The sequence below is a fragment of the Ensifer sp. NM-2 genome, assembly GCF_003024455.1.
Lineage (GTDB): Bacteria > Pseudomonadota > Alphaproteobacteria > Rhizobiales > Rhizobiaceae > Ensifer > Ensifer canadensis.
The window spans coordinates 906,365-961,386 of record NZ_PVZR01000001.1; the positions used below are offsets into that span (position 1 = coordinate 906,365).

Annotated in this window: 56 protein-coding genes and 2 tRNA genes (2 of these 58 running past the window's edge); 28 read left to right on the forward strand and 30 right to left on the reverse strand. The window is 62.4% G+C overall.

The features are described 5' to 3' along the window. Positions 1–964 carry the 5' portion of an ABC transporter substrate-binding protein gene (locus C6558_RS04380; protein WP_025426192.1) on the reverse strand. Its footprint begins 143 nt before the window's first position, so the window shows 964 of its 1,107 coding nt (coding positions 1–964); it begins with the start codon at positions 962–964; its stop codon lies beyond the left edge, outside the window. Positions 965–1,190: 226 nt separating this feature from the next. Further along, on the reverse strand, positions 1,191–1,886 hold the full coding sequence (locus C6558_RS04385) for an HAD family hydrolase (RefSeq protein ID WP_025426193.1): 696 nt from the start codon (positions 1,884–1,886) through the stop codon (positions 1,191–1,193). 179 nt (positions 1,887–2,065) lie between these two features. Here C6558_RS04385 and C6558_RS04390 point away from each other — a divergent pair, with 179 nt between their 5' ends. From C6558_RS04390 to C6558_RS04400, 3 genes are all read left to right on the forward strand, one after another. Then, a complete protein-coding gene (locus tag C6558_RS04390) occupies positions 2,066–2,734 on the forward strand; it encodes a GntR family transcriptional regulator (RefSeq protein ID WP_057211508.1) in 669 nt (222 codons plus the stop codon). 219 nt (positions 2,735–2,953) lie between these two features. After that, a complete protein-coding gene (locus C6558_RS04395) occupies positions 2,954–3,547 on the forward strand; it encodes a biotin transporter BioY (RefSeq protein ID WP_025426195.1) in 594 nt (197 codons plus the stop codon). Further along, positions 3,544–3,939 (forward strand): DUF1284 domain-containing protein, encoded by a 396-nt coding sequence (locus C6558_RS04400; protein WP_025426196.1) that lies wholly within the window; start codon positions 3,544–3,546, stop codon positions 3,937–3,939. Before C6558_RS04395 ends, C6558_RS04400 begins: the two co-directional genes overlap by 4 nt. Here C6558_RS04400 and C6558_RS04405 read toward each other — a convergent pair. Beyond that, entirely contained in the window at positions 3,919–4,599 is a 681-nt protein-coding gene (locus C6558_RS04405; protein ID WP_025426197.1) for a helix-turn-helix transcriptional regulator, read from the reverse strand. The two genes, C6558_RS04400 and C6558_RS04405, sit on opposite strands and share 21 nt — an antisense overlap. An 80-nt stretch (positions 4,600–4,679) precedes the next feature. On the opposite strand from C6558_RS04405, the gene C6558_RS04410 reads away from it, so the two are divergent. The 3 genes from C6558_RS04410 (at position 4,680) to C6558_RS04420 (ending at position 6,621) form a co-directional block, all read left to right on the forward strand. Then, positions 4,680–5,000: an NIPSNAP family protein gene (locus C6558_RS04410; RefSeq protein ID WP_025426198.1), complete on the forward strand. Its 321-nt coding sequence runs from the start codon at positions 4,680–4,682 to the stop codon at positions 4,998–5,000. A gap of 4 nt (positions 5,001–5,004) precedes the next feature. After that, on the forward strand, positions 5,005–5,352 hold the full coding sequence (locus tag C6558_RS04415; RefSeq protein WP_025426199.1) for an antibiotic biosynthesis monooxygenase: 348 nt from the start codon (positions 5,005–5,007) through the stop codon (positions 5,350–5,352). Positions 5,353–5,490: 138 nt separating this feature from the next. Beyond that, entirely contained in the window at positions 5,491–6,621 is a 1,131-nt protein-coding gene (locus tag C6558_RS04420) for a site-specific DNA-methyltransferase (RefSeq protein ID WP_025426200.1), read from the forward strand. 159 nt (positions 6,622–6,780) lie between these two features. On the opposite strand, the gene C6558_RS04425 is transcribed toward C6558_RS04420, so the two are convergent. Both C6558_RS04425 and mutY read right to left on the reverse strand, forming a co-directional pair. Then, positions 6,781–7,398, reverse strand: coding sequence for an HAD family phosphatase (locus tag C6558_RS04425; RefSeq protein ID WP_038575950.1), 618 nt, complete (start codon positions 7,396–7,398; stop codon positions 6,781–6,783). 45 nt (positions 7,399–7,443) lie between these two features. After that, the gene (gene mutY / locus C6558_RS04430; protein ID WP_025426201.1) at positions 7,444–8,535 is read right to left on the reverse strand and encodes an A/G-specific adenine glycosylase; all 1,092 of its coding nucleotides are present in this window, start codon (positions 8,533–8,535) and stop codon (positions 7,444–7,446) included. 93 nt (positions 8,536–8,628) lie between these two features. Between mutY and C6558_RS04435 the strand changes: the two genes are divergently transcribed. From C6558_RS04435 to smc, 3 genes are all read left to right on the forward strand, one after another. After that, positions 8,629–9,135, forward strand: a complete 507-nt coding sequence (locus C6558_RS04435) for a DUF721 domain-containing protein (protein WP_025426202.1) — start codon at positions 8,629–8,631, stop codon at positions 9,133–9,135. A gap of 120 nt (positions 9,136–9,255) precedes the next feature. Further along, entirely contained in the window at positions 9,256–10,092 is an 837-nt protein-coding gene (locus C6558_RS04440; RefSeq protein WP_081788840.1) for a DsbA family protein, read from the forward strand. Positions 10,093–10,194: 102 nt separating this feature from the next. After that, positions 10,195–13,656 carry a chromosome segregation protein SMC gene (gene smc / locus C6558_RS04445; protein WP_025426204.1) on the forward strand — a complete coding sequence of 1,154 codons (3,462 nt, stop codon included), beginning with the start codon at positions 10,195–10,197 and terminating at the stop codon, positions 13,654–13,656. 2 nt (positions 13,657–13,658) lie between these two features. Here smc and C6558_RS04450 read toward each other — a convergent pair whose 3' ends face one another. Further along, positions 13,659–15,470 carry a caspase family protein gene (locus tag C6558_RS04450; protein WP_025426205.1) on the reverse strand — a complete coding sequence of 604 codons (1,812 nt, stop codon included), beginning with the start codon at positions 15,468–15,470 and terminating at the stop codon, positions 13,659–13,661. Between the two features lie 251 nt (positions 15,471–15,721). Then, a complete protein-coding gene (locus C6558_RS04460) occupies positions 15,722–16,771 on the reverse strand; it encodes an AraC family transcriptional regulator (protein ID WP_025426206.1) in 1,050 nt (349 codons plus the stop codon). Between the two features lie 163 nt (positions 16,772–16,934). On the opposite strand from C6558_RS04460, the gene C6558_RS04465 reads away from it, so the two are divergent. Together C6558_RS04465 and ppdK are read left to right on the forward strand one after the other, a co-directional pair. Beyond that, positions 16,935–17,645 carry a hypothetical protein gene (locus tag C6558_RS04465; RefSeq protein WP_025426207.1) on the forward strand — a complete coding sequence of 237 codons (711 nt, stop codon included), beginning with the start codon at positions 16,935–16,937 and terminating at the stop codon, positions 17,643–17,645. Positions 17,646–17,782: 137 nt separating this feature from the next. After that, entirely contained in the window at positions 17,783–20,449 is a 2,667-nt protein-coding gene (gene ppdK, locus C6558_RS04470; RefSeq protein ID WP_025426208.1) for a pyruvate, phosphate dikinase, read from the forward strand. 176 nt (positions 20,450–20,625) lie between these two features. On the opposite strand, the gene C6558_RS04475 is transcribed toward ppdK, so the two are convergent. After that, complete coding sequence (locus C6558_RS04475; RefSeq protein ID WP_025426209.1) at positions 20,626–20,907, reverse strand: hypothetical protein; 282 nt, start codon at positions 20,905–20,907, stop codon at positions 20,626–20,628. A 350-nt stretch (positions 20,908–21,257) separates the two neighbouring features. Continuing rightward, a complete protein-coding gene (locus tag C6558_RS04480; protein WP_025426210.1) occupies positions 21,258–21,647 on the reverse strand; it encodes a hypothetical protein in 390 nt (129 codons plus the stop codon). 260 nt (positions 21,648–21,907) lie between these two features. Between C6558_RS04480 and C6558_RS04485 the strand changes: the two genes are divergently transcribed. After that, entirely contained in the window at positions 21,908–22,816 is a 909-nt protein-coding gene (locus C6558_RS04485) for a DUF1499 domain-containing protein (protein ID WP_025426211.1), read from the forward strand. 23 nt (positions 22,817–22,839) lie between these two features. Here C6558_RS04485 and C6558_RS04490 read toward each other — a convergent pair whose 3' ends face one another. Genes C6558_RS04490 through C6558_RS04505 form a run of 4 tightly spaced genes read right to left on the reverse strand, consistent with a single transcriptional unit; the run spans position 22,840 to position 25,185 of the window. Next, positions 22,840–23,472, reverse strand: a complete 633-nt coding sequence (locus tag C6558_RS04490) for a DUF4166 domain-containing protein (protein WP_057211504.1) — start codon at positions 23,470–23,472, stop codon at positions 22,840–22,842. Between the two features lie 20 nt (positions 23,473–23,492). Continuing rightward, positions 23,493–23,945 carry a thiol-disulfide oxidoreductase DCC family protein gene (locus C6558_RS04495; protein WP_025426213.1) on the reverse strand — a complete coding sequence of 151 codons (453 nt, stop codon included), beginning with the start codon at positions 23,943–23,945 and terminating at the stop codon, positions 23,493–23,495. Between the two features lie 2 nt (positions 23,946–23,947). Then, positions 23,948–24,871 (reverse strand): MBL fold metallo-hydrolase, encoded by a 924-nt coding sequence (locus tag C6558_RS04500; RefSeq protein ID WP_025426214.1) that lies wholly within the window; start codon positions 24,869–24,871, stop codon positions 23,948–23,950. A gap of 17 nt (positions 24,872–24,888) precedes the next feature. Then, entirely contained in the window at positions 24,889–25,185 is a 297-nt protein-coding gene (locus C6558_RS04505; protein WP_025426215.1) for a cupin domain-containing protein, read from the reverse strand. A 214-nt stretch (positions 25,186–25,399) separates the two neighbouring features. Between C6558_RS04505 and C6558_RS04510 the strand changes: the two genes are divergently transcribed. Both C6558_RS04510 and C6558_RS04515 read left to right on the forward strand, forming a co-directional pair. Further along, a tRNA-Gln gene (locus C6558_RS04510) sits at positions 25,400–25,474 on the forward strand. A gap of 234 nt (positions 25,475–25,708) precedes the next feature. Further along, the gene (locus C6558_RS04515) at positions 25,709–26,920 is read left to right on the forward strand and encodes a diguanylate cyclase (RefSeq protein WP_025426216.1); all 1,212 of its coding nucleotides are present in this window, start codon (positions 25,709–25,711) and stop codon (positions 26,918–26,920) included. 107 nt (positions 26,921–27,027) lie between these two features. Here the strand turns inward: C6558_RS04515 and C6558_RS04520 are convergent, their stop codons facing one another. Both C6558_RS04520 and C6558_RS04525 read right to left on the reverse strand, forming a co-directional pair. Next, entirely contained in the window at positions 27,028–27,462 is a 435-nt protein-coding gene (locus C6558_RS04520) for a hypothetical protein (RefSeq protein WP_025426217.1), read from the reverse strand. Between the two features lie 390 nt (positions 27,463–27,852). Then, positions 27,853–28,329, reverse strand: coding sequence for a hypothetical protein (locus tag C6558_RS04525; protein WP_025426218.1), 477 nt, complete (start codon positions 28,327–28,329; stop codon positions 27,853–27,855). Between the two features lie 272 nt (positions 28,330–28,601). Between C6558_RS04525 and C6558_RS04530 the strand changes: the two genes are divergently transcribed. Together C6558_RS04530 and C6558_RS04535 are read left to right on the forward strand one after the other, a co-directional pair. After that, positions 28,602–28,678, forward strand: a tRNA-Pro gene (locus C6558_RS04530). A gap of 339 nt (positions 28,679–29,017) precedes the next feature. Next, the gene (locus C6558_RS04535) at positions 29,018–29,437 is read left to right on the forward strand and encodes a hypothetical protein (protein WP_057211502.1); all 420 of its coding nucleotides are present in this window, start codon (positions 29,018–29,020) and stop codon (positions 29,435–29,437) included. Between the two features lie 158 nt (positions 29,438–29,595). Here the strand turns inward: C6558_RS04535 and C6558_RS04540 are convergent, their stop codons facing one another. Continuing rightward, positions 29,596–29,775 carry a hypothetical protein gene (locus C6558_RS04540; RefSeq protein WP_025426220.1) on the reverse strand — a complete coding sequence of 60 codons (180 nt, stop codon included), beginning with the start codon at positions 29,773–29,775 and terminating at the stop codon, positions 29,596–29,598. Between the two features lie 209 nt (positions 29,776–29,984). Between C6558_RS04540 and C6558_RS04545 the strand changes: the two genes are divergently transcribed. Together C6558_RS04545 and C6558_RS40265 are read left to right on the forward strand one after the other, a co-directional pair. Then, positions 29,985–30,944: a bile acid:sodium symporter family protein gene (locus C6558_RS04545; RefSeq protein WP_025426221.1), complete on the forward strand. Its 960-nt coding sequence runs from the start codon at positions 29,985–29,987 to the stop codon at positions 30,942–30,944. A gap of 558 nt (positions 30,945–31,502) precedes the next feature. Continuing rightward, the gene (locus C6558_RS40265; protein ID WP_164474926.1) at positions 31,503–31,646 is read left to right on the forward strand and encodes a hypothetical protein; all 144 of its coding nucleotides are present in this window, start codon (positions 31,503–31,505) and stop codon (positions 31,644–31,646) included. A 30-nt stretch (positions 31,647–31,676) separates the two neighbouring features. Here the strand turns inward: C6558_RS40265 and C6558_RS04550 are convergent, their stop codons facing one another. From C6558_RS04550 to C6558_RS04565, 4 genes are all read right to left on the reverse strand, one after another. After that, positions 31,677–31,871: a hypothetical protein gene (locus C6558_RS04550; protein ID WP_107026871.1), complete on the reverse strand. Its 195-nt coding sequence runs from the start codon at positions 31,869–31,871 to the stop codon at positions 31,677–31,679. 151 nt (positions 31,872–32,022) lie between these two features. After that, positions 32,023–33,528 (reverse strand): sulfate adenylyltransferase subunit CysN, encoded by a 1,506-nt coding sequence (cysN, locus tag C6558_RS04555; RefSeq protein WP_025426223.1) that lies wholly within the window; start codon positions 33,526–33,528, stop codon positions 32,023–32,025. After that, positions 33,528–34,481: a sulfate adenylyltransferase subunit CysD gene (cysD, locus tag C6558_RS04560; protein WP_057211498.1), complete on the reverse strand. Its 954-nt coding sequence runs from the start codon at positions 34,479–34,481 to the stop codon at positions 33,528–33,530. Before cysD ends, cysN begins: the two co-directional genes overlap by 1 nt. Positions 34,482–34,527: 46 nt before the next feature. Further along, positions 34,528–35,283: a phosphoadenylyl-sulfate reductase gene (locus tag C6558_RS04565; protein WP_025426225.1), complete on the reverse strand. Its 756-nt coding sequence runs from the start codon at positions 35,281–35,283 to the stop codon at positions 34,528–34,530. Positions 35,284–35,745: 462 nt separating this feature from the next. Here C6558_RS04565 and C6558_RS04570 point away from each other — a divergent pair, with 462 nt between their 5' ends. Further along, positions 35,746–36,135 carry a DUF6152 family protein gene (locus C6558_RS04570; protein WP_025426226.1) on the forward strand — a complete coding sequence of 130 codons (390 nt, stop codon included), beginning with the start codon at positions 35,746–35,748 and terminating at the stop codon, positions 36,133–36,135. After that, positions 36,132–36,611 (forward strand): hypothetical protein, encoded by a 480-nt coding sequence (locus C6558_RS04575; RefSeq protein WP_025426227.1) that lies wholly within the window; start codon positions 36,132–36,134, stop codon positions 36,609–36,611. The genes C6558_RS04570 and C6558_RS04575 overlap by 4 nt, the downstream gene beginning before the upstream one ends. An 8-nt stretch (positions 36,612–36,619) precedes the next feature. On the opposite strand, the gene C6558_RS04580 is transcribed toward C6558_RS04575, so the two are convergent. The 6 genes from C6558_RS04580 to betI (C6558_RS04605) all read right to left on the reverse strand — a co-directional run bounded on the left by C6558_RS04580 (position 36,620) and on the right by betI (C6558_RS04605) (position 44,009). Then, positions 36,620–37,255 carry a flavodoxin family protein gene (locus tag C6558_RS04580; protein WP_025426228.1) on the reverse strand — a complete coding sequence of 212 codons (636 nt, stop codon included), beginning with the start codon at positions 37,253–37,255 and terminating at the stop codon, positions 36,620–36,622. Positions 37,256–37,404: 149 nt separating this feature from the next. Then, the gene (locus C6558_RS04585) at positions 37,405–38,301 is read right to left on the reverse strand and encodes a sigma-70 family RNA polymerase sigma factor (RefSeq protein WP_107026901.1); all 897 of its coding nucleotides are present in this window, start codon (positions 38,299–38,301) and stop codon (positions 37,405–37,407) included. A gap of 236 nt (positions 38,302–38,537) precedes the next feature. Further along, a complete protein-coding gene (gene betA / locus C6558_RS04590; RefSeq protein WP_025426230.1) occupies positions 38,538–40,187 on the reverse strand; it encodes a choline dehydrogenase in 1,650 nt (549 codons plus the stop codon). A gap of 222 nt (positions 40,188–40,409) precedes the next feature. After that, positions 40,410–41,873: a betaine-aldehyde dehydrogenase gene (gene betB / locus C6558_RS04595; RefSeq protein WP_025426231.1), complete on the reverse strand. Its 1,464-nt coding sequence runs from the start codon at positions 41,871–41,873 to the stop codon at positions 40,410–40,412. Between the two features lies 1 nt (position 41,874). Beyond that, positions 41,875–43,410 (reverse strand): choline-sulfatase, encoded by a 1,536-nt coding sequence (gene betC, locus C6558_RS04600; protein WP_057224795.1) that lies wholly within the window; start codon positions 43,408–43,410, stop codon positions 41,875–41,877. Beyond that, positions 43,407–44,009 carry a transcriptional regulator BetI gene (gene betI / locus C6558_RS04605; RefSeq protein WP_025426233.1) on the reverse strand — a complete coding sequence of 201 codons (603 nt, stop codon included), beginning with the start codon at positions 44,007–44,009 and terminating at the stop codon, positions 43,407–43,409. The genes betC and betI (C6558_RS04605) overlap by 4 nt, the downstream gene beginning before the upstream one ends. A 145-nt stretch (positions 44,010–44,154) precedes the next feature. Here betI (C6558_RS04605) and C6558_RS04610 point away from each other — a divergent pair, with 145 nt between their 5' ends. Both C6558_RS04610 and C6558_RS04615 read left to right on the forward strand, forming a co-directional pair. Beyond that, complete coding sequence (locus C6558_RS04610; protein WP_025426234.1) at positions 44,155–44,703, forward strand: HdeD family acid-resistance protein; 549 nt, start codon at positions 44,155–44,157, stop codon at positions 44,701–44,703. A gap of 467 nt (positions 44,704–45,170) precedes the next feature. Next, positions 45,171–46,967, forward strand: coding sequence for a GGDEF domain-containing protein (locus C6558_RS04615; RefSeq protein ID WP_025426235.1), 1,797 nt, complete (start codon positions 45,171–45,173; stop codon positions 46,965–46,967). Positions 46,968–47,019: 52 nt separating this feature from the next. On the opposite strand, the gene betI (C6558_RS04620) is transcribed toward C6558_RS04615, so the two are convergent. After that, entirely contained in the window at positions 47,020–47,610 is a 591-nt protein-coding gene (gene betI, locus C6558_RS04620; RefSeq protein ID WP_025426236.1) for a transcriptional regulator BetI, read from the reverse strand. A gap of 104 nt (positions 47,611–47,714) precedes the next feature. Here betI (C6558_RS04620) and C6558_RS04625 point away from each other — a divergent pair, with 104 nt between their 5' ends. Genes C6558_RS04625 through C6558_RS04635 form a run of 3 tightly spaced genes read left to right on the forward strand, consistent with a single transcriptional unit; the run spans position 47,715 to position 50,550 of the window. Further along, a complete protein-coding gene (locus C6558_RS04625) occupies positions 47,715–48,650 on the forward strand; it encodes a choline ABC transporter substrate-binding protein (RefSeq protein WP_025426237.1) in 936 nt (311 codons plus the stop codon). Continuing rightward, entirely contained in the window at positions 48,650–49,507 is an 858-nt protein-coding gene (locus C6558_RS04630) for an alpha/beta fold hydrolase (RefSeq protein WP_025426238.1), read from the forward strand. Before C6558_RS04625 ends, C6558_RS04630 begins: the two co-directional genes overlap by 1 nt. Before the next feature lie 32 nt (positions 49,508–49,539). Beyond that, complete coding sequence (locus C6558_RS04635; protein ID WP_025426239.1) at positions 49,540–50,550, forward strand: NAD(P)H-quinone oxidoreductase; 1,011 nt, start codon at positions 49,540–49,542, stop codon at positions 50,548–50,550. 369 nt (positions 50,551–50,919) lie between these two features. Here C6558_RS04635 and C6558_RS04640 read toward each other — a convergent pair whose 3' ends face one another. Then, positions 50,920–51,657, reverse strand: coding sequence for a DUF3750 domain-containing protein (locus C6558_RS04640; RefSeq protein WP_025426240.1), 738 nt, complete (start codon positions 51,655–51,657; stop codon positions 50,920–50,922). Positions 51,658–51,729: 72 nt separating this feature from the next. Between C6558_RS04640 and C6558_RS04645 the strand changes: the two genes are divergently transcribed. Then, positions 51,730–52,737, forward strand: a complete 1,008-nt coding sequence (locus tag C6558_RS04645; RefSeq protein WP_025426241.1) for an asparaginase — start codon at positions 51,730–51,732, stop codon at positions 52,735–52,737. An 80-nt stretch (positions 52,738–52,817) separates the two neighbouring features. On the opposite strand, the gene C6558_RS04650 is transcribed toward C6558_RS04645, so the two are convergent. Further along, positions 52,818–53,570, reverse strand: coding sequence for a DeoR/GlpR family DNA-binding transcription regulator (locus C6558_RS04650; protein WP_025426242.1), 753 nt, complete (start codon positions 53,568–53,570; stop codon positions 52,818–52,820). Between the two features lie 92 nt (positions 53,571–53,662). On the opposite strand from C6558_RS04650, the gene C6558_RS04655 reads away from it, so the two are divergent. After that, the gene (locus C6558_RS04655; protein ID WP_025426243.1) at positions 53,663–54,034 is read left to right on the forward strand and encodes a hypothetical protein; all 372 of its coding nucleotides are present in this window, start codon (positions 53,663–53,665) and stop codon (positions 54,032–54,034) included. 109 nt (positions 54,035–54,143) lie between these two features. Here C6558_RS04655 and C6558_RS04660 read toward each other — a convergent pair whose 3' ends face one another. Continuing rightward, positions 54,144–54,875 (reverse strand): DUF4198 domain-containing protein, encoded by a 732-nt coding sequence (locus C6558_RS04660; RefSeq protein ID WP_025426244.1) that lies wholly within the window; start codon positions 54,873–54,875, stop codon positions 54,144–54,146. 138 nt (positions 54,876–55,013) lie between these two features. On the opposite strand from C6558_RS04660, the gene C6558_RS04665 reads away from it, so the two are divergent. Further along, positions 55,014–55,022, forward strand: partial view of a glutathione S-transferase family protein gene (locus C6558_RS04665; protein ID WP_025426245.1) — the beginning only. The gene runs 612 nt beyond the window's last position; 9 of the gene's 621 nt are visible here — the first part of the coding sequence; its start codon is at positions 55,014–55,016; the stop codon falls past the right edge of the window.

Below are 55,022 nucleotides of genomic sequence, written 5' to 3' on the forward strand. Positions count from 1 at the left end.
TCGCATCCTCGGCGGAGCCGGCCTTTTCGATGCCGGCCTTCAGGACCTGCACTGCCGCATAGGCGTTAAGGGTGAAGGCTTCGGCCGGAATGTTCTTCGCCTTCAGTGCCTCGACGGCCGGAGCCGACGCCGGGTTGCGGGTCGCGTCGCTTGCGTTGGTGTAGATCGTGCCGGTCGCAGCGTCGCCGCCGATCGCCCAGAACTCGGTGTTCGACAGGCCGTCGCCGCCGAAGATCTGCGCTGTCACACCCTGGTCGCGCATCTGGCGTGCGAGCAGGCCGCCTTCCGGATGATAGCCGCCGAAGTAGACGACATCGACCTTTTCCGCCTTCAGACGGGTGACGATGGCGCTGAAGTCCTTGTCGCCCGGGTTGAGGCCTTCGTAGACGACTTCGGTGATACCGCCTGCGTTGATCCCCTTCTTGAAGCCGTCGGCGAGGCCCTTGCCGTAGGGAGCCTTGTCGTGCAGGACGGCGACGCGCTTGTCCTTAAGGTTCTTGACCACATAGGCAGCGGCAACCTCAGCCTGCTGGTCGTCGCGACCGCAGGTGCGCAGCACGTTCCACAGACCGCGGGTGGTCAGATCGGGCGTGGTCGCCGTCGGCGTTATCATCAGGATGCCGTTTTCGGCGAGAACGTCGGACGCCGCCATCGAGGTGCCTGAAAGCACCGGACCGACGACGAAGTGGATGCCTTCACCAGCAGCCTGGTTTGCTACCGATACGGCCTGCTTCGGGTCGCCGGCATCGTCCATCATCTTCAGCACGATCTTTTCGCCGTTGATGCCGCCGGCTTTGTTGATCTCCTCCGCGGCAGCTTCCGCGCCGTTCTTGACCTGCTCGCCATAGGCCGCGACCGGGCCGGTGAGCGGCGTGATGACGCCAACGGTGATATCGGCAAAGGCGAACGGCCCGAAGGCAACGCTGGCCGCCAGGGTCAGGCCCGTCAACATTGAAAGACGCATGATGTTTCCTCCTAGAAATACCCCTGAGGGGCTTGGCTGATATGGCCCTCGTGCGCGGTGCGAAAACCGGGGAGATCTTCGGAGGGACAGCCATGGCACATCAATGTGACATCCTGTCCCTCGGCGCCTAATCGGACGCCCGCCGTGATGGCCGAGAGCTTTTTCCCGCCCCGGTGAACATCCGGAGCGAAAGGGTCTGTAGCGGCTAGCGCCCGGCTTTGCCGGATCAGGCCGTCATCGACTCCGACCACTCGGATAGAGCGGCGATCACGCCCGGCAGCGCCGACATGCGGGAAATCACCGTTTCGGCGCCGGCATCGGTCAGCTGGTCGGCATGCGAGGGATGGGTGTGCGAGCCGCCGGTAAAGCCGACGACGCGCATGCCCGCTGCGCGCGCTCCATGGATGCCGTGAACGGAGTCCTCGATGACCAGGATGCGGGAAGGGGCGACGCCCATCTGCTTGGCGCCGTGCAGGAAGATGTCCGGCTTCGGCTTGACGCGGTCCGCTCCAAGGTCGCGGGCGGAATAGATATGGCGGCCGAAATGATCCTTGATCCCGACCTTGCCGAGCATCATCGCGAGCCGCGCCGAGGTCGAGTTGGAGCAGATGCAGTGCGGCAGCGTCAGCTGCGCCAGCATCGGCTTGACGCCTTCGATGATCTTGAGATCGCGCGCGAGGCGTTCGTCGAGGATCGTGTCGACCTTGCTGATGAGCGAGGCCGAAAGCGGGATGCTCGCTTCCTTTTCGATCTGCAGCAGCGTGTTCTGCCAGGTCATGCCGGCAAAGCGCTCTGCCATCTCCTCGGTGCTGATCGGATAGCCTGCTTCGGTCAAAAGGGCCGCCTCGACTTCCGAGGCGATGATTTCCGAATCGACGAGAACGCCGTCGCAATCGAAGATGATGAGGTCGATACCGTTCATTTAGGTCAGTTTCCCTGGGAGAAGGAGGCGCCACAGGCAGGGGGAGATCGCTTTCGCGGCGCGTGCTTTTGTACGCCGAAGGTTTATACGATGGCGGCCGAAATCTCAACCTTTGGAAATCGTCGAAAGGCCGCAGTCGCTTGCTCGACAGGTCCTGCCGGCACCTCTATCTGTAGCCGATGAACAAGCAACGGGACGATACGATCGCAAGCCGCATCAGCCGGGTACTGGCCGAGAGGATCATCTCGGGTGTGCTGACGCCGGGCGAGCGCCTGCGCCAGGATCACATCGCCGAGGAATTCGGCGCCAGCCACGTGCCGGTGCGCGAAGCGTTCCGGCTTTTGGAGGCGCAGGGGCTTGCCGTCAGCGAGCCACGTCGCGGCGTTCGTGTTGCGGCGTTCGACCTCAAGGAAGTCCGCGAGGTCGCCGAAATGCGGGCGGTTCTCGAGGTGCTGGCGCTGCGCCATGCGATCCCACATCTGACCGCTGCCATCCTCGATCGTGCCGAGGCGGCAACGGTCGCCGCGGACACGTCGCGCGACGTCCGTTCCTGGGAGGCTGCCAACCGCGCTTTCCATCGGCTGATCCTGGAGCCCTGCGGCATGCCGCGACTGCTCGCCTCGATCGACGACCTGCATGCCGCCAGCGCCCGCTTTCTGTTTTCGGCCTGGAGGAGCAGCTGGGAAGCGCGCACCGACCATGACCACCGCGCGATCCTTGCCGCCTTGCGGGAAGGGCGGGGCGACGAGGCAGCCAAAATCCTCGCGCGCCATGTCGGCTGGATTGGCAAGACGCCGGTCAAGACAGCTGCCGGCGAGACGCGAGAGGCGTTTTCCATCGTCGGATAGGTCTTTGAGCGCAACCGTTACGCTTGGGTCGCCGCCATGGGCGCAAAATTATAGATAATTTATTTGCCTTGTTTTTCAGTCTGTTGATGGAATCGACGTGCGATTTTGCGCGCCGTTGTCGGTCTCGGATTGACTGGTACGTCAGTGGGCTAGTGCGGCCATCTTATAGATAGAATAAAAAATTATCTATAATCGTGAATGCAACCCACGGAGACCCAGATGTCCAATCTCGCTTCCGCCCACGCGCCCCTCTTCGATCCGCTCCGCCTCGACGGTAAAGCCTGGCCGGTCAAGGCGCTGTTCGTGCTTCTCGGCACCGGCTTTCTCGCGCTCTCCTCGCAGATCAGCGTGCCGATGGTCCCGGTGCCGGTGACCATGCAGACCTTTGCCATCACGATGATCGGCGTCATCTATGGTTGGCGGCTTGGCGTTGCCACCGTCCTTACCTGGCTGACTGAGGCCATGCTCGGGCTTCCGGTTCTTGCCAATGGCGCCGGCGGTCTTGCCCATTTCGCAGGGCCGACGGCCGGTTATCTCGCCGCCTTTCCTTTGGTCGCTGGTATCGCCGGCTGGCTGGCACAGCGCGGCTGGACCGGCGATCGCGTTGTCCTGAGCTTCTCCGCCCATTTCGCCGCCAACATGCTGTGCCTTGCAGTTGGCGCCGCCTGGCTTGCGACGTTGATCGGTTTCGAACAGGCAATCGCACTCGGTGCTGCGCCCTTCGTGCTCGGCGCGGTGCTGAAGTCGGCACTTGCGGCGGCCGTGCTGAAAGCCGTCCAGCGCTATGTGCAGAAGCCGACGGACCTGCTTTGACGGTCCGGCTGCGCGGGCACCATCTGCTGTGCCTGCTGACCTTCGTGGGCGAGGGCTACACGCCCACGTTCACGCGCAACTATGTCAGGATCGCCGAACGCCTGTCGTCAGGTGAAAGCGTCACGGTTGTCGACGGCCCGGACGATATTTGCGTGCCGATGTTGTGTGACGCCGGTGCCCATTGCCGGGAAGACAGCATTGCACGGCGAGACAGTCTTGCACTCGCGGCCATCGCGAACATCCTCGACAGATCAGTCGCCGACGGAAAGGCCGCGGCGGTCTGTGTCGAATGCGAATGGGCCGGCCTCTGTAGCCGCGTTGCCGATAGCGGTTTTAGGGATGTTCTGGTGCGAGCAGGCACGGACCCGTGTTCACTGCGGGAAGAGGTCTGAAAAGGCCCTTTCGCCGCTATCGGTGAAGCGGATGGCGCGGCTGTTGTTCTCGCGTTTTGCCCAGCCCTTGTCGATGAACAGCGTCAGCAGCGCCTCGCCCAGCGAGCCTGCCAGATGCGAGCGTCTCTCGCTCCAGTCGAGGCAAGTTCGGCAGATTGGCCGGCGGGATTTCTTCAGCGATGCGTAGCTTATGCCGAGCGCCTCGATGCGGATCTGGCCCGTATCGGTCAAGGCGAGATCGTCGCCGGCGACCTCGATCTGTTTCGCCGCGATCAGGCTGTCGAGCATGCGCACGCCGTAGTCACCGGCTAGGTGGTTGTAGCAGACACGGGCCTTGCGCAGGGCCGGATCCCTGGGCCCGGGGCGATGCCGGTTCATGCCGCGGCTGGCGGCAAATCCCATGAGGTTCTCTAGCATCAGCCCGACCTCGTCTTCGGCCAGCTGGTAGTAGCGGTGACGGCCCTGTTTACGCTGGGTCAGCAGGCCCCCGGCCTCGAGCTTGGAAAGATGGGAACTCGCCGTCTGCAGCGTGATGCCGGCATGGGCCGCAAGCTCTGTCGGCGTCAGTGCGCGCCCGGCCATCAGCGCGGTCAGCATGTTGGCGCGGGCAGGGTCGCCGATCAGCGAGCCGATGAGTGCGATGTCTGGACCTTCCTTCATACTTCGATGGTAATCGAAGCATCAAAGGCCGGCAAGCGGGCATAGTGGGTTCATCGAAAGACAAACACGAGGAACTCAAGATGATCACCTGCTTCATCCGCTACGAAATCGACCCCTTCAAGAAGGAGGAATTCGCCGCCTATTCCCGCAACTGGGGTGAGGCGATCCCGCGCTGCGGCGCCGACCTGATCGGCTATTTCGGGCCGCACGAAGGTTCGGCGACAACCGCCTATGGCGTCTACAATATCGACAGCCTTGCTGCCTATGAGGCCTATCGCGCCCGGCTTGCCGCCGACCCTCTGGGCAGCGAGAACTACGCATTCGCGCGCAAAGAGCGTTTTATTCTGAAGGAGGATCGCATCTTCCTGAAAAACGTTTCGTCACCGGCTGGAAGGGACTGAGCTCATGATCACCGTTATCTTTGAAGTACTGCCGGCCGAGGGTCGTCGCGATACCTATCTCGGCATCGCCGCCGACCTGCGCCCGCTGCTGGACGGCATCGACGGGTTCATCTCGATCGAGCGCTTTCAAAGCCTTGCCGATCCGAACAAGGTCCTGTCGCTTTCGTTCTGGCGCGATGAGGCCGCCGTTAAGGAATGGCGCAACGGCGCCGAGCACCGCGCCGCCCAGGAGGCCGGCCGTCACGGCGTCTTTGCCGACTACCGTCTGCGCATCGCGTCAGTCGTTCGCGACTATGGCATGAACGAGCGGCATCAGGCGCCGGTCGACAGCCGCGCCTTCCACGAGGCTTGAGGGCCATCGGCATGCCAAGCGGTTGGCTATGCATCGCAATTACAAAATTTTTCCTGATGACCTTCAGGCTTTGGTAACCATCTTCGGTAACCATACGCTCCATAGTCCGTCCCGAGTAAGCGTATTTGCGAGTTGTCCATGTCATCAGTTGTTTCGCTTGCCGAAGTCTCCCGTTCCACCCGTCCGCTGGGCTGGCTCGATTCCATCATCAAGGGTGACTGCGTGGCAGCGCTCAATGCGCTTCCCGACAATTCGGTGGATGTCGTTTTCGCCGATCCGCCCTACAACCTGCAGCTTGGCGGCATGCTGACCCGCCCCGACCAGTCGGTCGTCGACGCCGTCGATGACGAGTGGGACCAGTTTGCTTCCTTCGAAGCCTATGACGCCTTCACCCGCGCCTGGCTGCTTGCCTGCCGTCGCGTGCTGAAGCCGACCGGAACGCTTTGGGTCATCGGCTCCTACCACAACATCTTCCGCGTCGGCGCCATCCTCCAGGACCTGCATTTCTGGATCCTCAACGACATCATCTGGCGCAAGACCAACCCGATGCCGAACTTCAAGGGCCGCCGGTTCCAGAACGCCCATGAAACGCTGATCTGGGCGACGCCGAACGCCAGCGCCAAGGGCTACACCTTCAACTACGATGCAATGAAGGCGGCCAATGACGACGTGCAGATGCGCTCCGATTGGCTGTTTCCGATCTGCTCGGGTCACGAGCGCCTCAAGGGCGACGATGGCAAGAAGGTGCACCCGACCCAGAAGCCGGAAGCGCTGCTTGCCCGCATCATGATGGCATCGACCAAGCCCGGCGACGTCATCCTCGATCCGTTCTTCGGCTCCGGCACCACCGGCGCCGTTGCCAAGCGCCTCGGCCGTCACTTCGTCGGTATCGAGCGCGAACAGGATTACATCGACGCGGCATCGGCGCGCATCGACGCCGTCGAGCCGCTCGGCAAGGCCATGCTTTCTGTGATGACCGGCAAGAAGGCCGAGCCGCGCGTGGCATTCAATACGCTGATCGAAAGCGGATTGATCAAGCCCGGCACCGTCCTGACCGACGCCAGGCGGCGTCATAGTGCCATCGTGCGCGCCGACGGCACGCTTGCCTCCGGTGGCGAGGCCGGCTCCATTCATCGCCTGGGCGCCAAGGTCCAGGGTCTGGATGCCTGCAATGGATGGACATTCTGGCACTTCGAAGATGGGAACATCCTGAAGCCCATCGACGAACTCAGAACCGTCATTCGAAATGACCTGGCAAAACTGAACTGATCAACCAGTTCCGCCAGGTCCTTCGAAAAGCCCTCTGCCCGGTTTTTGTACCTTCAGTCCCGGAAGGAGAGCTTTAAACGCCCGGAATCCGCAAGGTTTCCGGGCGTTTGTATGTTTCCCTCAACCTCGGGGACTTCCAGCTATTGGCGCGCTGCCATGTCAGCGCTGGATGCCATAGGCCGCGAGATCGGCCTTCAGCTTCTCCGGGTCGGTGAAATGCACCGCGTACCAGCCGGCGAGGCGCGCGCCCTCGACATTGGGCATGCTGTCGTCGATGAACAGTGTCGCTGGCGGATCGAGGTCGAAGTTGCGGGCATGAGTCTCGTAGATCGCCACATCCGGCTTGATCAGGCCGACATCGCCCGACACGGTGACGCCGCGCGGCAGGGTGAGGAACGGATAGAGCTGCAGCGCCTCGCGGAACGTATCGGAGGCGAAGTTGGTCAGCATCGTCACGTCGCGCCCCTCGGCGATCAGGTTCTCCATCAGGGAAACCGTTTCGACATAGGCGTGCGGGACCATCTCCTGCCAGTGCTTGCGGAAGGCGCGGATATGCTCTTCCCGTTCAGGGTGATCCTTGATCAGCAGAGCCTCGGCTTCTTCCCAGGAGCGGCCGCGGTCCTGCTCGATGTTCCAGTCGTGGGAGCAGACATTGGCGAAGAACCACTGCCGCTCGGCCTCGTCGGGAATGATGCGGCTGAAAGGCAGATTCGGGTCGTAGTGGATCAGCACCCTGCCGATGTCGAAGACGATGTGGCGGATTTCGATGCTGCTCATGAACCTGTTCCTCTTTACGAACTTTTACAGCGCCGCGCGTCTACGCTAGACGCGCTCGGCCTTGAAGGCATCTGGTATCGCCTGGGCGATCGCCTTCTTCATAACCGTCGGCAACGCCTGGGTTTTCAGCGAAGCGACCGGCTCCCACCAGCCGTCGTTTCCGGTCTCGGCGCGCGCGACATTGGCCCGGTAGACCGACAGGCGCAACTCGAAATGCGTAAACACATGGGTGATCGTGCCGCAGTCTTCCCAGGCCGCCGCAAAGGGCTGGGCCTCGACTGAAGTCTCGCCGTCTTGCCGCGCCGTCCACGCCGTGCCGGGCACTTCGGTCATGCCACCGAGTAGGCCGGTTTCGCTGCGCTTGCGCAGATAGACCGTGTCGCGGGCATCGATCGCCACGAAGGCGGCGCCGAGCCTCAGCGGCTTGTCCTTCTTCTTTGCCTTGCGCGGAAAAGTCTCGGGGTCGGAGACGGAAAGCGCCAGACAGTGTGGCCGGAAGGGACAGAGCGAACAGGCGGGGCGCTTCGGCGTGCAGATCGTCGCGCCGAGATCCATCATCGCCTGGGCGAAATCGCCGGGCCGGTCGGTGGGCGTCAAGGCCGCGACTTGGCTACGCATTTCCGGCTTGGCCGCCGGCAGCGGCGTTTCGATGGCATAGAGCCGCGAGATCACCCGCTCGACATTGCCGTCAAGTACGGCGCTCTGGCGGTTGAAGGCGATGGCGGCGACGGCGGCGGCCGTATAGTCGCCGATGCCGGGCAGGGCCTTCAGCCCTTCTTCCGTGTCCGGGAAACGGCCGCCATGATCGCGGGCGACGGCCTCGGCGCATTTCTTCAGGTTGCGCGCCCGTGCGTAGTAGCCGAGGCCGGCCCAGGCCTTCATCACGTCTTCATTGTCGGCGGCGGCGAGATTTTCGACCGCCGGCCACAAGGTCAGGAACTTCTCGAAATAGGCCTTCACCGCCTGCACGGTCGTCTGCTGCAGCATGACCTCCGACATCCAGATATGGTATGGGTTCGCGACCACGCCTTGCCGCGCCATCGACGGCGAGACCCGCCACGGAAGCTCGCGGTGGTGCCGGTCGTACCATTCAAGAAGAAGCGGAGCGGCCTTCGCCGCCGTGATCGTATTTGCCATGATTTGCCGGAAGTTCCTTTTCCGGCCTATACTTGGAGAAGGCGAGCCGGCGCATCAAGGCTCAATCGACATTGCATACAGAAAGTCGCGTTCGTGAGTGAACAGAAGTCCCGCAGGGGTGTGGTCCAGATCAGCGAGGTCGCCAACGGCCTGATCGATCCGGTGCTCGCCAAGCGCGCCGGCATCAACACCATGCTGCTCGGCTCCTGGGACGAGATCGCCGGCGCGGACTTTGCCGACTGCACCCGGCCGGAAAAGATCGCCTGGCCGCGACGCGCCTCGGAGATTGCCGGCGAGGGCGGCCATCAGCCCGGCGTGCTCACCGTTGCCTGCGAGGGCGCGCGTGCGCTTTTCCTCACCCATGCACAGGGCGAGCTGATCCAGCGTATCAACGGCTTCTTCGGCTTTTATGCCATCGGCCAGCTGCGGATCGTGCAAAAGCCGGTATCGCCGCCGCCAAAACGCAATCGCAAGCCAAGCCCGCTTTCCGGCGAACCGGCCCGCAAACTCGAAACCATGGTCGAGGGTATCGAGAGCGAAGAGCTGAAGGCGGCGCTGCGACGGCTCGGGACCGCAGTCATGTCTCCACGCCGGCGTTAGGCCAGCACCATCAGGCGGTCACAATTCTTTGAATTCTGTTGAAACGCTGCCCCTTGCCGCCCCGCGCGCGGCAAGATATCGAATCCGCACTGCAATTCCCTCCGAACACGGGTAAAATTCATGTCCGCTTCCGCAATGAACCTTTCGAAACGCCTGCTCAGCGGTGTTGCCATCGCGACCGTCGCTCTTGTGCTTGCCGCCTGCAGCGACGAGAAGAAGGAGCAGGCTTCGGCGACCCCGACCGAAACCACGGAAACGGCCGCCAAGGCCGACGCCAAGCCGGCCGACGCGATGACGACCGCTTCGACGACGGCTGCTCCGACAACGACCGCGCAAGCCAAGCCCGCCGGCACCGAAGTTGCCCAGTCGACCGCCGCTCCGGCAAAGGTCGAGCTGCCGAGCTCGGAAGGCTCCGTCGACATGGCCAAGCTGCTCGAGCCCGGAGCGCTGCCGGAAATGGCGGTCGGCGATGCCAACGCCCCGGTAACGATCGTCGAATACATGTCGATGACCTGCCCGCATTGCGCCGCCTTCCACAACAACACCTTCGAAGCGATCAAGACGAAGTACATCGACAGCGGCAAGGTTCGTTTCGTCCTGCGCGAATTCCCGTTCGATCCGCGCGCTGCTGCCGCCTTCATGCTGGCGCGCTGCGCCCCAGAGGGCCAGTATTTCCCGATGATCTCGATGCTGTTCAAGCAGCAGCAGCAGTGGGCTGCCGCTCAGAATGGTCGCGACGCATTGCTGCAGATGTCCAAACTTGCCGGTTTTACACAGGAGAGCTTCGAGTCCTGCTTGACGAACCAAAAACTTCTGGATGATGTGAACGCAGTTATGCAGCGGGGCGCAAAGGACTTTGGCGTACAATCGACGCCGACCTTCTTCGTCAATGGAGAGCACTATTCTGGGGATATGTCGGTTGACGTCATGTCGGCCCTCATCGACAGCAAGCTCTGATCCTTCGCTTTTCCTGAAAACGGGCGACGGCAGCAGCCGTGCGCCCGTTTTTCATGCCCTGGGGCCGGGTGAAGAGGGGCGTTCCGCGCCAGCGTTTGCCGCATGAAGTTCAACAAGCTTCGCCTGCTTGGCTTCAAATCCTTCGTCGAACCCAGCGAATTCATCATCGAGCGCGGTCTGACCGGCATCGTCGGCCCGAACGGCTGCGGCAAGTCGAACCTTGTCGAGGCATTGCGCTGGGTTATGGGGGAGAACTCCTACAAGAACATGCGCGCGTCCGGTATGGACGATGTGATCTTCTCGGGCTCCGGCAATCGCCCGGCGCGCAACACCGCCGAAGTCGGCCTCTACCTCGACAACAGCGATCGCACCGCGCCTGCCGCCTTCAACGACAGCGACGAAATCCAGGTGACGCGCCGCATCGAGCGCGAACAGGGCTCGGTCTACAGGATCAACGGCAAGGAAGCGCGCGCCAAGGATGTGCAGCTGCTGTTTGCCGACGCGTCCACCGGCGCTCGCTCGCCGTCGATGGTCGGCCAGGGCCGCATCGGCGAGCTGATTGCGGCAAAGCCGCAGGCCAGGCGCCAGCTTCTGGAAGAGGCGGCCGGTATTTCCGGCCTGCACTCGCGCCGGCATGAGGCCGAGCTGCGGCTGAAAGCCGCCGAAACCAACCTCGAGCGCCTTGATGACGTCACCTCTCAGCTCGAAAGCCAGATCGAGAGCCTGAAACGGCAGGCGCGCCAGGCCAGTCGCTTCAAGATGCTCTCTGCCGATATCCGCAAGCACGAGGCGATCCTGTTCCACATCCGCTGGGTTCAGGCCAAGGAAGCCGAAGCCGAGGCGACCAGCCAACTCAACCAGGTGACGGCACTCGTCGCCGAAAAGGCGCAGGCCCAGATGCAGGCCGCCAAGGATCAGGCGATTTCCAGCCTGAAACTGCCGGAGCTGCGCGAGAGCGAGGCGAAATTGGCGGCCGCACTGCAGCGGCTGCAGATCGCCCGTTCGCAGCTTGAGGAGGATGCTGGCCGTATCCTGCGCCGTCGCGACGAGCTGCAGCGTCGCCTGGCCCAGCTTGCCGAGGATATCGCCCGCGAGGAGCGCCTGGTTGCCGACAATGCCGGTATTCTCGCTCGCCTCGACGAAGAAGATGAAGAACTGCGCGAACTGCTCGCCGAGGCGGACGACCGGGCAAGCGAAGCCCGGGAACGGCTCGAGGAAGCGAACGAAAAGCTCTCCATGAGCGAAGCAGATCTCAGCCGGCTGACGGCCGAGCGTGCCGAGGCACAGGCCGGTCGCAACCAGCTTGAGCGGGCGCTGCGCGATCTCTCGGAGCGGCAGGCTCGGTTGGCGCGCCAGCTCTCCGACCAGGCCCGCGATCTTGACGAACTCGACCGGCAGATGTCGACGCTGCCCGACCCGCACGAAAAACAGGGCCAGGTCGAAGTGGCCGAGGCCGCCCTAGAAGAGGCCGAGGCGACTGTCGCAGCCATCGAAGAGACCCTCGCCGAAACCCGCCGCGCCGAGGCCGACGCCCGCCCGCCAGTCGATCGGGCGCGGGCCATCCTGAACGGCATCGAGACCGAGGCGCGCACGATCCGTCGCATGCTCGAAGCGGCCGGTGGTGGCGACTATCCGGCTGTTGTCGAGGAGATGAAGGTCGACCGCGGCTTCGAGACGGCGCTTGGCGCAGCGCTTGGCGATGATCTCGATTCGCCGCTCGATAGCGCAGCACCGGCCCATTGGCGTACACCGGGCGATCATTCCGGCGATGCCGCCTTGCCGCAAGGGGCGCGCTCACTCATCGAGCACGTTCGCGCGCCACAGGCATTGACGCGTGCCTTGAGCCAGGTCGGCATTGTCGACAGCGAGGCAGAGGCCGAGCGGCTGATGCCGCTGTTGAAACCCGGCCAGAGCCTGGTGACGAAGCAGGGCTCGGTTTGGCGGTGGGATGGCCACGTGACCGGTTCCGAAGCGCCAAGTGCTGCAGCACTAAGGCTGGCCCAGAAGAACCGCCTTGCTGAACTCGATACTGAGGCGGACGACGCCGGCGAGTCGCTCCGCCGTGCCGAGGCTGATCTTGCCGCTGCCGGCTCGCGCATCCGCGCCGAGGATGAACGGCTGAGGCTTGCGCGCGACGCCCAGCGCATGATCACGCGCCAGCTCGGCGAAGCGCGCGATGCGCTGGCCGCTGCCGAGCGCGCATCCGGCGATCTCTCGCGTCGCCGCGCGGTTGTTGCCGAAACCAAGAGCCAGCTTGAAAGCCAGCTTGAAGAGGTCGCCGAGCAGATCGAGACCGCCAACGACGCGCTTGCCGATGCGCCCGACCTTTCAGAACTTGAGCTGAAATTGCGCACGCAAACGGCAGATGTCGCCGCCGACCGGGCAGCGGTTGCCGAAAGGCGTGCGGCCCATGACGGACTTGCGCGCGAAAACGAGGCGCGCCAGCGCCGGATCACTGCGATATCAGGCGAACGCCAGACCTGGAAAGCACGGGCGGCAAGCGCCGAAGAACATATAGCCACCCTCAGGGATCGCGAGGCGGAAGCGCGCGACGAGGTCGAGGAGCTGATGGATGCGCCCGACGAGTTCGAGGACAAGCGGCGCGCGCTGATGAACGAATTGCAGAAGGCCGAGGCTTCACGTCGCGAGGCCGCCGATATCCTGGCCGAGGCCGAGGGTCGCCAGCGCGAGGCAGACCGCATGGCCGCAACCGCGCTTTCGGAGTTGGCAGAATCGCGCGAAAAGCGCGGCCGCGCCGAGGAGCGGCTGGTATCCGGCCGCGAGCGCCGGGTCGAGATCGAGGCACGCATCCAGGAGGCGCTCTCCTGTGCTCCGCATGAGGTTATGCGGCTGACCGGGCTTGCCGTCGACGAGGCGCTGCCGGACATGCGCAATGTCGAGCGCGAGCTGGAACGGCTGAAGATCGAGCGGGAGCGTCTTGGCGCCGTCAACCTTCGGGCCGAAGAAGAACAGAAGGAGCTCTCCGAGCGGCTCGCTCTGCTTCTGAAGGAACGCGACGACGTCATCGAAGCGATCCGCAAGCTGCGCAGCGCCATCCAGAACCTCAACCGTGAGGGTCGCGAGCGGCTGATCGTCGCCTTCGACGTGGTCAACGCCCAGTTCCAACGGCTTTTCACCCATCTCTTCGGTGGCGGCACGGCCGAGCTGCAATTGATCGAGAGCGACGACCCGCTTGAAGCCGGCCTTGAAATCCTTGCCCGTCCGCCGGGCAAGAAGCCGCAGACCATGACGCTGCTGTCGGGCGGTGAACAGGCGCTGACGGCAATGGCGTTGATCTTCGCCGTCTTCCTCACCAATCCGGCGCCGATCTGCGTTCTTGACGAAGTCGACGCGCCGCTCGACGACCACAATGTCGAGCGCTACTGCAACCTGATGGACGAGATGGCGGCATCGACCGAAACCCGCTTCGTCATCATCACCCACAACCCGATCACCATGGCCCGCATGAACCGCCTGTTCGGCGTCACCATGGCGGAGCAGGGCGTGTCGCAGCTTGTTTCCGTCGACCTGCAGACGGCAGAGCGGCTGAGGGAAGTGGTGTAACTCTACTCGAACTCAAGCAGGAAGCTCCCGGTCGCGTCTTGCGGACCCATGTCGTCCCAAGTCGTTACCCGCAGCGATTTAAGATCGGCTCTGCCTTCGCGGTGAGCATAATACATGCCAACATCGTCGCCCTTCTTGTGCTCGTTCGGCATGTTGGCAAACCATTTCGAGTACGTCAGCGGCTCGCCGTCGTCCCAGCCCCATCCGCCGCGCGGCTCTCTGCCCTGGGACGCTTGAACGAGACCGATCCACGGACCCATCTTGTAGCTGACGCCGCCATTCGGATCGTATCCGGTGTTGAAGAAGTTCTCGTCGCTGTTGAAGAGTGAGGCGACGAACTCGTTCTCTGCGTCCGAAGTGATTGTAGCGAGATGTGCGCCGCAACTCTTGGCCCAATATTGTGCGACTGAGGCAGGGACATAGAGGTATCGCACGACGACGTAGAGATGCCCCTGGAAGGCACCATAGACAGTGTCGTAGCGAGGTAGGCATTCAACTGCCCTCAGAACCCGCCCGTCGGTCTCCAGCCCTCTCAAATCATCGATCTTGTATTCGCGGGCCTTGGTGGCGCTGTAGACGCCGTCGATATCCTGCGAAACGGCGATGCCAAGTGCCTTGGCGGTGCGTTCGCTGATAAAGCCGTTGCTCGGCTGCTGGTTCCGGCTTTGGTACTGCCGGATGGCAGTGCGGGTCTGCTCGCCGAAGACGCCGTCGGCCGTGCCGATCTCAAGCCCCGTCGCCGCGAGCGCCAGCTGCACGCTCCTCCGCGCTTCCTTGCTCGGAAGCAACCGGCTCTCGATCGTCTGCGGCGTTGAATTTTGACCCCGCGCTGTCGCCGGGTCGATCTGCGCCAATGCCTGCCTACCAAGTTCGGCATATTCGCCTGTGCGATGCTTGGCGACGAAGAAGCGCCAGATGCGCGGCGTACCGACACGAAGCGCCTTTTTGAAATCGGCTTCGGCTTCAAGCTCTGCCGGATCGACGGCAGTCGAGGGGGCCGTCTGCGTCGATGCCGCCGTCGGTGTTTCCGGCCCGAAGTAGAATTCCAGCGACAGGGACGAAAGGATCTGCGGTGATTGTTTGCCGCCCGTGTCCTTGCGCACATCGCGAACCACGCGCTTGAAGGCGGTGCCAACCTCAAGCCCGGGGCCGGAGAGGTTGGCGATCAGGGCGCGGGTAAAGGGTGAATGCCCGTCGGTGCCGTCGGCAGCGACCTGTCCCGGGGCGGCCGCAAAGGCGACCAGTGTACCGGCACCTTGCGTTTCGATCGGTGCAAGTCCGCGGGTGGCGCCGCCACGCGTGGCGCCATCGACGTCGACATTCAGTTTGTTGGCGAGCGGATTGTTGCGACAGGCGTCGAGGAACACCAGGGATATCCGGGCGCGTTTTTCGAGTGCATTGATGATCTCGGACAGCGCCACGGTTTCCGCCGGCACGTCGAACTCGCTTTCGAGCCTGGCATCCGTGCCGATCAGAAAATTCTCGCCATGGAGCTGCATGCCGTGGCCGGCAAAATAGAACAGTGCAATATCCTGCGGCCCGATCTTGCGGGCGAAGCGCGAGAGCGCCTCGGCAAAGCTCTTGCGGTCTGCATTCAGCACGAGGTCCGCTTCAAAGCCTTTGCTCTGCAGGAAGCCGCTGAAGGCTTCGGCGTCGCGGGTCGCGTTCGGCAAGCTTCCGGCGATCGCGTAGTTACTCATGCCAACGATCAGAGCCAGCCGCTTGCCGCCATTGTCGCCGAACACTGGGCTCGCAGCAAACAACAAAAGCAGAAATGACAGCATCGAAAAGCGCAGTTTCGCACGACATTTCATGACCTGCCTCCAAGCCCACAGGACTGAAACGGATCGCCATGACGGGATATTCGCCGATGTGCCCCTCATCGCTTCGTAATATTAGATATTTATGATGGATGCTGCAATGTGCAGTCCTGGGCCGATTGCGTCAGCGCCACGCGGTAAACTACAGCGCCGCGCGTCTTGTTAGACGCGCAAAGGTCGCTGCAGCACCTTGGATTGCTGCATGTTTTGAATCGAATACGATTTAAGGAAACGTGCAGTAGGCTCTATGCCGCTTCGCGAAATTCGGGCACGCGCTGCTCTTCGCGCCACGAAGAAGGGCTCTGGCCGGTGACGCGCAGGAACTCGCGGTTGAAGTTCGATTTCGTCAGGAAGCCGGCCTCGAAGGCGATCTGCGTGATTGCCTCGTCGGTCGCCGAAAGCAGCCGGCAGGCTTCCTCCACCCGGTAGTTGTTGACATATTGCGAGACGCTGATGCCGTGGATCCGGTTGATGGCATTGGAAATCCGCCGGGCCGGCACGCCGAGCTTGCGGGCGATCCGCGAGAGGTTGAGCTCGAGATCCTTGTAGAGCGCTTTCCTGCGCATCAGGTCGTCGATGCTTCGCACGATCTCGGCATCTTCTTCAGTCGCAGTGCGCTCTTGCGGCAAAGGCGCTGCGTCCCCCCGTCCGCTGTCTGTCGATGTGTCGAAGCTGGCGATCGAGGCGGCGGTGCCGAGAATGAGCAGGGCGAGTACGTTGCCTGCCGCAACGATCGCGCCGGAATAGGCACCTCCATTGCGCAGCTGGTCGAAGCCGATGGCGACGTCGCTAAGCGCTGAGGCGATCAGCGCCCACCCGGTGAACTTGAGCGATCGGTATGAGCGAAGCACGCCGTCGAGCCGCGAGGCGACCAGTGCGTTCGGGCCCCGCCGCGCAAGCCAGAGCAAGGCAAACCCGTAGCCGAGAAAGAACAGGGTGATCGCCGTGCCGACCGCATCGCGCCAGGCAAACATCATGACCCCGACGATGAGCGGGGGCAGGAGGTGCCAGGCGATTTGCCCCAGGCGTGGCGGACCATCGCTCGCAAGGCTGCTGAAGCAAACCCATGCCAGCGCCGCGTTGAACGTCGCAAGCATCGCCTGTGCCAAGAGGATGGTACGGATTTCGTAGCCCCATCGGATGCCGATCAGCACGGATTGCAGTGCATAAGCGCACACGAGCAGCAGGAACAGGCGTTGCTCGAAGGTCATGGCCTCGCCGCGCTGCCAAAACATCCGGACAATCACGATCATCAGCAGCAGGGAAACGACGAAGGGGAGCGGTACAAACAGCATGAGCGGAAGAATTCTTCGGGAGGGAGGTGGGCGGATGGCAGGATGATGCCCTTGATTGCGTTCAGGGTCGACCCGAAACGCGATCAAGGTCGCGACTGCGTTCGATTTCAGGCGAGCTATTCCGGTCCGGCGATGGTGCCAGACCGCACGAATGGAGCGTCAAATGTTGATCGGACCGCCAGCAATGGTTCTCGCCCCCATCCTTCTCCTCGCCCTGGCGAGCAATGCCGAGACATCGGCGAGGGACATCGATATCACCGGCGTCACGGCGATCGTCGCCACCGGCGACGCAAGCGCAATCGAACTCACCAGCGATGAGACTTTGCCCTTCAGCGCCTCGGTCGAGAGCAGGCGGTCCGGCTGGTTTGCCCCCTTCTATTCCAGCTGGTTCTACAGCGATTGCGTATCGGAGACCCGTATGCGCGTCGAAGGTTCGACCCTTTACATCGTTGTGGCAGCGCCCTCCTGGCCGGAATTGGAGGAGTGCAGGACCGCATTTCGCGCCAACCTGAAAAAGGGAGCGTCAATCTCTGTGGAGCAACCGGCGTTCCAAGCCGCGCTTGAGGGGGAGTTTTCGAGTGTGGCGCTCAAGGGCAAGGCAGCTGATGTTTCGATCGAGGGGCACGTCGGACAGGTGAGGCTCGATGTCGACGCCCTGCGGGCGCGGCTGATCTATGAGAAGACCTCGCAGTCCGAGACCGTGGAGATCTCCGGCAAGGCACTCGACATTCACCTCGGATTCGATGCGGCAAGTTTCATTGATTATCGGGTGATGGCGACGGCCTCCTGGGTCGACAGTTCGCGAACGGCGATCCCCGGCGCCAGGCCTCTGATTTGCATCAAGGGGGAGATGGTGCGCGCGACGATCCGCTGAGCCTCGAAGTCCGCCGCAGTGCGTTCGACAGTCGGAAAAATGATGCAATGCAGCATAAATCTTCGGCGGGTGCATTTCCAGGCTGAAGCATATACTGTAAATCGTCATAAAAGACTGTTTTTGGGTGGAGAGCAGGCATGATGAAATGGGTTTACACCTTCGGTGGGGGCAAGGCCGAAGGGCGTGCGGGTGATCGTGACAGGCTGGGCGGCAAGGGTGCAAACCTTGCGGAAATGTGCAGTCTGGGCCTGCCGGTGCCGCCGGGGCTGACCATCATCACCGATGCCTGCAACAGCTATTTCGACAATAGCCGCGAAATACCCGAGGGCCTGCACGACCAGGTCCGCGAAGGCATTCGCCGGATGGAGGAAGTCACCGGCCGGGTTTTTGGCGACACCAACCGTCCGCTGCTGCTTTCCGTGCGTTCCGGCGCCCGCGCCTCGATGCCGGGGATGATGGACACTGTCCTCAATCTCGGCCTCAACGATCAGTCCGTGCATGCGCTCGGTCACGACGCCGGCGATGCGCGGTTTGCCTGGGACAGCTACCGCCGCTTCATACAGATGTATGGCGACGTCGTCATGGGCGTCGACCACGATATCTTCGAGGAGATCCTTGAAGACGAGAAGGCCCGCCTCGGCCACGAGCAGGATACCGAACTTTCCGCGGTCGAATGGCAACATGTCATCACACGCTACAAGGACGCGATCGAGGAAACGCTCGGCGAGCCGTTTCCGCAGGATCCGGAAATCCAGCTCTGGGGCGCCATCGGCGCCGTGTTCTCCAGCTGGATGAACCCGCGCGCCATCACCTACCGCCATCTGCACAGCATCCCGGCGGCCTGGGGCACCGCGGTCAACGTCCAGGCGATGGTTTTCGGCAATCTCGGCAATTCGTCGGCGACCGGCGTTGCGTTTACCCGCAACCCCTCGACCGGAGAGAACGAGCTTTACGGCGAGTTCCTCGTCAATGCCCAGGGCGAAGACGTGGTTGCCGGCATCCGCACGCCGCAAAACATCACCGAGGCGGCCCGCATTGCGTCCGGCTCCGACAAGCCATCGCTTGAAAAGCTGATGCCGGAGGCCTTTGCCGAGTTCCGCACGATCTGCGACAAGCTCGAGCGGCATTATCGCGACATGCAGGACCTCGAATTCACCATCGAGCGCGGCACGCTCTGGATGCTGCAGACGCGCTCCGGCAAGCGGACGGCCAAGGCCGCCCTGAAGATCGCCGTCGACATGGCGGACGAGGGGCTGATCTCGAAGAACGAAGCGGTCGCCCGCATCGATCCGGCTTCGCTCGATCAGTTGCTGCATCCGACGATCGATCCGCACGCGCGCCGCGATATCATCGGCTCCGGCCTTCCGGCTTCGCCGGGGGCTGCAACCGGCGAAATGGTCTTCACCTCGGAAGAGGCCGTCCAGGCCGACAAGGAAGGCCGCAAGGTCATCCTCGTGCGCATCGAAACCAGTCCGGAAGACATTCACGGCATGCACGCCGCCGAAGGCATTCTGACCACGCGCGGCGGCATGACCAGTCACGCCGCGGTGGTTGCGCGCGGCATGGGCACCCCTTGCGTTTCCGGTGCGGGCGGCATCCGCGTCGATCTGCGCAACGAATTGCTGATCACGCCGAGCGTGACGCTGAAGAAGGGCGACATCATCACCATCGACGGCTCGTCCGGCCAAGTGCTGAAGGGCGCGATCGCCATGCTCCAGCCGGAGCTTTCGGGCGATTTTGGAAAGATCATGGCCTGGGCGGACGCCAGCCGCCGCATGACCGTGCGCACAAACGCCGAAACGCCGGCCGACGCGCGCGCCGCCCGCTCTTTTGGTGCCGAGGGCATCGGCCTTTGCCGTACCGAGCACATGTTCTTCGAGGATGGCCGCATCAATGTCATGCGCGAGATGATCCTGGCGGAAGACGAAGCCGGGCGGCGGCTGGCGCTCGCCAAGCTGCTGCCGATGCAGCGTTCGGACTTCGTCGAACTCTTTTCCATCATGCACGGGCTGCCGGTGACAATCCGTCTGCTCGACCCGCCGCTGCACGAATTTCTGCCGAAGACGGATGAGGAAATCGCTGATGTTGCCGGTGTTTTGTCACTGGATCCGTCAGCCCTGCGTCAGCGCGTCGACCAGCTGCACGAGTTCAACCCGATGCTCGGCCATCGTGGCTGCCGTCTGGCCATCTCCTATCCGGAGATCGCCGAGATGCAGGCTCGCGCCATCTTCGAGGCGGCGGTCGAAGCCGCGCGCGAAACCGGCGCTGCCGTCGTGCCTGAGATCATGGTGCCGCTCGTCGGCCTGCGCGCCGAACTCGACTACGTCAAGGAGCGCATCGATGCGGTGGCAAAGGCGGTGATCGGCGAAGCCGGCATCGACATCGACTATCTCGTCGGCACCATGATCGAGCTGCCGCGCGCGGCACTTCGCGCCCATGTGATTGCGGAAGCCGCCGACTTCTTCTCGTTTGGCACCAACGACTTGACCCAGACGACATTCGGCATTTCACGCGACGACGCCTCGCAGTTCCTGGCGACCTATCAGCAGAAGGGCATCATCGAGCAGGATCCCTTCGTCTCGCTCGATTTCGACGGTGTCGGCGAACTGATCCAGATCGCCACGGAGCGCGGACGCCGGACCAAGAACGGCCTCAAGCTCGGCATCTGCGGCGAACATGGCGGCGATCCGGCCTCGATCCGCTTTTGCGAAGAAGCGGGCCTCGACTATGTCTCCTGTTCGCCCTTCCGCGTGCCGATAGCCCGGCTCGCCGCCGCACAGGCGGCGATCAACGGCAAGGCGTGAGGCGGCATCGATACCGGCCATAACCTCAACGCCCCGGTCAAGGGTGCCCGGGGCGACTGCATGTTTCCTTAAATCCTATTCGATTTAAGGACAAAAACATGCAGTAATTCAAAGTGCTACAGCGACCTTTGCGCGTCTATCAAGACGCGCGGCGCTGTAGGCATCTCGTTTCAGAGCTACTTAGACTGCACGATAACCGGGCGTGCAATGACGACCGGCCGGTTCCAACCCCACATCATCACATCATTGTCATAGCGGTAGCTGCGCCGCTCGGCGCGGCGGTCGAGCTCGATGCGTTGCAGGCAGGTGGCGAATGCATCGGTGCCGCGCCGAAAGCCGTAGGAGGCGCAGGTGTTGCCGTCGGCGGCGCGCCGCTCTTCCGGCGTCATCGTCTGGCAGGCCGCAAGCAAGAGCCCGATGGCGGCAAGGGTCAGCAGTTTGGTCTTCATCGTATTCATGCCTCCTGAGCGGATGCAGATCGGCTCGGCGAAAGACCGGCTTTGCTTGTGCCCGAACCTCAGCTTTTGTCAGAAGGCTGTTGGGTACACCGGTCGCTCAGGTCTTTACCGCCGCCTGCAGGACAGAGCTCTGCCGCATGGCGGGCCGTCGTGTCCACCCTGATTTTTTCGGGTATGGCTGTAAAGATCGGTAGGGTGGATCGTGCAATCGAGGGCCGAGGCTTCGGCGCAGCTACAAGCCAAGGGCAGAAACGCACAACACGGATTTTGCATTCACGATTCGATCGCATGAAGACATGATGGGGCAGCCGTTGGGCGACCGTCAATCCGTTTTCGGCAAGTCCGGATGGTCACATGCGCTCAAGCACGCCGACAAAGGATTCGGCAAAGCTTTTCAGATCCTGGGTGTTCTCGCCGGGGTGCTCGAGCCGGATCGTCGAGCCCTCTTCTTCGAGGCAGACAAACAGGATTGGCGACGCGTCGCCCTCGGTCCCGCCGAGCCGAAGGACCGCGATGCTCAGGCAATCGTCGACCAGGCCGGAAGCGGGCAAGGCAAAGAGAAACTCGCCGCCGACGTTGTCGGCAACCGTGCGGATGAAGGCGGTGAAATCGTCCTTGCTTCCGGAGAAACCGTCGAGCGAAAGCTCCAGCTCCAGCAGCGCCATGGGAATGCGGGCGTCAGCCGGCGGAGGCGGTGCTGCGTGGGTGGCTGTTGCCACGGCTGCTTGCGATGCGACCATGATGTCTCTCCATCTTGCCGTGCCGGATGCGTTCCCAGCGTCGGCCCTTGCCCCCCGATTGACGATTCGCGACGACTTTTGCCGGCGTACGGGCATATTTCCAGTTTCTGATAGGTGGTTAACGAGAATGGCGATTTTGCGGCAAGTGGCTGCAGGCGCGCGGCCCAGGTCTCCAGCCGCATCCTATTGCCTGTTTTCACGGCCCCGGCCATGGTCTAAGAATGCTGGTCTGTTTCGATGCAGGGGATTGATTCCGTTATATGATGGTCCGGTACGAGCGCCCCTATTCCTATGCCGCCCACTGGGCGCGCCGCTTTGCCCGCATAGCCTTTGCGATCTTCGCGCTGTCCCTGCTGGCGCACCGGTTCGGCCCGTTGACGACGCCGCATTTCCTTGGATTGGTCGGGCTCTCCGGTGCTTTTGCACTGCTCGGCGTCCTGCTTGCCGTAGTCGGGCTCGCGCGGCTTTGGCAGGTGGCCGCGATCGGTGGCATCGCCTCCGCCTCGGCCCTTGTCTATGCGGCGCCCACGCTCGGTTTCATCGGTTTCGGCATCGCGCAGTACCTGACCCGGCCGGCGATCTATGATGTCAGCACCGACACAGTGACGCCGCCGCCTTGGCTGAAGGTGCCGCAGACGGAGGAAAGCTGGCTGAAGCGCAATCCGGCTGTGACGCCCGAGGACCGCGAAGCGCAGATTATCGCCTATCCCGGCCTGACCGGACGACGATACGACGGTGCGCTCGACCGCGTTTTCCAAGGTGTGCGCAATGTCGTCGAGAAAACGCGCGTCGGCGTCACGCAGGAACTCGGCGTCGAAAACGCCCGCGCCGATCTCGAGGATCTGGCGGTGCGGCCGAATGCCGGGGCGGACGCCGCCGCCGAGCCGGAGAACATACCCGTGCCGGAATCCCGACCGGAGCTGGCTTTGGAGGGCGCCCTTCCAGGGCGGCGTTCCAGTGACGTCGTGCTTCAGGGAGAATGGCGGACGCTGATTGCCGGCTTTCGTTTCGATGTGCTGATCCGCCTGCGCGAAGAAGCGGAAACGACGTTCGTCGACCTGCGCGTCGCGTCTCGCTACGGCCAGCACGACCTCGGCATCGGCGCCGCCTTCGCCGACCAGTTCCTGCGGGCGCTCGATGCGGAGCTGCTCGGCATCGCCGGCGATTGATCCGCAGAATACCGGCAGACGCTTCAGTCCTGCATGAGGGCGTCGTGGCCACCAGATCCATGAGGCAGCTTTTGGTCTCGCACGTTTGCGATCGGCGATGGTGCCTCGTCGTCCGCCTTGAGCCAGCCGCGATAGCGCACAATCAAGCCGGTCAATGGGCTTTCGACCTCGACGTGGAAGTGGAACAGGCCATCGCGATCTTCCTCGAACGTCCGGCCACCTGGCGCCAGCAACGCTGGAAGCGGGAGGCCGAGGAAGGACCAGCCGCGAACCCTGAGATGCAGGCGGTTTCCCACAGGCTCCAAGGCGCACAGGATCCGGAACGGCCCGAAACCCTCGGCAAGCAATCGTTCCTTCCGGTTCTCGGCTTTTTGCTGGGAGCTGCGCAAAACCTTCTCTCCAAACCGCCGCGTCCAGATCTCGCGACCATTGGCGCACTCGAAACGGATCTCGACCGGCACATTCTCGCCGGCCACGGGAAAGCCGAAGACAGAGGCGGTGAGGCGGCCCCATGACCCCTTGCCACGCTCGATGGTCGCACGCCCCCTGAAAATGGCTTGCCCATCCGACGTCTCATGCAGAGTGCGGATCGCCGTGGGCAAGCGATCCCATTCAGCGCCGAGAACTCGTCGGTAGAGGCTTTGCTGACGGACCATGCCACTTTCCGCTGCGTCCTTCACGCGATGAAACGCCCGCGCTCGTCGGCGGTCGGAACCATGCAGGTCTGGCGGCGCCCGGCGATGCGGTAGCGGTTCCTTGCAACGAGATCGTAGAGCGGATCGCGAAGGGCAGCAGGCAAAATGCGGCAGATATTCACCAGCGACCATGGCAGGCCCAATCCTGCAAGCGTGCGAATCGATCCGTCCGATTTGAAGCGCGCAATACCGTTCTCGATCAGGATGTTGCTTTCATAGTTCTCTGTATCGAGGCCATAGTGCCGGTAGAGCGCCTGGCCGAGCGGCGATTGCGCCGTCAGGTAACGATAGCGCGCTTGCCGGTCATGGCGCAGCATGAAGCGCACCCAGCCCGAGCAGAAGATGCATTCGCCGTCAAAGACGATCACCGGCCGATCGTCGGGAAAGCGCGGCACCGACGGGTCCTCGCGGTAGCTGTGCGCTTGCCGCCGCATCCTCAGCCAGCCCCTCCCGGCGCCAGGCGATAGTCGCCGAAAAGGGACGGCGGTCCATCGGTCTCAACACGTCCCTGTTCGACCAGGTCTTCAAGATGCGCCAGCACGGAGAGGGCTGCTGCGCCATGCAGTCGTGTGTCGGTGGAGGCATAGATCACCTTGACCATGTCGGGGATCTTGCCGTCGCCGGCGCGGACGCGCTCAAGCACGGCGCGCTCACGCATGCGCCGGTGGGCGCGCAGGCCCCTGAGGAATGAAGCCGGCTCGATGACAGGCCCGCCGTGGCCGGGCAGATAGAGCCGGTCGTCACGCATCAGCAGCTTTTCCAGCGAGGCCATGTAGTCTGCCATGGCGCCATCCGGCGGTGCGACGATCGTCGTCGCCCAGGCCATGACGTGGTCTGCGGAAAAGACCGTGCCGGTGCCGTCGAGCGCAAATGCCATGTGGTTGGCGGTGTGGCCGGGGGTGGCGAGCCCCGTCAGCGCCCAGCCGTCGCCTTCGATCCGTCCGCCATCGGCAAGGATGATGTCGGGCGAGAAGTCCATATCGGAACTCTCGGCGAAGGGGTTGATCTCGCCTTCATGCAAAGGTCTGGCGGCACGGTGAGGCCCTTCGCCGACGATTGCCGCGCCCGTCGCGGCCTTCAGTCGCCGCGCCAGCGGCGAGTGGTCGCGGTGGGTGTGGCTGACGGCGATGTGGGTCACCTCGCGGCCCCTAAGCGCCGACATCAACGCCTGAAAATGCGCTTCGTCCTCCGGGCCCGGATCGATCACCGCCACCGAGCGATTACCGACGATATAGCTGTTGGTGCCGTGAAAGGTGAAAGGGCCGGGATTGTTGACGGTGATGCGCTGCACGCCGTCGGCAACGGTCACGGCCTCGCCATGTGCCGGCTTGAAGTCGAGATCGAAGTCGGGGCCCTGCATGCGTCGTTTCCTGGCCTTCACTTGTATTCGATCTCGATGAAGGACATCGGTTCGCTGCCGGCATTGACGACGTTGTGCGCCATGCCGGCCTCGCGCCGGTAGGCCGCTCCCTTGGCGATATCCACCCGGCGGCTGCCGCCTTCCTCCTCCAGCAGGAACCGGCAATCGGTCATCGGCACGACGACATAACCGAGACCGTGGACATGATGGCCGGTATCGGCACCGGGTTCGAAGTCCCACCTAGTAATGCGCACGACCGCGTCATCGACAAGAATGCTGGGCACGGCGGGCGGACGGGCGCGAAACTGGCTCATTGGGGTCTCCATTCGCGCCGGAGAATAGGAGGTGACGGTCGGGAAGGGAAGGGCGGTGCGGCATCGGGCACTGGCGTTTCGCCGAGGGCGAAGTGTATGCTGGCGAACAAAGCCCAACAAAACCGCTCGAACCACAAACTTAATCATTGTGACGCGGCACGAGCTTTGCTAATCAGGCGCTCGATTTGGCGAAACTATTTCTCGCCAATTTCGTTGGGGCGTAGCCAAGCGGTAAGGCAGCGGTTTTTGGTACCGCCATCCCCTGGTTCGAATCCAGGCGCCCCAGCCACATTTTTCTTTCAAGCGTTCTGTCCTCTCAACGTCCCGGATGCCAAGTTCGGCGTCGCGCTTGACGATGGCTGTCGCGTTGCCGTGTATGCCCGGTCCTCGAGTCTCCTTAAAATTCTAGGGGCGTCTTTCATCTTTCCTCCATCTGTCTGCCGCATTCATGCACGCAACGTCTGGATGCACGTCTTCACGTCGCGTGAGAGGCGTTGGTTGCCAGGGAGGAAACAGCCGGAAAATGAATGGACCTCTGGCGGCATCGGCGATCGCTTCGGCATGGCCGGGACTGTTCGTGCTATTCGGCCTTGCCTTTGGATGGGCGTGGTCGATTGAGAAGAAGCGGCACTATCTGCTGCTTCTGACTGCCGCCTGCCTATTGTTTGCGACAGCGGCGTTTATGCAGATCATGCTGCTGCCCCTCGATATCGGCGCCAATACCATCCCGACTGGCCTGCTCTATACGCTTGCGGTGCTTGCTGCCGCGGAGGCCATCCTGCGTCGTTCAGGTCGCGGCATGGGCTGGAAGGCGGCACTCGGGGCAATCGGTGTGATAACCGCTCTGCTTTGGTACTTCTACTATATCAGGCCGAACCTTCTGGTGCGGATCTACGTGCAGGCTTTTGGGTATGGGTTGATCCTTGCGGCCGCCGCCTGGCGCATTCGGGCTCTGCGACATGGTCGCCTTGTAGACCGCGTCCTGTTCTGGGTTGTGGCTGTCGTTGCGATCCACTTCTTCCCGCGCACCTGGCTGACATTTGGCACTGACGCGACCGCCAGCATCGAGGCTTTCGGCGCGTCGCTCTTCTGGAACATGATGCAGTTGCTGATCGCGGCGGCGGGTACAGCGCTTGCCTTCGCGCTGCTTGCGGCGGCGCTGACGGATGTCATGGACGATCTCAGGCGCGAGCGCGATGTCGACCCGCTGACGGGTGTCCTCAATCGTCGGGGGCTGGAGGAGCGAGTGGCAAGGCTGTTTCGCAATGCGGGTGCACCGCTCAGCCTGATCCTCTGCGATATCGATCATTTCAAGGCGATCAACGACGCCCATGGACATGCGGCCGGTGACAGAGTGCTGGCGACGTTTGCGGGCGTATTGCGCGACAGCGTGCGTGAAGCAGATCTTGTCGCGCGGATTGGCGGCGAGGAGTTCGCAATCCTCCTACCTGGGATGGACGTGGATGCGGCGATGGCGGTTGCCGAGTGTATTCGCGAGCGGCTGGCAATTCACCGTTTTCCTGTTCTTGGCGCGACAGAAAGCGTGACCGCGAGTTTCGGTCTGGCGCAACGCGATGGCAGTGAACGTTTCCAGGCGTTCAGCGCGCGCGCCGATGCAAGGCTTTATCGCGCCAAGCGCGAGGGGCGCGACCGGGTCGTGGCTGCGGATATGCCGCTGACCGCTGGGCCGGCAGAGGTTGCTCAGCCGGCAAATGCAGCCAGTCCGGCTGCCTGAAGCAATAACCGAGGGCGGCTGGCTTCGGCGGACTATTCCAAGGAAGCAGAAAACCCGCCAACTGACGCTGGCGGGTTTCAAATGTCTGCCCCTTGATGCGCCGGTTATCAGCTTGCCGGTGCAGCCGGCTTTTCCGCCTTGGCGCCGCCGAGGAATTCTTCGCACCAGCTCGGGCCGTCGGCGCGCTTGTGGTCACCGACCAGGCGGATCGAGCGGATGACATAGTCCGAAGAGACGGTCAGCTGCACCGAGCAGCTCAGATATTCCGTGCGGGCCGAGGAGATACGCTTGCCGCGCTTGCCGTCCTTGCCGGTTTCGTACTGGGCCGGGGTCTTGCGGGTCTTATAGCCGCCCTTCCAGTTGTAGACGGTGGAACTGCCGCTTTCGACGTCGGAGAGCGGAGGACCATACTGGGCGAAGAAGCCGCCGGCCGGCTGACCGAGCCAACGCGATTCAACTGCGTTTCTGGAAATCGCCGTCGTCGTGGTGCAGCCTGCGAGCACAAGCGCGAGGCCTGCCACCGTCATCATGCGGAAGTTCATGTTTTCGTCCCTTTGGCTCTCGTTCGGAAGTAGGCGTGGCGCGCGCGCCCCAATCCCCTGAGTTTGCGCGCTTTCCGCTGAGCCTCTAGCGCCAAAAGCCGGCAAAGAAAATCCGCTGTCTGCATTCTATCTAAGGAAAATGCGAAGCGTTGCAGAAAGTCCCTATCTGGCCCCGGAAACCTCACCGCAACGTGATCGGTTGCAGTCGTTTCTGGTCCCTTCGCCCGCCGCTGCGGGCATGGGAAACCGTTGCTCCATTTCGATGCGAATCGCTCCGCGGGAGGGCTTCTGGTGGGCGCGGTCTTCGCCGAGACGCGAAAGCGCTAGAGTTTCGTCGGTGCGCAGGCATTGTCCGCTCCGCTGTGTCGGTCAGGGGCGGCTCCTGTGGGTCTACTCCCCGATCAGCTTGCAGCCGATCTTGGTGGCGCTCCCGGCGATCGCCTTCAGCGGACCGTCATAGACATCGCAATCGAGCAGGTTGTCCGGGCCGCTGCGACGGGCGGAATGGACGTTGATGTTGACGAGAGGTTCGCCGTCCTTGACCCAATGCAGCCGCGTCTCGATGTCGCCCTTGCCGGGGATCGCCACCACGGCCGGTTCGCCATCGCGCTCGGTCCTGTCCTCGCCGAGATCGATCATGCCGATCTGATCAGCATGCTCTTCTGCGCCCGCCGCCGGCTCGCCGGAATAATAGGCCGCGATCACGACCCCTTCCTTCAGCGCCTGAAGTTTGCTCGCGGCGGCCTGCGAGAAGGAAAGATCCACTTCAAAGCCCCAGGGTCCGGCAATATCGGCACCAGCCGGGCCAGCCAAGAGACCGGCAAGGATCATTGCGGCAAGCGACACGGGACGGATGATGGGCGACACGGCAGCACTCCTTGGCAATGGCGGGCAAAAAAGCGGACACAGCAGACAATCGACACGGGCCATCCCCGTCAAGGGGCGGCCTCAAGCACGAGCAATCGCCTTCTGTCCTGGTCGATTGCTGGTGTGCCTGACGGGTGTGTCGGACAAGAGGCGGAACGCGGTTTCGGCCGGGGTTTTCCACTGTACCGGCTTTTTTGGCGAGACCGAGAAGGTTTTTCGAAATAGGCGCTTGTGCAATCCAAATGCCTGTTCTATAGAGGCGCCGCTGGTCACGGAGTGTAGCGCAGTCTGGTAGCGCACCACGTTCGGGACGTGGGGGTCGGAGGTTCGAATCCTCTCACTCCGACCAGCTAAATCAATCCCTTAATTCGTTTTCTGTTCGGCCCGTTTTTGAGTGCGGACCGATTGCGGGCGCCTTCAGGGTAACGCAAGTCGTGGGCTTGTGAAGTTCGTCTCCGCATACGGATTGGCCCGCCTTAATTTGGCGCTGGCCGCTTATCCATTCTCCTCCGTGTTCGACATCTCCTCGAAGTTCTATTGCGGCGCGTGATTCCCTCTGGTGCGCGTTTCGCAGGCGTGAACGCGCCGTTCGTCGAATAACGGTGCATTGGTGGATGTTCGACTTGTTGGTCGATAACTAAGGGTTGTAGTCTCGGCAACTACATTGTCGTTGTCGAGAGGATAGGGAATGTTGTTTAGGCGGATAATAGTCGCATCGGCGCTGGTTCTGGCGAGCCACGGACTGGCGCAGGCGCAGAGCTGCGAGAAAAACTTCAAGGTATCCGGTGTGCCGCTGGTGACGGCCATCAGCTACAAGACCTGGCAGGAATTTTCCAAGCTGAAACCCGACACGGCCTTGCAGCGGCTTGCCCAGGGCGTTGCCGCCGAAGGGTTCTCGGGCATCAAGGTCAACAAGTCGCTCGGCACTGTCGACGCATTCCAGGAAACGACCGGTTCAGGACGCATCCAGACGCTGCGGGTCGTTGCTCGCAAGCGCGGTGCCGGCACGCGCGTCGATGCCATCTTCGACATCCAGGCCGGACAGGTGACCTCCAAGGACATCGTGCGCGACGGTCTCTGCAACATCGTTCGCTCGGCGACGGAGTAGTCGCAGGCGGCTGCTGGCCGTTCGTTTGCGCGGTGCGGCCAAACACCAGTCGGGATGACGGCCGCACAGCCATGCGGGGCTCGCTGCCGTGGCGCGATCAAGTACAAGCTGGAAGCGAACTGTGCCGCTGGGTGGGGGGCACGACGGCCCCCGCGTCTTCAGCGTTGTTTTTCCAAAGCCTTCAGCACGGATTGGCCGATTGCCTGCGCTTGCAGCATCGAGGAGAAGTTGCCCTGAGCCGGATGGGTGACGCCGCGATACTTGACGACGAAGCACCATTTGCCGTTCATGCGCTTCTCGACGGTCACGGTCGTCTCCGGTTTTTTATCCGTGGTCATCTTCGTCTCCTTGAGATCCTGCGCGCCGCCGCGTGGGCAATGCCTGATATCCGCATGACGCGGTCCATGTCCATAGACGTCTGGTTTATGTCGGCTATCGTGACGTGATAGAAACAAAGTTGCGATATCTGACGGTTTTTTGTTCGAAGCGTGTTGAAGCCGCCGGTTGTGGCGCCTAGACAGCCCTCATCACGCCAAGGAGTAAAATTTTGAAGGCTGTCGCATCGTTTTCCGCGTTCGTCGGGCGCACATTCGCGCTCTGGGTCATTCTCTTCGCCGTTCTCGGCTTTGTCTTCCCGGATATTTTCAAGCAGATCACGCCCTATATCGTTACGCTGCTTGGCATTATCATGTTCGGCATGGGCCTCACCATTTCGCTCGACGATTTCAAGGAAGTCGCCAAGCGCCCGTTCGAGGTCGGCATCGGCGTCATCTCACAGTTTCTGATCATGCCCTTGCTGGCCGTGTTGCTGACGGCCATCATCCCGATGTCGCCGGAAGTGGCCGCCGGTGTCATTCTCGTCGGCTGCTGCCCGGGCGGCACCTCGAGCAACGTCATGACATACCTCTCGAAGGGCGATGTCGCGCTGTCGGTGGCCTGCACTAGCGTCACCACGCTTCTGGCCCCGGTCGTCACGCCGTTTCTCGTCTGGACCTTTGCCAGCCAGTATCTGCCGGTTGATGCGATGGCGATGTTCATGAGCATCGTCAAGGTCGTGCTGGTGCCGCTGGCGTTGGGCTTTCTTTTGCAGAAGCTGCTGCCGGGCCTGGTCAAGGCCGCGGTGCCGGCATTGCCGCTGGTCAGCGTTGCGGGCATCGTGTTGATCGTTGCCGCCGTCGTCGGCGCCAGCAAGGGCGCTATCGCCAGCTCCGGCCTGCTGATCTTCGCGGTCGTCGTTCTGCACAATGGCCTCGGCTATCTGCTCGGCTTCTTCGCCGCCAAGGCCGCCGGCCTGTCACTTGCCAAGCGCAAGGCGATCGCCATCGAGGTCGGCATGCAGAACAGCGGTCTCGGCGCGGCTCTGGCCAATGCCTATTTCTCGCCCGTGGCTGCCGTGCCGAGCGCGATCTTCAGCGTCTGGCACAACATTTCCGGCGCGCTGCTTGCCAACTACTTCGCAAGCCGCACGGAAGACGAAAACGTCGAGCCCGTGGTCATCACACGCTGATCGGGAACTACAGCGCCGCGCGTCTTATTAGACGCGCAAAGGTCGCTGTAGCACTTTGAATGGCTGCATGTTTTTATCGTTAAATCGAATAGGATTTAAGGAAACATGCAGCAGCTTCGAATGACAGGAGAGGGCTCGCAAGGGCCCTTTCTTGTTGCACGGCCAAAGCCTGCAAGGTGCATAGCCAGGCGGACTGTCCCACGGCGTTTGGAAACGGTGAAACAGCCCTATCGATCATCATGATCGACGCGCCAAATTACAAATGCCCCGGTGAATTTGAACCCAAGTAATTCGCGACCGCCAATCAAGGTGAAGCAATGTCGACAAGTGTCCCATTTTGGGACGATCGCATCTTGGGCGTCACGCGTGCGGCCATTTTCCGATCGTTCTAGCGGTGGCAGAAGCTGCGGGTGAGGGGCAGTCTCCAACGCCGCACCCGCCTACGTCGGGTCACGTTATTGTTCAATTGGAAACGGCCTGTTCATCGAATGGCGTCTTATCAGGGTGAACAATAAGCGCGATATTATCTTCAACAATCGTTCTCCCAGTGAGGCTCAGATGTTGAAGGAACCGATATTCACATTCCGCGAGATCGCCATATGGTCTGCCATCCTCGGCAGCGTCGTCGGATACCAGCTTTGGCAGCACACAGATCCCGCGCCGCTGACGATGGTGCTTCCGAGCATCGAGCAGCGGTCGTAATTTAAAGGCAATCCGGCGCGGCGCGAAACGCTACTCCTCAGGCATTCCGTTGCGCCGCGCGGCCTGCAATAACTCGATCTCACCGGCCGTCGGACCAAACTGGCTCTGAAGCCGTTTTGTTTCCTCAGCGTCCAACCGGTACTTTCGCGCAAAGGCCTCGATCGTCACGGCCCGCCCAAGAAAGCTTCGGCGCGGCACGTCCTCCCGTTCATGGTCCAGCATCATGGCTGCTCCTCCTTCCCGGTTCTTTGGAAGTAGTGCGGCAGGTCGTTTCGGGAAGAGGCGGTAGGAGCAATCTGGCGAGGCATCAAAAATAGATCAGCAGAAACGGAAAAAGGGCCCTCGTGGGCCCTTTCTGATCTTTGGGGAGTGGCGATCAGCCGTCGATCGTGTCGATGATCTCGCTCGCGCGGCCAGCGCTGACGCGACGCACTTCTGCATCCTCGCGACGACCCGCAAACAGCTCGGTTGCCATCAGCTGGTCGGCGAGATCGGCGGGCAGCGACAGGATCACGCGGGCGTCTTCCGTATGGATGCCGCCGAGCGCCGAGCGCTTGGCCGTGATCATGCCGCCGGCCACCGTGTTGTTGGTGTCGGGATCGATCAGGATGAAGGCGCCGGTCGTCCGATTCTGCTCATAAGGGTCGAAGATCGCCTGTTCGTCGAAGGCAAGGTGAACCTTGCCGATGGCGTTCATCGGCAACTGGTCTGCGTGCTCCCACTTGCCCGTCTTCAGGTCCAGCTGGCTTGCCGGCTGCACCTGCACACGCTGGCGGCGGCTGCCGCTTTTCAGCCAGTAGCGCTTGCCCGGCTGGATGCCATCAGGCTGCAGCGCAACGATCTGGGCGTCGAAGGCAAGGCCCGTCAGCGGCTGGCTGTCGATGGCGACGATCATGTCGCCGCGCGAAACGTCGACCTGGCGGTCGAGCACCAGGGTGATGGCATCGCCGGCGACCGCAGCGTTGCGCACGAGGTCGAAGGTGACGATCTTGGTGACGTTGGCAACCATGCCCGAGGGCAGGATCACGACGCTGTCGCCGGGCTTGACCGCGCCGCCGGCAACCGTTCCCTGGTAGCCGCGGAAGCTTTCGCCCGGGCGCGAGACGCGCTGCACCGGCAGGCGGAAGCCGACGGTCTGGGAGGAGCGTGTCGTCGCCAGTTCAAGCACTTCGACCAGTGTCGGGCCATCGTACCAGGGCATCGAAGCGCGGCCGTCGTAAACGACGTTCTCGCCCTTCAGTGCCGAAAGCGGAATTGCCGTGACCTGGCGCACGCCGAGCGATAGCGCCAGCTCACGAAACTCGTGGCTGATCTGGTCGAACCGGGCGCGGTCATAGTCCGTCAGGTCGATCTTGTTGACCGCCAGAACGAACTGCTTGATGCCCATCAGGGTCGCGATCGTCGCGTGCCGCCGAGTCTGCTCGAGCAGGCCGACGCGGGCGTCGACCAGCAACACCGCGAGGTCGGCCGTCGACGCGCCGGTTGCCATGTTGCGGGTATATTGCTCATGGCCGGGTGTGTCGGCGACGATGAAGGAGCGCTTGTCGGTGGAGAAATACCGATAGGCGACGTCGATGGTGATGCCCTGTTCGCGCTCGGCCTGCAGGCCGTCGAGCAGGAGCGCGAAGTCCGGCAGGCCGAGATCGTTCTGCTTGCCGTTGGAATCACGCCGCAGCGTCGCCGCCTGATCTTCCTTGACCGCCTTGGTATCCCAAAGCAGTCGACCGATCAGCGTCGATTTCCCGTCGTCGACCGAGCCGCAGGTGATGAGGCGAAGGGGGCGGCTGTCGCGCGTTGCGCGGACCGATTCGGACGCCGGAAACGCCAGAACGTGAGCGGCTGCGTCTTCCTGAACGGCATTCGCGGTTGCTGGTGCGGTCATCAGAAATATCCTTCGCGTTTTTTCTTTTCCATCGAACCGGATTGGTCACGGTCGATGGCGCGGCCCTGGCGTTCGGATACGGTCGCGGTTTCAAGTTCGGAGATGATGTCGTCGAGCGACGTGGCGTCGGAGCGGATGGCGCCGGTCAGCGGGAAGCATCCGAGCGTACGGAAGCGGATCACTTCCTCGCGCTTGGCCTCACCCGGCAGCAGTTCGAGACGCGGGTCTTCGGCAAGGATCATCATGCCGTCGCGTTCGACGACCGGCCGTTTCTTGGCGAAATAAAGCGGCACGATCGGAATGTCTTCGGCCTGGATGTAGCGCCAGATGTCGACCTCGGTCCAGTTCGACAGCGGGAAGGCGCGCACGCTCTCGCCCTTGCGCACCATGCCGTTATAGACGTTCCAAAGCTCGGGACGCTGGTTGCGTGGATCCCAGCGGTGGTCTGGGGTGCGGAAGGAGTAGATGCGCTCCTTGGCGCGCGAGGCCTCTTCGTCGCGGCGCGCGCCGCCGAAAGCGGCGTCATACTGGCCGGCGTCGAGCGCCTGGCGCAGCGCCTCGGTCTTCATGATGTCGGTGTAGAGCGCCGAACCGTGGCTGAACGGCGTGACGTTCTCCTGAGCGCCGCGCGGATTAACGTGCTCGATCAGGTCGAGGTCGTAGCGCTTCACGATCTCGTCGCGAAACGTGATCATCTCGGCAAACTTCCAGCCGGTGTTGACGTGCAGCAGCGGAAAGGGAACGCGGCCGGGATAGAAGGCCTTGCGCGCCAGGTGCAGCAGCACCGAGGAATCCTTGCCGATCGAGTAGAGCATGACAGGGCGTTCAAACTCGGCGGCCACTTCGCGGAAGATGTGGATCGCTTCGTTTTCGAGCGCCTTCAAATGCGGGTCAAGCGGCGGCTTGGTGCTCTGCGGATTGTGCAGTTCCGTTTCCGGATGGGTAAGAGGCATTTCAGTCTCCGGGAGGATCTTTGTCTTGGGAGGAGCGCGCCAGCCCTCAGGCGGCGCTGCTCGAAGTCGGGATGATGGAACTGGCGGTCTCTGGGACGTGAAGCCCGCATTCGCGCTTCTCGTCGTTTTCCCACCACCAGCGGCCGGCCCGTTCGGGCTCGCCCGGCTTGATGGCGCGGGTGCAGGGTTCGCAGCCGATCGAGGGATAACCGCGGGCATGCAGCGGGTTCACAGGAACGGCGTTGGCAGTGACGTAACTGCGGATGGTTTCGATGTCCCAGTCGGCGAGCGGATTGATCTTGATGAGGCCGCGCTCAGCATCCGCTTCGGCAAAGGGTGTCGCTGCCCGGTTGCCGGACTGGCCGCGGCGAAGCCCCGTCACCCAGTAGCTGGCGCCTTCGAGTGCGCGTGCAAGCGGCTTCAGCTTGCGCGCGTCACAACAGGCATGCCTGGCTTCGACGCTGTCATAAAAGCCGTTGGCACCATATTGCGCGGCATAGGCGTCGACGTCTGCCTTTTCCGGATGAAAACGCTTGATCAGGATGCCATAGGTCTCTTCGGTCTTGTCGATCAGCGCCACCGTCTCGTTGAAGAGGCGGCCGGTCTGCAGCGTGGCGACATCGACCGCCAGCTGGTTCTCGCCGATGACGGCCGTGATCACCTGATCTTCGATACCGAGCGACGTGGTAAAGACGGCACGGCCTTCAAGGCCGGCAACGAGCGCGAGACGTCCTGCGAGATCCAGGACTTCAAGCGCTTGGTTCAGAGCTTTCGCGGTGGCGTCGAGGGGTGACGTGGTCATGGCTGCGTCCTGTTCCAACTTGTCAGGAATATCGCAGCCGGGTGTGGCGAGGGACAGAAATAGCGGTTTCTAATGCTGGGCGTTTGGAGCAAATCTGCCTCTCAGATCGAAAAGCAGCGAAAAACGCAAGATAAGCTAGTAATTTACTAGACTTTATACTTCCTTTCGCGTCCTTGGCCCGGCCGTTACATGAAGAAGCGCGGCCCCTTCGGTCCGCGCTTCAACGGGCGATCGGTCAACGGTGCCGGTCAGAACTCTACTCAGGCCTTCTCCTGCTCGGCTTCCGGATTGCGAAAAGCAGCCGCAAGTCGGCGGCCGAGCACGGATGCGCGGGCCTAGCAACGACGACGTAGCGCTTGCCTCAAGGCCGGACCGCTCAAGATATGTTGAACGGCAGATGCTTTCCCATCCGTCGCTTCAGGTTCAATCTTGCGGGTTCCGAGGCAAATTGAGGAGTGGGAGATGATGAGGTCCTTTCCTGGCCGCGTTCTCGCCGGAAGCATCGTGACGTTGCTTCTGGTCACTGGCGCCTACGCTCATCACGGCTGGTCCTGGGCAGAGGCGGACCAGATCGAACTTGCCGGCACGATCCGTGAAATCTCGATGGCGCCGCCACATCCGACGCTTCAGGTCGAGACTGAAAAGGACGGGCTCTGGCGCGTCGAACTGGGCAATCCCAGACAGACGGAACGGTCCGGCTTCGTCGAAGGTGTCGCCAAAGTCGGCGATCAGATCGTGGTTCTGGGCAATCGCTCGCTCGATCCGAACGAGAAGCGCCTGAAGGCAGTCCGCGTCACCGTTGCCGGCAAGAGCTTCGACATCTATCCGGACCGCATCCGGACCGGTGGATGAGCGCGGCGGAACTGCTCGATTGGATTGCCGCCTGGCCGCTGGCGTCAGCGATGCGTCGATCCGCGATCCTCTATCTCGTCGTCAACGCGGCCCATATCTTGGCGATCGCGCTTTTGATCGGCGCGATCGTGCCTCTGGACCTGCGACTGCTCGGTTTCTTCGGGAACACTTCGCTGGAAGGGCTCGGGCCGTTTCTGTCGCGCGCTGCCGCGGTCGGTCTGGGTCTGGCGATCGTGACCGGTTTCTGCCTCTTTAGCGTTCGGCCGGCGGCTTATGCCGCGAATGCTGCCTTCCTCGCAAAGATCGGTCTGCTCGGGGTTGGCGCCGCCAATGCTATGACTGTGCATCTTGGCGGCGCCTGGCGGGCCGCCGTAAATGGCGGCCCGGTCTCATGGCGTCTTCGCGTATCCGCAGCCGTCTCGCTGACGGTGTGGCCGGCAGCACTTCTGGCTGGGCGCTGGATCGGCTTTCTCTGACGCCGATCCTATCGCTCGTTTGCCGTTCTCCACGCGGGGACGACCGGCTCCCGCTCGACCGTTCTGCCACGCACGAACTGCAACGTGGCCTCGGCGACGCGTTGGCCGAGATGCCGTGCTGTGGCGAGATCGGATGCCGGCGGCGCGAGATCGGCCCCCTGGTCGACATTCGACTGGGCGCCGGCGCCCAGCCAAAAGCCCAACCGGTTGAGATCATCAGGTGATCCGGTGGTCGAGTGGTTGGAAGGCGGCAGATCGAGGTTGATCCAGTGCATGCCGTGCTGGGCAGCAAAGAGTGCGAGCTGCATCAGCGTCGCGAGCTTGTCGCCGGAAGCGGTTCCCGAATTGGTGAAGCCGGCGGCGATCTTGTCTTTCCAGAGATAGCCTTTGGCCATTACAGCGTTGGAACTCGCTTCCTGAAAAGACTTGAACGCGGCCGACGGGCCTCCGACATAGGTTGGCGTGCCGAAGATGATCGCCTCGGCCGAGAGCAGATCGCTCCAGCGCGCCGGTGTGTCTTCAACGGTCAAGAGCAGGCACTGCGCGCCGTCGACCCGCTCGATACCGGTTTTGACAGCGTCAGCCTGCCGTGCCGTGTGTCCGTAGCCGCTGTGGTAGATGACGGCGATGCATATGTTGCTCATGGTTCGGTCTCCTTTGGTTTTGGTGGTGGATTTGTCGCGCGAGCGAAGGCGCGCGCCGTCGGCGCGTGCCAGGTTTGCTGAAGCGTTGGTCAGGGTCGGTTGACGGAGCTGTCGGCTCCAACGATTTTTAGGGCGCGGCCACCCGCCGTTCAGTGAACGGCATGGCCACCGAAATGTCGCAGTGTTTCCGGGAGATGTTTGAGCTTCTCCGGATTGCGGGTGACGTAGATGGCGGTGATCCGATCCTGCTCGATCTCAAGGGCAGTGGTCTGCAGGATCTCTCCGTCTTCGATGGTGATGAAACCGGGCAGCCCATTGATGAAATCGTAACGCACCAGCCGCGACATCGTCTGGGCAAAGATCAGCGCCAGCGAGGCGTGCAGCTTCATCACCTTGTCTAGGCCGACGATCGGCCGTCTTGGTGCCACCGTCTTACCGCCACCATCGGCATAGACGATCGCCTCGGTCGCAAGCAGCGAACGAAGCTGCTGCATGTCGCCGCCACGCGACGCCGCGAAGAAGGCGGAGGCGATTTCCAGGCCCTGTTCCCGTGGCATCGCAAAGCGGCGTCGGTCATTGCGGATATTGACGCGGGCGCGGCTGGCGAGCTGGCGGCAGGCCGCCGGCTTGCGGCCGATCGTCTCGCCAATTTCATCGAAGCTGACGCCGAAGACATCGTGCAGCAGGAAGGCAGCCCGTTCGAGCGGCGACAGACGCTGCAGCGCCATCATCAGCGGCAGGGTGATGTCGTCGAGGTCGTCGCTCTCCTCGACGATCGGTTCCGGCAGCCACGGCCCGAGATAGGTTTCGCGCCGCCGTCGTGCCGACTTCAACTGATCGAGGCAAAGGCGCGTCACGATCCGGCGCAGAAACGCCGATGGTTCCTTGACGGTCACACGGTCGGTGTCCAGCCAGCGCAGGAATGCCTCCTGGACGATGTCCTCGGCCTCGCTGACCGAACCCAGCATCCGATAGGCAATGCGGATCAGTCGCGGACGCAGCGGGTCGAAGCTCGTTTTGACGTCTTCGTCGGTCATCTCGGTCATCACATCCCCCACTGCCGTGCGGTGCAGGCGGTCAAGCAATGGCCAGCGCGCAGGCGGAGCCATGATGGCATTGCCGCAGCGGTTGCGACAAGCGGATCGAGCTTCGCTGTCATGTTCGTCTCCTTCATCTCGGGCACTTGAGAAGACAGGACGAGATAGCGTCAATGAATGTGACATGCCGCAGACGTTGCGGCAGTCGAATGCCGGGGAAAACGTGCCTCGTGGCGCAGGCGATCCTATCTGTCGCTGACGGCCCAGCGCGGATTGATCCAGGGCTCCTGATTGGACCGGGCAAGCGGTTGCTTGCCGAGGATATGGTCGGCTGCCTTTTCGCCGGTCATGATCGAGGGGCTGTTGAGATTGCCATAGGTCACGTGCGGGAAGATCGAGGAGTCCGCGACGCGCAAACCATCGACGCCGATCACCCGCGTCTCCGGGTCGACCACGGCCATTGGGTCGTCCTTGGCACCCATCCGGCAGGTGCCGCAGGGGTGGTAGGCGCTTTCCAGGTGTTCGCGCAGGAAGGCGTCGATCTCATCGTCCGTCTGCACCTTCTCGCCCGGCTGGATCTCCGGCCCGCGATACTGGTCGAAGGCCCGCTGGCCGAAGATCTCGCGGGTGAGGCGCACGCAGTGGCGGAACTTCTCCCAATCCTCCGGGTGGCTCATATAGTTGAAGCGGATCACCGGGTCGGCCATCGGATCGGAGGATCGCAGGGTGACGTTGCCGCGCGACTTCGACAGGTTGTAGCCCACATGCACCTGGAAGCCGTGGCTCTTGGCCGCCGCCTTGCCGTCATAGCTGATCGCGACCGGCAGGAAGTGATACTGGATATCGGGCTGCTTGACGCCCGGCGCCGAACGCAGGAAGGCGCAGGCCTCGAATTGGTTGGAGGCGCCGAGCCCACCTTTGGAGAGCAACCATTGTGCTCCGGCGACCCCCTGCCAGAACCACGGCAGCCAGGAATAGAGCGAGACCGGTTTGGTCGAGACCTGCTGGAAATAGAACTCCATATGGTCCTGAAGGTTGGCGCCGACACCGGGTCGATCGACCTTGACCTCTATGCCCATGTCCTTCAGGTGCTGTGCCGGGCCGATGCCGGACAGCATCAGCAGCTTCGGCGAGTTGAAGGAGGAGGCGGAGACGATCACCTCGCGGTTCGCCTTGACGATCTCGATCTTGCCGCCGCGCTCGATCTCGACGCCGGTCGCCCGGCGGTTCTCGATCACCACCTTGCGGGCAAAACAGCGCATGAGCGAAACGTTGGGCCGCTTCAGAGCCGGGCGGAGATAGGCGTTGGCGGCGGACCAGCGGCGCCCCTGCCAGACGGTCTGCTCCATCAGGCCGAAGCCTTCCTGCTTGGAGCCGTTGTAGTCGTTGGTAAGCTCGAAGCCCGCCTGCTCGCCCGCTTCAATGAAGGCATGGAACAGTGGGTTGGTCACCGGCCCGCGCTTGACGTGCAACGGCCCGTCGGTCCCGCGCCAGCCGACCTCGCCTCCGTGCGAATGCTCCATGCGCTTGAAGTAGGGAAGCACGTCGGCATAGGCCCAGCCACGTGCGCCCAGGTCCTCCCAGCGATTGAAATCCTCGGCATGGCCGCGCACGTAGACAAGGCCGTTGATCGAGGAGGAGCCGCCGATGACCTTGCCGCGCGGCGCGGTGATGCGCCGGTTGTTGAGGTTCGGCTCGGGTTCGGAATGATAGCCCCAGTTGTAGCGGTCCATGCTCATCGGCCAGGCAAGTGCTGCCGGCATCTGGATGAACGGCCCGATGTCCGAACCGCCATATTCGAGCACGATTACGGAATGCTTGCCGTCCTGCGAGAGGCGGTAGGCGAGCGCCGAACCGGCCGAGCCGGAGCCGATGATGATGTAGTCTGCCTGCATGATCGTGCTCTTTCTTCTGCGTCTCTAAACCGGCCGGTACCGTGCCTCTACCTCTGTCCCCTCATTCCTGTGCTTGTCACAGGAATCCAGCCAAGCGACGTCTGTCGCTTGAGGGAGTCTTTCGCGCCACCGACGTGGCGCTGCTGGATCCCCGGAACTCGCTTCGCTCACCCGAGGATGAGGGAGCGAATCAGATGCGTCCCGAGGAAGGCCGCTTGAACCTCAATACGGCGCCTGCACCGGGCTCATGCCGACGTAGACGGTCTTCAACTCGCTGTAATGGTTGAGCGCCGCCACGGAATTCTCGCGCCCGAAACCGGATTGCTTGGAGCCGCCGAAGGGGATCTCGACCGGGCAGAGATTGTAGGTGTTGATCCAGAGCGTGCCGGCTTCGAGTTGGTCGACGACGCGGTGGGCGCGGGTGATGTCGGCGGTGAAGACGCCGGCCGACAGGCCGAATTCGGTGGCATTGGCGCGCGCGACGACATCAGCCTCGCTTTCGAAGTCGAGAACGCACATCACAGGGCCGAAGATCTCTTCGCGCGCGATGGTCATGTCGTCGGTGACGTCGGCAAAGACGGTCGGCTGGATATAGGTGCCGTCGGCACTGACCGCATTCGGAATGCCGCCGCCGGTGACCAGACGCGCGCCCTCGGCTTTGCCCTTTTCGATATAGGAGAAGACCTTGTCGCGTTGCGCGCCCGACACCATCGGCCCGAGCTGGGTGGCTTCGTCCATCGGGTCGCCGATGACGATCGCTTCAGTGCGCGCCTTGAGGCGATCGAGGAACGCATCCTTGATGCCCTTCTGGACGAAGACGCGGGTGCCGTTCGAGCAGACCTGGCCGGTGGAATAGAAGTTGCCGAGCATGGCGCCGCCGATGGCGCTTTCGAGATCGGCATCGTCGAAGACGATCAGCGGCGACTTGCCGCCGAGCTCCATCGTTACGTGGCGAAGACCGGCAGCTGCCGCCTCATACACCTTGCGGCCCGTCGGCACCGAGCCGGTGAGCGATACCTTGGCGACATCGGGGTGGTTGACGAGCAGCGGACCGGTCGTCCGATCGCCCTGGATGACGTTGTAGAGGCCCTTGGGAAGGCCCGCCTCGATCAGGATCTCGGCGATCTTGAGGGCGCCGAGTGGGGTATTCTCCGATGGCTTGAAGACCATGGCGTTGCCGGCGGCAAGCGCCGGCGCACCCTTCCAGCAGGCGATCTGCTGCGGATAATTCCAGGCGCCGATGCCGACGCAGACGCCGAGCGGCACACGCTTGGTATAGGCGAAATCGCCGCCGAGCGGAATGTAGTCGCCGTTGAGCGCTGTGGCGATGACGCCGCCGAAGAATTCGAACGAGTCGGCGCCCGATGTCGGGTCGGCGACGATCGTCTCCTGGATCGGCTTGCCGGTGTCGAGCGTTTCGAGCTCGGAAAGCTCGCGGTTGCGCTCGCGCATGATCTCGGCGGCGCGCTTCAAGATGCGGCCGCGGGCAGTCGGGCTCATGGCCGCCCATTCCGGTTGCGCGCGCTTGGCAGCGGCAATCGCCTTTTCGACGATCGCGGGCGTTGCCGCATGCAGCCGGGCGATCACCTCGCCGGTTGCGGGATAGATGCTCTCGAAGACGGTGCCGGCAATGTCCTCGACATACTCGCCATCGATGAAGTGCGAGGCTTGCGGTTGGGCTCTCATGTCATTCTCCCCGCGGATAGCGTTTGGATTCCTCGAGATTGTCGAGGTTCATGTGGTTGCGCATGTAGCGCTCGGATGCTTTTTGCAGCGGCTGATGGTCCCACGGATAATAGGCGCCGTTCCTCAGTGCCTCGTAGACCACCCAGCGCCGGGCCTGGCTCTCGCGCACGGCGCCATCGAAGGCCTCCATGTCCCAGTGGGCGGCGCACATGTCGCGAAACGCATTCAGCGTTGCCGCCTGCACCGGTGTCTCCGGGTTTGCCGCGAGGTTCTTCAGCTCCAGCGGATCGGCTTCGAGATCATAGAGCTGATCCGGGTCGAGCGCGCAGTGGATATATTTCCATTTGCCCTTGCGAATGGCGACCAGCGGCGCGTGGGACGCTTCCGCAGCATACTCCATGAGCACCGGCTCGGTGCGCTCCTCGCCATTGATGACAGGCACGAGGCTGATGCCATCAGTCCAGGGCTTCACCTCGTCCATCGAGATGCCGGCGAGGTCGCAAAGCGTCGGGGTTACGTCGAGGTTCGACGTCGGCGTCAGGTGCAGGCCGGGCGCAACGGCGGGTCCGGCCGCCATCAGGGGCACGCGCGCCGAGCCTTCGAAGAAGTTCATCTTGAACCACAGGCCGCGCTCGCCCAGCATGTCGCCATGGTCGGAGCAGAACAGGATCAGAGTGTTGTCGAGCATCCGGGTGCGCGTCAGCGTGTCGACAAGTTCGCCGACCTTTTGGTCGAGATAGGAAATATTGGCGAAATAGGCGCGGCGCGAGCGGCGGATATTGTCCTCGGTCAAGTCGAAATTGACGTAGTCGCAGGAATGCATGATCCGCTTCGAGTGCGGATCCTGGTCCTCCTCCGGCAGCATGCCGACCTCTGGCAGAAGATGCTCGCAATCCTCGTAGAGATCCCAGAATTTCTTTCGTGCGACATAGGGGTCGTGCGGGTGGGTGAAGGAGACGGTCAGGCACCAGGGGCGGCGGCCCGCGTCGTCGTTTTCGCGCGACAGCTGGTAGAGCTTCTGGTTGGCGAGAAAGGCGACCTCGTCGTCATACTCCATCTGGTTGGTGATCTCGGCGGCGCCGGCGCCGGTGACGGAGCCGAGATTGTGATACCACCAGTCGATGCGCTCGCCCGGCTTGCGATAATCCGGCGTCCAGCCGAAATCGGCGGGATAGATATCGGTCGTCAGCCGCTCCTCGAAACCATGCAATTGATCAGGCCCGACGAAATGCATCTTGCCGGACAGTGCCGTGTAGTAGCCGGCGCGGCGCAGGTGATGTGCGTAGGTCGGGATCGAGGACTGGTATTCGGCGGCGTTGTCATAGACCCGGGTGCGGCTCGGCAGCTGGCCTGCCATGAACGAGGCGCGGGCAGGCGCGCAAAGCGGCGACGAGGTGTAGTTGTTGCGAAAGCGGGCGGAGCGGGCGGCGAGGCTCTTCAGGTTCGGCGCATGCAGGAATTCCGCCGGACCGTCGGGAAAGAATTTTCCGTTCAGCTGGTCGACCATAATGATCAGGATATTAGGTCTGGCGGTCATATGGCCCGTCCTTGGCGGTGGAGCTGGTCGAGAAGCGAGGTGACGTAGTCTTCCGTCAGCGCGATCGAGGCTTCGATGCCGATCGGCGCAGAGCGCAGACTCTGGCGGATGTAGAGCCCGTCGATCATCGCAGCTGCGCCTTCCGCGATGCGTTCCGCGTCATCGACGGGACAAAGCGCCTTGAGGCTCGCCATCAGGTTGGAGCGCAACCGCCGGGCGTAGACGACGAGGAACCGGCGGACGTCTTCCGAGCGCTGCGCCTCGGAATAGAAGGCGAGCCAAGCGGCGATGGTGTCGGGCGCAAACTGGCTTGCCTGGAACGAAACGCGGATCAACGCGCTCAGTTTCTCACGCGGTGTAATCGCTGCACTCAGCGCCGTCACCGTATCGTCGCGCAGTTGCCTTAGAAGACTGCGCACGGTCTCGATCAGCAATTGCTCCTTGCTGCCGAAATAGTGATGGGCAAGGGAAGGGGAGACACCGGCACGGCGGGCGATGTCGGACATGGTGACGGCGAGCGTGCCCTGATCGCCGATCACGCGCAGCGCCGCATCCACCAGCGCCTTGCGGCGCACAGGCTCCATCCCGACCTTGGGCATCCGTCTCTCCCTCGATGATGGTCAGTTTATTTTTGATTGACTCATCAATCAATAAAAATTTGCGATGTTTTCTCTTTCTTTTTTCGGAGAAATCCGGCTCAATCCGATGGTAGAGTTCTGGATATCAGAAGGACTGGAGGTTGAAATGACCCATGCATTCGATCCGGCTGGCAAGGCGGCGGTTGCCGGCAAATGGGGATGGTTCGTCGCGCTCGGCGTGCTGTTGATCATGTGTGGCGGCCTTGCCTTCGGCAATCTGCTGATGGCGACGGTGGCCTCGGTCTATTATGTCGGGCTGATCATGCTCGTCGGCGGCCTGTTCAATCTCGCCCATGCCTTTCAGGTCAAGGGTTGGAACAGCGTGCTCTATTGGGTGCTGAGCGGCGCCTGCTACGCCATTGCCGGGCTCTTTGCCTTCATCAACCCGGTGCTGGCCTCCTCCGTCCTCACTTTCCTGATGGCCATCGCACTCGTCGTCGCCGGTTGCTTCCGGATCTGGGTCAGCTTCAAGCTGCGGCCGATCCAGGGCTGGGGATGGGTCGCGCTCGGCGGTCTGGTCACGCTCGCCGCCGGTCTGATCATTGCCGCCGGCTGGCCGGTCAACAGCCTCTGGATCCTCGGCCTGTTCCTGGCGGTCGATCTGGTGATGCAGGGTCTGTCGCTGATCGCCTTCGGGGTGTTGGCAAAAGGCTAGCGCACGGCTCGCTCGCCTTTGCCGTGTTCGGGTGGGATTGTAAGCAGAGCGTGCCTGTTGGCTGGCGTATTGGGAAGGCGACCGTGCGGGCCGCCCGTGTAACGACGCTCATCCCAGCGCTGATCGCCATCTCGGGTGTAGCGCTACAGGTGCCCCTGTCCGGCATGGCACTGATCCTGCTTGCAGTGTGACTGCTCTGGACCACGATGTTTGCGCTTGCCGCGATCTTTCTCGGTCGTGGCATGCACTCGTTATCGCATCACCTGAACCTGTTGCGACCAATTTTCCGCAGTTCGGGAAAATTCGATGAAACTACTGATTTTATTAGAAAGTTCGATAATGATCAGCGTGGGCGGAGCTGTCATATAGCTTTCATCAAAGCTTCATATTGGGGAAAGACTTCGTTGACTGTTGGTCGCCATCCTGCGGCCGTCCGATCGTCCGTTCTCAATCTTCTGGAGCCCGGCATGTCCGCCGCCCCCGCCGAAATTCTCTCGCTTCGCCGGTTCGGCGACGACCAGATCGTAACGCTTGCAAAGCTTGTGATCGAAAGCGCATTCCAGCCGATCGTCGAAGCGGCAACCGGTGCCGTGTTCGGCTACGAGTCACTGATGCGCGGCTTTCAAAAGCTGGGCTTTGCCTCGCCCTTGGAATTGCTCGACAAGGCGGAAGAGGCCGGCCAGTTGCTGGCGCTCGAGCATATGGTCAACAGTCGTGCCGTCGCAGGCTTCGCGACATTGCCGGAATTTTCCACCCGCACGCTGTTCCTGAATTTCGATTCCCGCCTGGTCGGCGGCGAAAACGCGATCGTCGAGCGCCTCGTCAATCACCTGAAGCGCGCCAACATCGCGCCGTCGTCCTTATGCTTCGAGCTGTCCGAACGTTTCGACAGCGGCAAGATGCCGGATTTCTCGGCGCTCGTGCGCGAACTGCGGCTGGCCGGATTCAAGCTGGCCATCGATGATTTCGGCGCCGGCTTCAATGGCCTCAAGCTGCTCTGCGATCAGCCCGTCGATTACGTGAAGATCGACCGGCATTTCATTTCCGGCATCGACGCCGATGCGCGCAAGCGCCACCTGGTGCGCCACACCGTCAACACCGCCCATGTGCTCGGCACCCGGGTCATCGCCGAAGGCGTCGAGACCGAGGCGGAGTTCCAGACCTGTCGCGATCTCGGCTGCGACCTCGTACAGGGCTATTTCATCGCCCGGCCGACGACGCACCTGAGCGAATTGCAGCCTGCCTATCCGCATTTGGCCTTGAATGGCGGCGGTCACCGCTCGTCGGCGACGCTCGACAGCATTCTGATCCGCAAGCAGATCGAACAGCTGCCGGCGGTGCGCGAAAGCGACGAACTCGAATCCGTGTTCGATCTGTTCCGGCTTAATCCCCGTCAGGCGTTCTTTCCGGTGCTCAACGCCAACGGCGAACCGCGCGGCATCCTGCACGAATATCACGTCAAGGAGATGATCTATCATCCCTTCGGCCGCGACCTGCTGAAGAACCGGCTCTACCAGCGCCGCATCTCGCATTTCGCAAGCCCGGCGCCGATCGCCGATCTCGATACGCCGGCCGACGAGATGCTGAAGATTTTCGCCGGCATGGACGGCAGCGATTGTGTGATCCTGACCGAGAATATGCGCTATGCAGGCATCCTGTCGGCATCGTCGCTGTTGAAGATCATCAACGAGAAGCAGTTGAAGACGGCGCAGGAGCAGAACCCCCTGACCGGATTGCCCGGCAATCGCGCCATCCGCGATTACGTTCAGGACGCGATCCTCGACGGCGATCAGCCGCGCTATTTCTGCTATTGCGACTTTGACGATTTCAAGCCGTTCAACGATACCTACGGTTTTCAGAAGGGCGATCTGGCGATTTCGCTTTTCGCCGCCCTGCTGCGGCGGCATTTCATTGGCGAAGAAAAGTTCCTCGGCCATGTCGGCGGCGACGATTTCTTCGTCGGCATCAGCGGTTGCACCGTCGATGAGCTGCAGGTCGTTCTTCACCGTCTACTCGACGATTTCGCCTCCGATGTCCGCCAGCTCTATCTACCGGAGCATCAGGCAGAGGGGCGTATCAGCGGTCATGGCCGCGATGGCACGGCCAAGGATTTTCCGCTGATGCGCTGTTCGATCGCCGTTCTCGGATTGCCGGAAGGTTTTGTGTTTTCGGACGGCCAAGCCGTCAGCGCCCGCATCGCCGAGATCAAGTCTCGTGCCAAGGCCAGCGCCAGCGGCCTCGTTCTGGAGGCGCTCGGCGTCTAACGCGTGGATGGGCAAACACGTTGCAGTCGGCAATGAGTGCCGCTGCGTCCATTTACGCCTGGGTTTTTGGCAGGCGATGGACCAGGTAGTCGCGCATCTGCGCAAGTGCCATGTCGCGTGTCAGCCCCCCTTCAGACTGCAGCCCGAGCCGCAGCCACAGCCCGTCGATCAACGATGTAATGGCAAGCGCCACATCTTCGCACTCGTTCGCAGGCAGGATGTGCGTCAGCGCCGACAGCAAGTTCGACCGCATCCTTGCGTGAATGATCTTCTGAATCCGCGCCAATTGCGGTTCGCGCGGCACTTCGGCGCAAAGCGATAGCCAGGCGTGGCAGACGGAAGGCTGGAAGAAGCGTTCCTCGAAATTGGCCTCAATGATCGCATCCATCCGCTCGAGCGGGGTACGTGCGCGATGCAGCCTCTCGACCACCGCTTCTTTCAAGGAAGCGTTCGCCTCGCGCATGGCATGCTCGAACAGTTCCTGCTTGCTGGCAAAATAATGCAGCACGATGCCCTTCGAGGCGCCGGCATGCGTCGCCACCTTTTCCAGGGTCGCCCCGGCCATTCCCTCTTTCTGCAGGACCTCAAAGGCCGCCCGCCGCAGCTCGCGGCGCCTGATCTCACTGATTTTCGTCAATCGCATGCGGTTTCTCCCAAGCGATTCTCACATTGACAATCTTTCCAGGAAGATCAATTGCTGACCCGTGGGTCAATTTGAAGTCCCGACGGACAATTGTGAGGATCGCGATGCTGCATTTGAAGAGCCTGATATTTGCCGCTGCTCTGTTGACGGCCACAAGTTCCGGCTTTGCCGGTGATCCGCAGGCATGCAAAAGCGTGCGGTTGGCGGAGCCCGGCTGGAATGACTTGGCCTTTACGACCGGCGTCGGGCTGAGCCTGCTGAAGGCGCTTGGATATGAGCCGGAAAGCAAGCTTCTCGGCATCGACGTCATCTATACGAGCCTGCGCAGCAAGGATCTCGACGTCTTTCTCGGCTACTGGGATCCGGCTATGGTCGCCTACTACAAGCCTTACCGGGAGGACGGTTCGGTCGAGACCGTGCGAACCAATCTTGAGGGGGCAAAATACACCTTTGCCGTTCCCGACTACGTCTGGGAAGCGGGCGTCAAGGATTTCTCGGATTTGAAACCCTTCTCCGACAAGTTCGAAAAGAAGATGTACGGCATCGAACCTGGCTCCAATCAACTGATGCTCGATGCCATCAAGGATCCAGATCTTGGTCTGGCAGACTGGGAAGTGGTCGAGTCGAGCGAGCAGGGCATGTTGTCCGAGGTGACGCGTCGGGTTCGTGACAAGGCCTTCATCGTATTCCAGGGCTGGGCGCCACATCCGATGAACACTGTATTTTCGATGAAGTACCTGACGGGTGGCGACAAGTTCTACGGTCCGAATTTTGGCGCGGCGACGGTGTCGACGCAGGTACGCAAGGGATACCTTCAGGAGTGCCCGAATGTCGCCCGCCTGTTGAACAATCTGGTTTTCGACGTCGATTTCGAGAACCGCGGCATGGGCTACCTGATGAATGACGGCCTGTCGCCCGATGAGGCAGGGGCTAAGTCGATCAAGGAAGAACCGCAGCGTCTGGAACCATGGCTCGCTGGCGTAACGACCTATGACGGGCAGCCGGGGCTGGCCGCGGTCAAAGCCGCGCTCGGTCTTTGATGGTGATCGATCAGCAGTCGTGGGCGGCCGCCAAGCGGCGAATAGAACTGCCCGGCGGCCAGCAGTTCACCTATGTCGATCACGGGCAGGGGCCGGTTCTCCTTCTCTTGCACGGCTACTCCGATACCAGCCGCAGTTTTTCCCTGATCGCGCCATCCTTAGGCGGATATCGCCTGATCATTCCAGATCTCGGCGGACACGGCGGTTCGATGCCCAGGGAAGGGATGTCGATTGCCGAACTCGCCCACGATGTCGATTGTCTGGCCGATCGCCTGGCCATTCACCAGTTTGTGCTTGTTGGTCATTCCATGGGAGCGATGATTGCTGTCGATATTGCCGCGCGCCGCCGGGAGGCGGTGCGTGCATTGATCCTGCTCTCGGGAAGCCTCAAGCCGGACTTTGGTCCGGGGACGGAGGTCGCCCGGGCGATACGCGGGCTCAAAGACCCGCTTGGTCCCGACGATGCCTTCTTCGACCGCTGGCATGCCTGCAGTCGGTCGGTCGACACGGCGTTCCTAAGGCATCTGCGCCGCGAAGCCGCAGCGATGCCGATGACGACTTGGCGAACGCTCCTTGATGCGCTCGCGGTGACGGATCTCAAATCGCGCGCGACTCATGTCAGAGCGCCGGTGCTGTGCATCGCCGGAGCACAGGATCCTCTTTTTGACATCGGGCATCGGCAGGTTCTTGCCGAGACCTTCGCCTCCGTGCGCTCCATCACGCTCGACGGCCATGGCCACAACCCGCATTGGGAGAGTCCTGCCGATGTCGCAGCGCTGATCCTCTCGTTTCTCGGCGATGAGGTCGGCCAACCCGGATCGACATCGGGCCTTTCCGCGACGCATGGGCGGCGCTAGGTATGACGCTTGAGAGTCCTTGAGGTAGAGCCATGTCCCTTCCAGTTGAAATGACCTTCGTTGATCTTCCGTCCCCGGGCGGGGCGGAAAATATGGTGCTGTCGAAGGGACCATTGCCGACGCTCAAGCCGGGCGACATTCTGGTGCGCGTCGAAGCGGCAGGCATCAACCGGCCTGATGTGCTCCAGCGCAAGGGCGACTATCCGCCGCCGCCCGGGGCGAGCCCCATTCTCGGGCTGGAGGTTGCCGGTGAAGTGGTGGCTCTCGGCGAGGGCGCGCAGGGTTTTTCGATCGGCGACAAGGTCTGCGCCCTGGCGAACGGCGGTGGTTACGCCGAGTATGCGGCCGTGCCGGCGACGCAGGCGCTTTCCTGGCCGAAAGGGTATGACGCGGTGAAAGCGGCAGCCTTGCCGGAAACTTTCTTCACTGTCTGGGCCAATGTCTTCGGCATGGCCGAGCTGAAAGCGGGGGAAACCATCCTCGTCCACGGCGGATCGAGCGGTATCGGCACGACGGCAATCCAGCTGGCAAAAGCATTGGGCGCCGAGGTCTTCGCCACCGCCGGCAATACTGAGAAGTGCCGGGCCTGCGAGGCGCTCGGCGCGAAACGGGCGATCAACTATCGCGACGAAGATTTCAAGTCGGTCGTGCTGGAGGAAACCGGCGGTCGCGGCGTAGACGTCATCCTCGACATGGTCGGCGGCCGCTATTTCGACCGCAATATTGGTACGCTTGCCAAGGATGGCCGGCTCTCGATCATCGCCTTTCTCGGCGGCGCCAAGGTCGAGGCCGCCAACATCGCCCCGATCCTGTCAAAGCGGCTGCATGTCATGGGTTCGGCGCTCCGCCCGCGAACGGCGGCAGAGAAACAGGCGATCCGCGACGGCCTGCTGGCAACCGCCTGGCCATTGCTCGAAGCGGGCAGCGTCGCACCGGTCATCCACGCGGTGCTGCCATTCGAACAGGTGGCGGACGGACACCGGATGATGGAAGAGGGCGACCACATCGGCAAGATCGTCATGACCATGCGAACCTCGTCATGACCGCGCGAAGTTCGTCGTGACCATGCGAAACGCATCATAACCTAGCTTGAGTTACGACCTTCGTCGGCCTTGCAATCCCGGGAAATTCACCTACCTTGAAATTATCGCTAACGAACAGAAAGGAAGGTGATCCAATGTCTAATGAGATTTCGGTCGTCGTGACAGGCATGGGAGAGGTGAACACGTCGAGGCGAACTTCGGCCTGATTCCCGCCTTCCTTCGGGTCCTAAGCCCGGGCCAGCCACTTGGCCAAAACTCATGGAAGGGTCGCCTCGCGCGGCCCTTTTCCATTTCTAGCCCGCCATGCAATTTCCCATCCCGATCTTCAGATGCATTCTGCGCCGGCGTGCGCGTGCGCCTGCGATGTCGTCAAATACCGAAACGCCCGACCGCCGGGATCTTGATGCCCGGTTTGGCAATGTCGAAACCGGCGACGAGGCCGAAGAAATGCAGCTCCAGGCCGCTGCGCACCCCCGCCGAAATGCCTGCGAGGCCATAGAGCGTCGCATGCAGGTCGCGGCTATCGGCGTCGATCTGGAACAGTTTCCCCTCCGGCAGGTAGTCGCGCCCGACAGCATCTGGCGGCAACACCGCATTGAGTTCGGGGACCGAGCGCAGCACATGGGCAACGAAGGTGTTTGAGTTCGGCCCCGGCCAGATCCGGTAGCCGCCGGCCGATGAATAGGGGTAGGCAGCGATTGCCGCTTCGATCTTCGGGATCAGCCTGCTCGCCTCGACGCCGCTGGCGGTCGCAACCAATCGCGGCTCGTTCGAATACCAACGGGCGTCCGCCTGATAGGCGTTCCTGCGGATCGGCTTGCCCCAGCCGACCTTGTCGTAGCGATTATAGGCCTGGGCGCCCTGTTGCTTGGTGACGATCCAGGCGTGGCTGGCGACCGCTCCCTTCATGCCGCCCGTCGTGGCGGAGAAGATATAGACCGCCGCATCCGGGCTTTGCGCCGGCTTCGGCAGGATGCCCGCCGAAGACCAATCGGCATGGCGCCAACTCTGCGGTCGCTCCTTCATATACCACCATCCGGCCGACGCTAGAGCCGGCAGAAGGTAGATGACCAGAAAGACGGCGACGAGCCTGCGGATGAATTTCATGAAAGCGCCGGTTTCCTGTTGTCCGATTCCTGCTAAATGCATGCACTAATCTAGGAAATTTGAGGGCAAGACATGTCGAATCCCGTTCTCGTCGAAGTCACGCGCGGCAATCTGGTCGAAAGCCGTCACCGCGGCCTGGTCATCGCTGTCGATAGCGAAGGCCGTACGGTCTTTTCGCTGGGCGATACCGAGAGCGGCGTGTTCCCGCGATCGGCCTGCAAGGCAATGCAGGCGCTGCCGTTGATGGAAAGCGGCGCTGCTGACGCTTACGGCTTCGGCAACAAGGAACTGGCGCTCGCCTGCTCCTCGCATTCGGGCGAGCCGGAGCATGTCGCGCTTGCCACGAAGATGCTGGCTGCTGCCGGCCGCGACGTGTCGGCGCTCGAATGCGGCGCCCACTGGTCGTCTGACCAGAAGACGCTGATCGGCCAGGCGCGCTCGATGGAGGCGCCGAGCGCGCTTCACAACAATTGCTCCGGCAAGCATTCCGGCTTCATCTGCGCCTGCTGCCATTCAGGCACTGAAGTGAAGGGCTATGTCGGCTATGATCACCCGCTGCAGCAGGAAATCCGTGGCGCCATGGAAAACCTCACCGGCGCGATCCTCGGCCGCGACAATTGCGGCGTTGACGGCTGCTCGATCCCGACCTATGCGGTGCCGCTGAAGGGGCTGGCGCACGGTTTTGCCAAAATGGCGACTGGCGTCGGTCTCGCGCCCGAACGCGCGCGCGCATCGAAGCGGCTGATCGAAGCCTGCATGGCCGAGCCTTTCTACGTCGCCGGCACGAAGCGCGGCTGCACGCGGCTGATGGAAACGGCACCGGGCCGGATCTTCGCGAAAACCGGCGCCGAAGGTGTGTTCTGCGCGGCGATCCCGGAAAAGGGCATCGCCATCGCCGTCAAATGCGGGGATGGTGCCACCCGTGCTGCCGAGGCGATGGTCACCGCTACGCTTGCTCGCTTCTTTCGGGGCGAGCCTGACGTGCACGCGGCACTGATGGCGCAGGCCAACCACACCATGAAGAACTGGAACGGCATCCCGGTCGGTGACGTCAGGGTGACGGACGCCTTCGCCGCCTGATGTCGATCGGAATGACGCGCGCGCAGGAATCCCGGCCGCGCGTTGTTGCACACGCCCCGTAGCGACCAGTACTCCGCGTCTCACGCCGACAGAAGCGCCATGCCCTTGTCGCGATAGGGGCCGAGAGCATCATCGTTCATATCTTCCGGCACGATCAGGCCGGCAATGTCTTCGGCGTTGGCGACGTGGTGCGGCGAAGCGGCATCGAACTTTTCGGCTGTCGCGATGACGAAGGTGTCGGCGGCTTGGCCAAGAATGGCGCGCTTGACGGCGGCCTCCTCGTAATCGCCGGTCGAAAACCCATGAACCGGATGGATCGCGGTGACGCCCAGGAAAAAGATGTCGACACGGATAGCGGTAATGGCCGCCAGGGCGGCCGCACCCGTTGCCACCATGGAGTGCTTGTAAAGCCTGCCGCCGATAAGGATCACATCCGCCTCATGTCTCTCCAGCTCCGCCGCAATGGTCGGGCTGTGCGTGATGATCGTCAGCCGCATCTCGCGCGGAAGCGCTCTGGCGATTTCGGCGTTGCTTGTGCCGCCATCGAGAAAGATCGTTTGCCTCGGTGCGACGAGCCCGGCTGCCTTGCGTCCGAGCCGGCGTTTGACGTTGCCAGCAATTTCCTGGCGTGTGGCAAAGTCCGGTAGGGCAGGTGTCAGCGGCAGCGCACCGCCATGCACCCGCTTCAGCAGCCCTTCGGCCGCCATTTCCCGGAGGTCACGGCGGATCGTATCTTCGGAAAGTTGCAATTCATCCGCCAGGCGCTTGGCGACGATCTCGCCATCGCGGCTTAGCCGCGCCGAGATCAACGCTCGTCTCTGTGTGGTCAGCATCATTTCGCTCCTTGACTCTTCACGATATTACACGAAATATCATGAATATTCCAGAGTTATCTGGGTGTATCGTGCAAAGTAAGGAAAAAATCATGTTGATCTTGATTGCGGGTCCCTATCGCTCGGGTACGGGCGACGATCCGGCCAAGATGGCGGAAAATTTGAAGCGTCTGGAGGAACCGTCCTATGCCCTCTTCAGGGCGGGCCATGTGCCTGTTATCGGGGAGTGGGTGGCGCTGCCGGTCTGGCATGCCGCCGGCGGCGCCAGCATCGGTGACGACCTCTACGAGGAGATCTTTCATCCCGTCGCCGGGCGCCTGCTGGCGCTTTGCGATGCCGTGCTGCGTCTGCCGGGCGACAGCAAGGGGGCGGACAATGATGTCCGCATTGCCCGGGAGCGCGGCATTCCGGTCTATTACAACCTCGAAGATGTGCCCGGCTGCAGCGAAGCGCAGGTCGCCTGAGCGACAGCAGCCCCGGCGGGTATAGCTCGCCGGGGCTGCGGATTGGTGCCGGGCATGCCGCGACGCGTGCCTTGTCGCACTTGCGCCGGCTACCCGGAAAGGCGTGGACTTATTCGTGCACGTGCGGCTCGGCGACGAAGGTCAGCGTTGCCGTCAGCCCCTTCTTGTCGGCGGCGGTATCCGCTTCGAGCGGAATTGCGTGGCTGACGGCGAGAATGTTGACGCCGGCATTGCGCAACGTCACTTCGGTTTCGCCCTTCGCGTCCGTTTTTTCGGAGACGAGCTCCGGAAGTCCGGCGTAGTCGACGGTGATTTCCTTGCCTTCGAGCGGCTTTCCATCAAGCAGCAGGCGGACGCGAAATTTTTCGCCGGGCTTCAGCCCGATCGGATTGTCGAGCGGCACGATCTGCAGTGGCTGGGCCGGGAAGGCCGGCATGTCGCCATGCACATGCACAAGCGCGATACTGTATTTCACCGAGTGGCTCGCCTGTTTGGCGCCTGGTACCTCGCTCTTCGGCTTGTTCACCCATTTGCCGTCAGCACCCTGGCTCCAGTAGCCGTTGTCGAATTCGAGCGCGAGCAGGGCCGGTTCGCCGTCGAGCTTCAGCAGGGCATGGGTGCCGGCCGGCTCGATGGTGACCGGCAATGCCGTGCCATCCTCGCCGAGGGCAGAAACGGATTTCACCTTGGCCGGATCATAGGCTTCGTCGGCGGGGCCGTGGCCGTAGATCACCGCAAGGTCGCCCCAGCGCTCGCCGATCCAGGCGCCATGCGCAAATGCCGGCGTGGCTGCGGTGGCCAGCAGACCGGCGGCAAGCAGGGAGGAAATCAAGGTCTTCATGAGTGACTCCGAAATTATGTTATAACGTTACGTTCACGTTGTATTGAAGTCATGTTCGGCTTGTCAACCGAGGAGACTTCATTTCTTCTGCGGCCCGAAGGCGGCGCCAGGGTCGCCTTGATTAGCAAGGAGAGTAACGTGCTGAAA

Bases quoted from the DNA above. Each gene is read 5' to 3' on its own strand.
- C6558_RS04385 (WP_025426193.1), bottom strand. From the start codon at position 1,886: ATGAACGGTATCGACCTCATCATCTTCGATTGCGACGGCGTTCTCGTC.
- C6558_RS04390 (WP_057211508.1), top strand. From the start codon at position 2,066: ATGAACAAGCAACGGGACGATACGATCGCAAGCCGCATCAGCCGGGTA.
- C6558_RS04395 (WP_025426195.1), top strand. From the start codon at position 2,954: ATGTCCAATCTCGCTTCCGCCCACGCGCCCCTCTTCGATCCGCTCCGC.
- C6558_RS04405 (WP_025426197.1), bottom strand. From the start codon at position 4,599: ATGAAGGAAGGTCCAGACATCGCACTCATCGGCTCGCTGATCGGCGAC.
- C6558_RS04410 (WP_025426198.1), top strand. From the start codon at position 4,680: ATGATCACCTGCTTCATCCGCTACGAAATCGACCCCTTCAAGAAGGAG.
- C6558_RS04415 (WP_025426199.1), top strand. From the start codon at position 5,005: ATGATCACCGTTATCTTTGAAGTACTGCCGGCCGAGGGTCGTCGCGAT.
- C6558_RS04420 (WP_025426200.1), top strand. From the start codon at position 5,491: ATGTCATCAGTTGTTTCGCTTGCCGAAGTCTCCCGTTCCACCCGTCCG.
- C6558_RS04425 (WP_038575950.1), bottom strand. From the start codon at position 7,398: ATGAGCAGCATCGAAATCCGCCACATCGTCTTCGACATCGGCAGGGTG.
- mutY (WP_025426201.1), bottom strand. From the start codon at position 8,535: ATGGCAAATACGATCACGGCGGCGAAGGCCGCTCCGCTTCTTCTTGAA.
- C6558_RS04440 (WP_081788840.1), top strand. From the start codon at position 9,256: ATGTCCGCTTCCGCAATGAACCTTTCGAAACGCCTGCTCAGCGGTGTT.
- smc (WP_025426204.1), top strand. From the start codon at position 10,195: ATGAAGTTCAACAAGCTTCGCCTGCTTGGCTTCAAATCCTTCGTCGAA.
- C6558_RS04450 (WP_025426205.1), bottom strand. From the start codon at position 15,470: ATGAAATGTCGTGCGAAACTGCGCTTTTCGATGCTGTCATTTCTGCTT.
- C6558_RS04460 (WP_025426206.1), bottom strand. From the start codon at position 16,771: ATGCTGTTTGTACCGCTCCCCTTCGTCGTTTCCCTGCTGCTGATGATC.
- C6558_RS04465 (WP_025426207.1), top strand. From the start codon at position 16,935: ATGTTGATCGGACCGCCAGCAATGGTTCTCGCCCCCATCCTTCTCCTC.
- ppdK (WP_025426208.1), top strand. From the start codon at position 17,783: ATGATGAAATGGGTTTACACCTTCGGTGGGGGCAAGGCCGAAGGGCGT.
- C6558_RS04475 (WP_025426209.1), bottom strand. From the start codon at position 20,907: ATGAATACGATGAAGACCAAACTGCTGACCCTTGCCGCCATCGGGCTC.
- C6558_RS04480 (WP_025426210.1), bottom strand. From the start codon at position 21,647: ATGGTCGCATCGCAAGCAGCCGTGGCAACAGCCACCCACGCAGCACCG.
- C6558_RS04485 (WP_025426211.1), top strand. From the start codon at position 21,908: ATGATGGTCCGGTACGAGCGCCCCTATTCCTATGCCGCCCACTGGGCG.
- C6558_RS04490 (WP_057211504.1), bottom strand. From the start codon at position 23,472: ATGGTCCGTCAGCAAAGCCTCTACCGACGAGTTCTCGGCGCTGAATGG.
- C6558_RS04495 (WP_025426213.1), bottom strand. From the start codon at position 23,945: ATGCGGCGGCAAGCGCACAGCTACCGCGAGGACCCGTCGGTGCCGCGC.
- C6558_RS04500 (WP_025426214.1), bottom strand. From the start codon at position 24,871: ATGCAGGGCCCCGACTTCGATCTCGACTTCAAGCCGGCACATGGCGAG.
- C6558_RS04505 (WP_025426215.1), bottom strand. From the start codon at position 25,185: ATGAGCCAGTTTCGCGCCCGTCCGCCCGCCGTGCCCAGCATTCTTGTC.
- C6558_RS04515 (WP_025426216.1), top strand. From the start codon at position 25,709: ATGAATGGACCTCTGGCGGCATCGGCGATCGCTTCGGCATGGCCGGGA.
- C6558_RS04520 (WP_025426217.1), bottom strand. From the start codon at position 27,462: ATGAACTTCCGCATGATGACGGTGGCAGGCCTCGCGCTTGTGCTCGCA.
- C6558_RS04535 (WP_057211502.1), top strand. From the start codon at position 29,018: ATGTTGTTTAGGCGGATAATAGTCGCATCGGCGCTGGTTCTGGCGAGC.
- C6558_RS04540 (WP_025426220.1), bottom strand. From the start codon at position 29,775: ATGACCACGGATAAAAAACCGGAGACGACCGTGACCGTCGAGAAGCGC.
- C6558_RS40265 (WP_164474926.1), top strand. From the start codon at position 31,503: ATGTTGAAGGAACCGATATTCACATTCCGCGAGATCGCCATATGGTCT.
- C6558_RS04550 (WP_107026871.1), bottom strand. From the start codon at position 31,871: ATGATGCTGGACCATGAACGGGAGGACGTGCCGCGCCGAAGCTTTCTT.
- cysN (WP_025426223.1), bottom strand. From the start codon at position 33,528: ATGACCGCACCAGCAACCGCGAATGCCGTTCAGGAAGACGCAGCCGCT.
- cysD (WP_057211498.1), bottom strand. From the start codon at position 34,481: ATGCCTCTTACCCATCCGGAAACGGAACTGCACAATCCGCAGAGCACC.
- C6558_RS04565 (WP_025426225.1), bottom strand. From the start codon at position 35,283: ATGACCACGTCACCCCTCGACGCCACCGCGAAAGCTCTGAACCAAGCG.
- C6558_RS04570 (WP_025426226.1), top strand. From the start codon at position 35,746: ATGATGAGGTCCTTTCCTGGCCGCGTTCTCGCCGGAAGCATCGTGACG.
- C6558_RS04575 (WP_025426227.1), top strand. From the start codon at position 36,132: ATGAGCGCGGCGGAACTGCTCGATTGGATTGCCGCCTGGCCGCTGGCG.
- C6558_RS04580 (WP_025426228.1), bottom strand. From the start codon at position 37,255: ATGAGCAACATATGCATCGCCGTCATCTACCACAGCGGCTACGGACAC.
- C6558_RS04585 (WP_107026901.1), bottom strand. From the start codon at position 38,301: ATGACCGAGATGACCGACGAAGACGTCAAAACGAGCTTCGACCCGCTG.
- betA (WP_025426230.1), bottom strand. From the start codon at position 40,187: ATGCAGGCAGACTACATCATCATCGGCTCCGGCTCGGCCGGTTCGGCG.
- betB (WP_025426231.1), bottom strand. From the start codon at position 41,873: ATGAGAGCCCAACCGCAAGCCTCGCACTTCATCGATGGCGAGTATGTC.
- betC (WP_057224795.1), bottom strand. From the start codon at position 43,410: ATGACCGCCAGACCTAATATCCTGATCATTATGGTCGACCAGCTGAAC.
- betI (WP_025426233.1), bottom strand. From the start codon at position 44,009: ATGCCCAAGGTCGGGATGGAGCCTGTGCGCCGCAAGGCGCTGGTGGAT.
- C6558_RS04610 (WP_025426234.1), top strand. From the start codon at position 44,155: ATGACCCATGCATTCGATCCGGCTGGCAAGGCGGCGGTTGCCGGCAAA.
- C6558_RS04615 (WP_025426235.1), top strand. From the start codon at position 45,171: ATGTCCGCCGCCCCCGCCGAAATTCTCTCGCTTCGCCGGTTCGGCGAC.
- betI (WP_025426236.1), bottom strand. From the start codon at position 47,610: ATGCGATTGACGAAAATCAGTGAGATCAGGCGCCGCGAGCTGCGGCGG.
- C6558_RS04625 (WP_025426237.1), top strand. From the start codon at position 47,715: ATGCTGCATTTGAAGAGCCTGATATTTGCCGCTGCTCTGTTGACGGCC.
- C6558_RS04630 (WP_025426238.1), top strand. From the start codon at position 48,650: ATGGTGATCGATCAGCAGTCGTGGGCGGCCGCCAAGCGGCGAATAGAA.
- C6558_RS04635 (WP_025426239.1), top strand. From the start codon at position 49,540: ATGTCCCTTCCAGTTGAAATGACCTTCGTTGATCTTCCGTCCCCGGGC.
- C6558_RS04640 (WP_025426240.1), bottom strand. From the start codon at position 51,657: ATGAAATTCATCCGCAGGCTCGTCGCCGTCTTTCTGGTCATCTACCTT.
- C6558_RS04645 (WP_025426241.1), top strand. From the start codon at position 51,730: ATGTCGAATCCCGTTCTCGTCGAAGTCACGCGCGGCAATCTGGTCGAA.
- C6558_RS04650 (WP_025426242.1), bottom strand. From the start codon at position 53,570: ATGCTGACCACACAGAGACGAGCGTTGATCTCGGCGCGGCTAAGCCGC.
- C6558_RS04655 (WP_025426243.1), top strand. From the start codon at position 53,663: ATGTTGATCTTGATTGCGGGTCCCTATCGCTCGGGTACGGGCGACGAT.
- C6558_RS04660 (WP_025426244.1), bottom strand. From the start codon at position 54,875: ATGAAGACCTTGATTTCCTCCCTGCTTGCCGCCGGTCTGCTGGCCACC.